This is a genomic window from Microbacterium sp. JC 701, from assembly GCF_021026215.1.
Taxonomy (GTDB): domain Bacteria; phylum Actinomycetota; class Actinomycetes; order Actinomycetales; family Microbacteriaceae; genus Microbacterium; species Microbacterium algihabitans.
Window position 1 is genome coordinate 1,415,038 of record NZ_JAJNCV010000001.1, and the last position, 55,472, is coordinate 1,470,509.

56 protein-coding genes (1 of these 56 running past the window's edge) are annotated in these 55,472 nt (G+C 70.5%); 41 read left to right on the top strand and 15 right to left on the bottom strand.

The annotated features are described in order from the left end of the window. Positions 1-18 precede the first annotated feature (18 nt). Complete coding sequence (locus LPW41_RS06670; RefSeq protein ID WP_144828356.1) at positions 19-630, bottom strand: DedA family protein; 612 nt, start codon at positions 628-630, stop codon at positions 19-21. 133 nt (positions 631-763) lie between these two features. On the opposite strand from LPW41_RS06670, the gene LPW41_RS06675 reads away from it, so the two are divergent. Then, entirely contained in the window at positions 764-2,731 is a 1,968-nt protein-coding gene (locus tag LPW41_RS06675) for a GDSL-type esterase/lipase family protein (RefSeq protein WP_230704395.1), read from the top strand. Between the two features lie 41 nt (positions 2,732-2,772). On the opposite strand, the gene LPW41_RS06680 is transcribed toward LPW41_RS06675, so the two are convergent. Further along, the gene (locus tag LPW41_RS06680; RefSeq protein ID WP_230704396.1) at positions 2,773-4,218 is read right to left on the bottom strand and encodes a hypothetical protein; all 1,446 of its coding nucleotides are present in this window, start codon (positions 4,216-4,218) and stop codon (positions 2,773-2,775) included. 307 nt (positions 4,219-4,525) lie between these two features. On the opposite strand from LPW41_RS06680, the gene LPW41_RS06685 reads away from it, so the two are divergent. The 5 genes from LPW41_RS06685 to LPW41_RS06705 all read left to right on the top strand — a co-directional run bounded on the left by LPW41_RS06685 (position 4,526) and on the right by LPW41_RS06705 (position 10,091). Further along, positions 4,526-6,823 (top strand): polyribonucleotide nucleotidyltransferase, encoded by a 2,298-nt coding sequence (locus LPW41_RS06685; protein ID WP_230704397.1) that lies wholly within the window; start codon positions 4,526-4,528, stop codon positions 6,821-6,823. Between the two features lie 242 nt (positions 6,824-7,065). Continuing rightward, positions 7,066-8,091 (top strand): aldo/keto reductase, encoded by a 1,026-nt coding sequence (locus tag LPW41_RS06690; protein WP_144828347.1) that lies wholly within the window; start codon positions 7,066-7,068, stop codon positions 8,089-8,091. Positions 8,092-8,168: 77 nt separating this feature from the next. Beyond that, positions 8,169-8,771 (top strand): histidine phosphatase family protein, encoded by a 603-nt coding sequence (locus tag LPW41_RS06695; protein WP_144828344.1) that lies wholly within the window; start codon positions 8,169-8,171, stop codon positions 8,769-8,771. Positions 8,772-8,829: 58 nt separating this feature from the next. Beyond that, positions 8,830-9,642: a 4-hydroxy-tetrahydrodipicolinate reductase gene (gene dapB, locus LPW41_RS06700; RefSeq protein ID WP_144828343.1), complete on the top strand. Its 813-nt coding sequence runs from the start codon at positions 8,830-8,832 to the stop codon at positions 9,640-9,642. Next, complete coding sequence (locus LPW41_RS06705; protein ID WP_144828340.1) at positions 9,639-10,091, top strand: hypothetical protein; 453 nt, start codon at positions 9,639-9,641, stop codon at positions 10,089-10,091. The genes dapB and LPW41_RS06705 overlap by 4 nt, the downstream gene beginning before the upstream one ends. A gap of 196 nt (positions 10,092-10,287) precedes the next feature. Here LPW41_RS06705 and LPW41_RS06710 read toward each other — a convergent pair whose 3' ends face one another. The 4 genes from LPW41_RS06710 to LPW41_RS06725 form a co-directional block, all read right to left on the bottom strand. Next, positions 10,288-11,208, bottom strand: a complete 921-nt coding sequence (locus LPW41_RS06710; protein WP_230704398.1) for a TIGR01777 family oxidoreductase — start codon at positions 11,206-11,208, stop codon at positions 10,288-10,290. Further along, complete coding sequence (locus LPW41_RS06715) at positions 11,201-11,626, bottom strand: OsmC family peroxiredoxin (protein WP_144828335.1); 426 nt, start codon at positions 11,624-11,626, stop codon at positions 11,201-11,203. The genes LPW41_RS06710 and LPW41_RS06715 overlap by 8 nt, the downstream gene beginning before the upstream one ends. Before the next feature lie 110 nt (positions 11,627-11,736). After that, entirely contained in the window at positions 11,737-12,309 is a 573-nt protein-coding gene (locus tag LPW41_RS06720; RefSeq protein WP_230704399.1) for a DUF4395 domain-containing protein, read from the bottom strand. After that, positions 12,302-12,739 carry a thioredoxin family protein gene (locus tag LPW41_RS06725; RefSeq protein ID WP_230704400.1) on the bottom strand — a complete coding sequence of 146 codons (438 nt, stop codon included), beginning with the start codon at positions 12,737-12,739 and terminating at the stop codon, positions 12,302-12,304. Before LPW41_RS06725 ends, LPW41_RS06720 begins: the two co-directional genes overlap by 8 nt. A gap of 188 nt (positions 12,740-12,927) precedes the next feature. On the opposite strand from LPW41_RS06725, the gene LPW41_RS06730 reads away from it, so the two are divergent. The 3 genes from LPW41_RS06730 to LPW41_RS06740 are packed head-to-tail and all read left to right on the top strand — an operon-like array spanning position 12,928 to position 14,991. Beyond that, a complete protein-coding gene (locus tag LPW41_RS06730; protein WP_230704401.1) occupies positions 12,928-13,737 on the top strand; it encodes a thymidylate synthase in 810 nt (269 codons plus the stop codon). After that, positions 13,734-14,234 (top strand): dihydrofolate reductase, encoded by a 501-nt coding sequence (locus LPW41_RS06735; RefSeq protein WP_154095919.1) that lies wholly within the window; start codon positions 13,734-13,736, stop codon positions 14,232-14,234. The genes LPW41_RS06730 and LPW41_RS06735 overlap by 4 nt, the downstream gene beginning before the upstream one ends. Position 14,235: 1 nt before the next feature. Then, positions 14,236-14,991 (top strand): SDR family oxidoreductase, encoded by a 756-nt coding sequence (locus LPW41_RS06740; protein ID WP_144828321.1) that lies wholly within the window; start codon positions 14,236-14,238, stop codon positions 14,989-14,991. A 34-nt stretch (positions 14,992-15,025) separates the two neighbouring features. On the opposite strand, the gene LPW41_RS06745 is transcribed toward LPW41_RS06740, so the two are convergent. After that, a complete protein-coding gene (locus LPW41_RS06745) occupies positions 15,026-15,562 on the bottom strand; it encodes an NUDIX hydrolase (RefSeq protein WP_144828318.1) in 537 nt (178 codons plus the stop codon). Between the two features lie 95 nt (positions 15,563-15,657). Between LPW41_RS06745 and dapA the strand changes: the two genes are divergently transcribed. The 10 genes from dapA to LPW41_RS06795 all read left to right on the top strand — a co-directional run bounded on the left by dapA (position 15,658) and on the right by LPW41_RS06795 (position 25,687). Continuing rightward, the gene (dapA, locus tag LPW41_RS06750; protein ID WP_058232286.1) at positions 15,658-16,635 is read left to right on the top strand and encodes a 4-hydroxy-tetrahydrodipicolinate synthase; all 978 of its coding nucleotides are present in this window, start codon (positions 15,658-15,660) and stop codon (positions 16,633-16,635) included. 76 nt (positions 16,636-16,711) lie between these two features. After that, positions 16,712-18,388, top strand: coding sequence for a ribonuclease J (locus LPW41_RS06755; protein ID WP_230704402.1), 1,677 nt, complete (start codon positions 16,712-16,714; stop codon positions 18,386-18,388). Between the two features lie 95 nt (positions 18,389-18,483). Then, on the top strand, positions 18,484-18,975 hold the full coding sequence (locus LPW41_RS06760) for a GNAT family N-acetyltransferase (protein WP_144828312.1): 492 nt from the start codon (positions 18,484-18,486) through the stop codon (positions 18,973-18,975). Between the two features lie 50 nt (positions 18,976-19,025). Further along, positions 19,026-21,764, top strand: coding sequence for a DNA translocase FtsK (locus LPW41_RS06765; RefSeq protein WP_144828309.1), 2,739 nt, complete (start codon positions 19,026-19,028; stop codon positions 21,762-21,764). Further along, entirely contained in the window at positions 21,764-22,351 is a 588-nt protein-coding gene (pgsA, locus tag LPW41_RS06770; protein ID WP_154095916.1) for a CDP-diacylglycerol--glycerol-3-phosphate 3-phosphatidyltransferase, read from the top strand. Before LPW41_RS06765 ends, pgsA begins: the two co-directional genes overlap by 1 nt. After that, the gene (locus LPW41_RS06775) at positions 22,348-22,875 is read left to right on the top strand and encodes a CinA family protein (RefSeq protein ID WP_144828303.1); all 528 of its coding nucleotides are present in this window, start codon (positions 22,348-22,350) and stop codon (positions 22,873-22,875) included. Before pgsA ends, LPW41_RS06775 begins: the two co-directional genes overlap by 4 nt. A gap of 170 nt (positions 22,876-23,045) precedes the next feature. Continuing rightward, entirely contained in the window at positions 23,046-23,354 is a 309-nt protein-coding gene (locus LPW41_RS06780) for a helix-turn-helix domain-containing protein (protein ID WP_055957830.1), read from the top strand. 13 nt (positions 23,355-23,367) lie between these two features. Then, complete coding sequence (locus tag LPW41_RS06785) at positions 23,368-23,592, top strand: DUF3046 domain-containing protein (RefSeq protein ID WP_144828300.1); 225 nt, start codon at positions 23,368-23,370, stop codon at positions 23,590-23,592. A 269-nt stretch (positions 23,593-23,861) separates the two neighbouring features. Next, the gene (recA, locus tag LPW41_RS06790) at positions 23,862-24,911 is read left to right on the top strand and encodes a recombinase RecA (RefSeq protein ID WP_144828297.1); all 1,050 of its coding nucleotides are present in this window, start codon (positions 23,862-23,864) and stop codon (positions 24,909-24,911) included. Positions 24,912-25,081: 170 nt separating this feature from the next. Beyond that, positions 25,082-25,687 (top strand): regulatory protein RecX, encoded by a 606-nt coding sequence (locus LPW41_RS06795; protein WP_230704403.1) that lies wholly within the window; start codon positions 25,082-25,084, stop codon positions 25,685-25,687. A gap of 174 nt (positions 25,688-25,861) precedes the next feature. On the opposite strand, the gene LPW41_RS06800 is transcribed toward LPW41_RS06795, so the two are convergent. Further along, positions 25,862-28,348, bottom strand: a complete 2,487-nt coding sequence (locus LPW41_RS06800) for a LuxR C-terminal-related transcriptional regulator (protein ID WP_230704404.1) — start codon at positions 28,346-28,348, stop codon at positions 25,862-25,864. A gap of 300 nt (positions 28,349-28,648) precedes the next feature. Between LPW41_RS06800 and miaB the strand changes: the two genes are divergently transcribed. From miaB to LPW41_RS06815, 3 genes are read left to right on the top strand one after another with little or no spacing between them, the layout of a single operon-like run. Next, complete coding sequence (gene miaB, locus LPW41_RS06805; protein WP_144828288.1) at positions 28,649-30,196, top strand: tRNA (N6-isopentenyl adenosine(37)-C2)-methylthiotransferase MiaB; 1,548 nt, start codon at positions 28,649-28,651, stop codon at positions 30,194-30,196. Next, positions 30,193-31,122, top strand: a complete 930-nt coding sequence (miaA, locus tag LPW41_RS06810) for a tRNA (adenosine(37)-N6)-dimethylallyltransferase MiaA (protein WP_144828285.1) — start codon at positions 30,193-30,195, stop codon at positions 31,120-31,122. The genes miaB and miaA overlap by 4 nt, the downstream gene beginning before the upstream one ends. Beyond that, on the top strand, positions 31,119-31,568 hold the full coding sequence (locus LPW41_RS06815) for a GNAT family acetyltransferase (RefSeq protein WP_144828282.1): 450 nt from the start codon (positions 31,119-31,121) through the stop codon (positions 31,566-31,568). The genes miaA and LPW41_RS06815 overlap by 4 nt, the downstream gene beginning before the upstream one ends. Positions 31,569-31,580: 12 nt before the next feature. Here the strand turns inward: LPW41_RS06815 and LPW41_RS06820 are convergent, their stop codons facing one another. After that, a complete protein-coding gene (locus tag LPW41_RS06820) occupies positions 31,581-32,243 on the bottom strand; it encodes a pentapeptide repeat-containing protein (RefSeq protein ID WP_230704405.1) in 663 nt (220 codons plus the stop codon). A gap of 65 nt (positions 32,244-32,308) precedes the next feature. Between LPW41_RS06820 and dapF the strand changes: the two genes are divergently transcribed. After that, positions 32,309-33,163, top strand: coding sequence for a diaminopimelate epimerase (gene dapF / locus LPW41_RS06825; protein ID WP_154095910.1), 855 nt, complete (start codon positions 32,309-32,311; stop codon positions 33,161-33,163). 46 nt (positions 33,164-33,209) lie between these two features. Here the strand turns inward: dapF and LPW41_RS06830 are convergent, their stop codons facing one another. Beyond that, positions 33,210-33,854, bottom strand: a complete 645-nt coding sequence (locus tag LPW41_RS06830) for a class I SAM-dependent methyltransferase (protein WP_144828273.1) — start codon at positions 33,852-33,854, stop codon at positions 33,210-33,212. 86 nt (positions 33,855-33,940) lie between these two features. Here LPW41_RS06830 and hflX point away from each other — a divergent pair, with 86 nt between their 5' ends. Then, positions 33,941-35,458, top strand: a complete 1,518-nt coding sequence (hflX, locus tag LPW41_RS06835; RefSeq protein ID WP_230704406.1) for a GTPase HflX — start codon at positions 33,941-33,943, stop codon at positions 35,456-35,458. Between the two features lie 119 nt (positions 35,459-35,577). Further along, positions 35,578-36,570 carry a cell division protein ZapE gene (gene zapE, locus LPW41_RS06840; protein ID WP_230704407.1) on the top strand — a complete coding sequence of 331 codons (993 nt, stop codon included), beginning with the start codon at positions 35,578-35,580 and terminating at the stop codon, positions 36,568-36,570. A gap of 36 nt (positions 36,571-36,606) precedes the next feature. Here the strand turns inward: zapE and LPW41_RS06845 are convergent, their stop codons facing one another. Together LPW41_RS06845 and lexA are read right to left on the bottom strand one after the other, a co-directional pair. Continuing rightward, on the bottom strand, positions 36,607-38,493 hold the full coding sequence (locus LPW41_RS06845; RefSeq protein WP_230704408.1) for a prolyl oligopeptidase family serine peptidase: 1,887 nt from the start codon (positions 38,491-38,493) through the stop codon (positions 36,607-36,609). Between the two features lie 148 nt (positions 38,494-38,641). Continuing rightward, complete coding sequence (gene lexA / locus LPW41_RS06850; RefSeq protein WP_144828263.1) at positions 38,642-39,331, bottom strand: transcriptional repressor LexA; 690 nt, start codon at positions 39,329-39,331, stop codon at positions 38,642-38,644. 256 nt (positions 39,332-39,587) lie between these two features. On the opposite strand from lexA, the gene LPW41_RS06855 reads away from it, so the two are divergent. Genes LPW41_RS06855 through LPW41_RS06880 form a run of 6 tightly spaced genes read left to right on the top strand, consistent with a single transcriptional unit; the run spans position 39,588 to position 43,926 of the window. Then, a complete protein-coding gene (locus LPW41_RS06855) occupies positions 39,588-39,938 on the top strand; it encodes a LysM peptidoglycan-binding domain-containing protein (protein WP_144828260.1) in 351 nt (116 codons plus the stop codon). Between the two features lie 58 nt (positions 39,939-39,996). Then, complete coding sequence (locus LPW41_RS06860; RefSeq protein ID WP_230704409.1) at positions 39,997-41,091, top strand: histidinol-phosphate transaminase; 1,095 nt, start codon at positions 39,997-39,999, stop codon at positions 41,089-41,091. Further along, complete coding sequence (hisB, locus tag LPW41_RS06865; RefSeq protein ID WP_144828255.1) at positions 41,088-41,702, top strand: imidazoleglycerol-phosphate dehydratase HisB; 615 nt, start codon at positions 41,088-41,090, stop codon at positions 41,700-41,702. Before LPW41_RS06860 ends, hisB begins: the two co-directional genes overlap by 4 nt. Beyond that, positions 41,699-42,349: an imidazole glycerol phosphate synthase subunit HisH gene (gene hisH / locus LPW41_RS06870; protein WP_144828252.1), complete on the top strand. Its 651-nt coding sequence runs from the start codon at positions 41,699-41,701 to the stop codon at positions 42,347-42,349. The genes hisB and hisH overlap by 4 nt, the downstream gene beginning before the upstream one ends. A gap of 46 nt (positions 42,350-42,395) precedes the next feature. Beyond that, a complete protein-coding gene (gene priA / locus LPW41_RS06875) occupies positions 42,396-43,142 on the top strand; it encodes a bifunctional 1-(5-phosphoribosyl)-5-((5-phosphoribosylamino)methylideneamino)imidazole-4-carboxamide isomerase/phosphoribosylanthranilate isomerase PriA (protein ID WP_144828249.1) in 747 nt (248 codons plus the stop codon). Then, a complete protein-coding gene (locus LPW41_RS06880) occupies positions 43,126-43,926 on the top strand; it encodes an SseB family protein (RefSeq protein WP_154095907.1) in 801 nt (266 codons plus the stop codon). Before priA ends, LPW41_RS06880 begins: the two co-directional genes overlap by 17 nt. Before the next feature lie 194 nt (positions 43,927-44,120). Here LPW41_RS06880 and LPW41_RS06885 read toward each other — a convergent pair whose 3' ends face one another. Further along, positions 44,121-44,525: a DUF1844 domain-containing protein gene (locus LPW41_RS06885; RefSeq protein ID WP_154096282.1), complete on the bottom strand. Its 405-nt coding sequence runs from the start codon at positions 44,523-44,525 to the stop codon at positions 44,121-44,123. A 248-nt stretch (positions 44,526-44,773) separates the two neighbouring features. Between LPW41_RS06885 and infC the strand changes: the two genes are divergently transcribed. From infC to pheT, 10 genes are all read left to right on the top strand, one after another. Then, entirely contained in the window at positions 44,774-45,418 is a 645-nt protein-coding gene (gene infC, locus LPW41_RS06890; RefSeq protein ID WP_144782047.1) for a translation initiation factor IF-3, read from the top strand. 47 nt (positions 45,419-45,465) lie between these two features. Next, a complete protein-coding gene (rpmI, locus tag LPW41_RS06895) occupies positions 45,466-45,660 on the top strand; it encodes a 50S ribosomal protein L35 (RefSeq protein ID WP_013583375.1) in 195 nt (64 codons plus the stop codon). Between the two features lie 29 nt (positions 45,661-45,689). Beyond that, a complete protein-coding gene (rplT, locus tag LPW41_RS06900; protein ID WP_144828243.1) occupies positions 45,690-46,073 on the top strand; it encodes a 50S ribosomal protein L20 in 384 nt (127 codons plus the stop codon). Positions 46,074-46,176: 103 nt separating this feature from the next. After that, positions 46,177-46,974, top strand: coding sequence for an RNA methyltransferase (locus tag LPW41_RS06905; RefSeq protein ID WP_230704410.1), 798 nt, complete (start codon positions 46,177-46,179; stop codon positions 46,972-46,974). A 107-nt stretch (positions 46,975-47,081) separates the two neighbouring features. Beyond that, complete coding sequence (locus tag LPW41_RS06910) at positions 47,082-47,810, top strand: amino acid ABC transporter ATP-binding protein (RefSeq protein WP_186325456.1); 729 nt, start codon at positions 47,082-47,084, stop codon at positions 47,808-47,810. A 133-nt stretch (positions 47,811-47,943) separates the two neighbouring features. Next, the gene (locus tag LPW41_RS06915) at positions 47,944-48,867 is read left to right on the top strand and encodes a glutamate ABC transporter substrate-binding protein (protein WP_144828234.1); all 924 of its coding nucleotides are present in this window, start codon (positions 47,944-47,946) and stop codon (positions 48,865-48,867) included. Positions 48,868-48,949: 82 nt separating this feature from the next. Beyond that, the gene (locus LPW41_RS06920) at positions 48,950-49,600 is read left to right on the top strand and encodes an amino acid ABC transporter permease (protein WP_144828231.1); all 651 of its coding nucleotides are present in this window, start codon (positions 48,950-48,952) and stop codon (positions 49,598-49,600) included. After that, positions 49,597-50,514, top strand: coding sequence for an amino acid ABC transporter permease (locus LPW41_RS06925; RefSeq protein ID WP_144828228.1), 918 nt, complete (start codon positions 49,597-49,599; stop codon positions 50,512-50,514). Before LPW41_RS06920 ends, LPW41_RS06925 begins: the two co-directional genes overlap by 4 nt. A 70-nt stretch (positions 50,515-50,584) precedes the next feature. After that, positions 50,585-51,625, top strand: a complete 1,041-nt coding sequence (pheS, locus tag LPW41_RS06930; protein WP_144828224.1) for a phenylalanine--tRNA ligase subunit alpha — start codon at positions 50,585-50,587, stop codon at positions 51,623-51,625. Beyond that, positions 51,625-54,153, top strand: coding sequence for a phenylalanine--tRNA ligase subunit beta (gene pheT / locus LPW41_RS06935; protein WP_144828222.1), 2,529 nt, complete (start codon positions 51,625-51,627; stop codon positions 54,151-54,153). Before pheS ends, pheT begins: the two co-directional genes overlap by 1 nt. Positions 54,154-54,182: 29 nt before the next feature. Here pheT and LPW41_RS06940 read toward each other — a convergent pair whose 3' ends face one another. Together LPW41_RS06940 and LPW41_RS06945 are read right to left on the bottom strand one after the other, a co-directional pair. Further along, positions 54,183-55,265 (bottom strand): HTTM domain-containing protein, encoded by a 1,083-nt coding sequence (locus LPW41_RS06940; RefSeq protein ID WP_186325371.1) that lies wholly within the window; start codon positions 55,263-55,265, stop codon positions 54,183-54,185. Then, on the bottom strand, positions 55,262-55,472 hold the end of the coding sequence (locus LPW41_RS06945; RefSeq protein ID WP_154095905.1) for a DUF5819 family protein. The gene runs 620 nt beyond the window's last position; the window shows 211 of its 831 coding nt (coding positions 621-831); the start codon falls outside the window, past its right edge; its stop codon occupies positions 55,262-55,264. Before LPW41_RS06945 ends, LPW41_RS06940 begins: the two co-directional genes overlap by 4 nt.

Here is a 55,472-nt window from a genome sequence, read left to right on the forward strand (position 1 = left end):
TCCGGGATCTCCGAACGGTCAGGAGCGCGCGGCCGCCCGCCGCTTCGCCCGCCGCGCGAGCACGAGGTCGATGCCGACGCCGATCCCCACGGCCACGACGATCGACACCACCACCGCCACCACCGGGCCGCCCGGTACGAGCGCCGCGACGACCGCGCCGATCACCGCTTGGTACGCCGCCCAGGCGAGGGCGGCGAGGGCTGCGACGCCGAGGTACCGCGCCGGATTCACCCGTGCTGCACCCGCCGCGAGGTTCACCGCGAGCCGCGCGAAGGGCACGAACCGCGCGGTGAAGAGCACGACCGCGGCGTTGCGCTCGAGGCGCGCTCGCGCCCAGTCGAGGGCGGCGGAGACGCGGGGTCCGCGCATCCACGCCCAGCGCTCGACGCCCACGAGGCGCCCCACCAGATAGCAGCCGAGGTCGCCGGCGAAGGCCGCGGCCCCGGCGACGACGATCACCGCGGCGAGCGGGGGAGTGCCGTGGGCGACGGCGAGGGCGCCGAACGCCGTGACCGCGGCCTCGCCGGGGATCACGACGAGGAACGCGTCGGCGAACACCAGCAGCGCCATCGCGGGAAGCGCCCACGGACTCGCCGCGATCGCCTGCAGCCACGCGTCGACACCGTCCATTCGGTCACTCTCCGCCGTGGATCGAGACGCCCCGCCCACGCGCCGGTGACGCCCGGCGGAGCATCCGGTGAACATCGCGAACGTCGGGGCCGAACGGCGCCCCGCGGGCCCCGGCACGCCTCACCCTGGTGTCGTGAGAGTCGCGCTGCTGGCCGAATCCTTCCTCCCGCACATGAACGGGGTCACCGGTTCCGTTCTCCATGTCCTGCGCCATCTGGCGGAGGCGGGCCACGAGACGCTCGTGATCGCCCCCAAATCCGGCGACGTGACCGCCGACCTGCACGGAGCCCGCACCGAACTGCTGCGCTCGGTGCCGCTGCCCTCGTACCCCGAGGTGCGCGTGGTGTTCGCCCGGGCGGCGCGTCTGGGAGCGCTGCTGCGCGACTTCGACCCCGACGTCGTGCACCTGGCTTCGCCGTTCGTGCTGGGCTGGCAGGGGCTCGCCGCCGCCGACGCGCTCAAGATCCCCTCGGTCGCGGTGTACCAGACCGACGTCGTCGCTTACGCCCAGAAGTACGGCCTGCCCCACGCGACCGCCCTCGTCGCCGGTCACGTCGCCCGCCTGCACCGCCGGGCGACCCTCACTTTGGCTCCGTCGTCGTCGTCGACGCGGCAGCTCGAGCAACTGGGCGTCGACCGCATCCGCCGGTGGGGGCGGGGAGTGGATTCTGTGCGCTTCGCCCCCGAGCACCGCGACGAGTCGTGGCGCGCGGAGGTGGCCCCGGCTGGTCAGCGCATCGTGGGCTACGTCGGTCGCCTGGCGCCCGAGAAGCAGGTCGACGACCTGCGGGCGCTCGCCGAGGTCGCCGACACCCGGCTGGTCATCGTGGGAGACGGGCCCTCGCGCCCCGCCCTGGAGAAGGCGATTCCGGATGCCGTGTTCACGGGCCACCTGTCGGGGTCGGAGCTCGCGCGGGTCATGGCCTGCTTCGACGTGTTCGTGCACCCGGGCGAGAGCGAGACCTTCGGCCAGACGATTCAGGAGGCCCTGGCCAGCGGGGTGCCGGTGGTCGCCACGGGCGTCGGCGGACCCCTCGACCTGGTGCGCTCGAGCGTCGACGGGTGGTTGTACAAGCCCGGCGACCTCGACGACATGCGCGCCCGCGTCGCCGACCTCGTCGGTGACGAGTCCAAGCGCCGCGCGTTCTCTCGCGCCGCGCGCGACGCCGTGCAGGGCCGAACGTGGGAGGCGCTCACCCGCGATCTCGTCGGGCACTACGCGGATGCCGTGGCCCTGCGTCGCGTCGACGACGTGATGCTGCGACGCGGGGTCGCGCGGCCCGCCGCGCCGGCGGCATCCGGAACCCGAGGGCGGTGGACCCGTTTCGTCGCCCTCGGCGACAGCCTGACCGAGGGACTGTGCGACGCCTCGCGCATGCCGAGCGGGCAGTACCGCGGGTGGGCCGACCGTCTCGCGGAGCTCTTGGCCCACACGAGCGACGCCGGACCGTTCCACTACGCCAACCTGGCAGTGCGCAGTCGTCGCGTGCGCCACCTGATCGACGAGCAGATTCCCGCGGCCCTCACGCTCGAGCCCGACCTCGTGTCGATCCTCATCGGGGCGAACGATCTGGTGGGCCCCGCCCCGGTGCTGTCCGCGCTGGTCGCCGAGGTCGAGTCGGCCGTGCGCGCGGTGCGGCGCACGGGAGCCGACGTGCTGCTGGTCACGACCTTCTTGCCGCGTCGGCCCGCGGCCCGCATCTTCGCCCGTCGCTTCGCCGCCTACAACGTGCACCTGCGGCGCATCGCCGCGCAGCAGGGGGCGATCCTGCTCGACCTCGAAGCGGTGGGCGAGATCGGCGAGACGTCGATGTGGGCCGACGACCTCGTGCACCTCAGCTCGGCCGGTCACCGTCTCGTCGCCTATCGCGCGGCCGAAGCGCTCGGAGTGCCCGACGCGCGCGCACTGCTGGGGCTCGACGAGGCCCTGCACGCCGACGATGGCGACCGGCCGGGCGGAACCTGGCTCACGCGCGACGCACTGCCCTGGGTGTGGCGGCGCGTGCGAGGGCGCACGGCCGGCGACGGCGTGCTGGCCAAGCACACCGGGTACGTCGAGCTGCCCACTCGCGGCGATCGCGAGCGTGCCGACGCGGTGTGATCCGCTGCGGGCCGGCTCGGTCGCTTAGCCGTGCGGATGCGTCAGTACCAGCCGGTCTGCTCCGAGTGCGCCCACGCCCCGCACGGTGAGCCGTAGCGGCCGCTGATGTAGGTCAGCCCCCACGAGATCTGGGTCGCCGCGTTGGTGCGCCAGTCCAGACCCGCGGATGCCATCTTTTCGCCCGGCAGCGCCTGGGGGATGCCGTAAGCGCCGCTCCAGGGGTTGAGGGCGTCGGCGCGCCAGCCCGACTCGCGGTTCCACAGCGATACGAGGCACGAGAACTGGTCGTCGCCCCAGCCGTAGCTGCGGATCGCGCCGCGCGCGTAGTCGCGAGCCTGGGACGGGCTCATGGTCGGACCCGCCGGGGCCGTGGACCCGCCGCCTCCCGCGTTCGATCCGCCGCCGGGGTGAGAGCCGCCACCGGAGCTGGACCCGCCGCCGGAGCCGGAGCCGCCACCGGAGCTGGACCCGCCACCGGAGCTGGACCCGCCGCCGGAGCTGGATCCGCCGCCGGAGCTGGACCCGCCGCTGCTCAATCCGCCGCCCGAGCCACTGCCGCCGCTGGAGCCCCCGCCGCCGGAGGAGGAGCCGCCCGAGCCACTGCCGCCCGAGCCGCTACCTCCCGAGCCGCTGCCGCCCGCTCCGCCGCCCGGGGTCGATCCCGACCCGCCGGAGCCCGACCCGCCCGCGTTCGCCCCGCCGCCGCTCGAGCCGGAGCCCGCGCCGGGCCCGCCCGTCGCGCCGCCGGGTGCGGCGGCGTCGCGCTGCGCCTTCTCGCGTTCGCGCGCGGCGCGTTCGGCGTCGGCGGTCGTCTTGCGCAGAGCGGCGAGCTGCGCGTAGAGGTCGTTGAGCCGGGCCTGCGCCGACGTGACGGTGGCCGCCTCGGCATCCGCATCGCTCTGCGCCGTCGCCGCGGTCGACTGCGCGTCAGCCGCCAGGCGTGCCGCTTCGTCGCGGGCCTGCTCGGCCTGCTCTCGCAGGGAGGTGGCGACGTCGGAGGCGCCGCGGGCCTCGCCGGCGGTGCGCGCGGCCAGCGTGGTGACGCGGTCGAGGATGCCGAGGCGCTGCAGCAGCGAGTCGGGATCTGCGTTCGTCAGCAGCTGCGCCACCAGCGGGCCACCGCCCACGGTGCGCATGAGGCGGGAGGCGCTCGCTCCGGCGCGCGTGCTCGCGGCGGAGAGCGCGGCGTCGGCCGCCTCGCTCTGGGCGGTGAGACCCTCGGCGCGCTGCGCGGTCGTCTCGGCCTGCAGGCGCGTGCGTTCCGCGAGGGCGGACGCATCGAGGGCGCGGCGCGAGGCCTCGGCCGCCGAGGTCTCCGCGGCGTCGAGCTCGGCCAAAACACGGTCTACGGCGGCCTGGTCGACCGCCGCGACGGGGGCGAGGGTCGAGGCGGAGAGGGATGTCGCGCTCGCCGGCGACGGGGCGATCACCGCGCCCAGGAGCACGCACGCGAGAAGCGTGTGACTACTGCGACGAAAGAGGCCCATGAGGTCACGGTAGAGCACTTCGCCGTGCCGTGCCCACCCCGCATGGGCGTTCGCTGGTAGGGTGAGGACCGAATGCCGTCTTGGCATCCGCTCAAATAAATACGAGCTCACGGAGCAGGCCGGCAGACGCTGGTCCCCTGTGGTGGACTCCCCGTCGTCAGCGCCGGGTGGTCGAGCACTGGTGGCCAGTCGCCGGGATTCCCTCGCCGATCGCATCGGCGTGCCCTTTCTGCCTGTTCCTGCTCCTTCGCATGTCAGCTCGTCGCCCACACGGGGCGGCGAGCCTAAACAAAGAAGGAGGGACCTCTTGGAAGGTCCAGAAATCACCGCCGCTGAAGCCGTTCTCGACAACGGCCGTTTCGGCACCCGCACCGTCCGGTTCGAGACCGGACGCCTCGCTCAGCAGGCTCAGGGCGCTGTCGCCGCCTACCTCGACGAGGAGACCATGCTCCTGTCGGCCACCAGCGCCGGCAAGCACCCGCGTGAAGGCTTCGACTTCTTCCCGCTGACCGTCGACGTCGAAGAGCGTTCGTACGCCGCCGGCAAGATCCCCGGCTCGTTCTTCCGCCGCGAGGGTCGCCCCTCCACCGAGGCCATCCTCGTGTGCCGCCTCATCGACCGCCCGCTGCGCCCGTCGTTCGTCGACGGCCTGCGCAACGAGGTGCAGATCGTCGTCACCGTGCTCTCGATCGCCCCCGGCGAGTTCTACGACGCGCTGGCCATCAACGCCGCGTCGCTGTCGACCCAGATCTCGGGTCTGCCGTTCTCGGGCCCCATCGCGGGTGTGCGCCTGGCGCTCATCCCCGGCCAGGGCGAGACCGCTGACCAGTGGGTCGCCTTCCCGACCGTCACCCAGCTCGAAGACGCCGTCTTCGACCTCATCGTCGCGGGCCGCGTGCTCGACGACGGCGACGTCGCCATCATGATGGTGGAGGCCGAGGCCACCGAGGGCAGCTGGAACATGATCAAGGGCGGCGCGACCAAGCCCAACGAGCAGGTCGTCGCCGAGGGCCTCGAGGCCGCCAAGCCCTTCCTGCGTCAGCTCGTCGACGCGCAGAACGAGGTCGCGCGCACCGCGGCCAAGGAGATCCAGTCGTTCCCCGTCTTCCCGGCCTACAGCCAGCAGACGTACGACTTCGTCGCCGGCCGTGCCTACGACCGTCTGGTGCCCGTGTACCAGATCGCCGACAAGCAGGAGCGCCAGAACGCCGATGACGAGGTCAAGACCTCGGTCAAGGAGCAGCTCCTCGCCGCCGTCGAGTCGGGCGAGCTGCCCGCCGTCGCGACGCTCGAGTTCAACGCCGCGTACAAGTCGGTCACCAAGACGATCGTCCGCGGTCGCATCCTCGCCGAGGGCGTCCGCATGGACGGCCGTGGCGTCGCCGACATCCGCCCGCTCGACGCCGAGGTGCAGGTCATCCCGCGCGTCCACGGCTCGGCGATCTTCCAGCGCGGTGAGACCCAGATCCTGGGCGTCACCACGCTGAACATGCTCAAGATGGAGCAGCAGATCGACTCGCTGTCGCCCATCACCAGCAAGCGCTACCTGCACCACTACAACTTCCCGCCGTACTCGACCGGTGAGACCGGTCGCGTGGGTTCGCCGAAGCGTCGCGAGATCGGTCACGGCTTCCTGGCCGAGCGCGCCCTCGTTCCGGTGCTGCCCAGCCGCGAGGAGTTCCCCTACGCGATCCGCCAGGTGTCCGAGGCTCTCGGCTCCAACGGCTCGACGTCGATGGGCTCGGTCTGCGCCTCGACCCTGTCGCTGCTGAACGCGGGTGTGCCCCTTCGCGCCCCCGTCGCCGGCATCGCGATGGGCCTCGTCACCGACGAGGTCGACGGCCAGACGCGCTACGCCGCCCTGACCGACATCCTCGGCGCCGAAGACGCCCTCGGCGACATGGACTTCAAGGTCGCAGGCACCAGCGAGTTCATCACCGCGATTCAGCTCGACACCAAGCTCGACGGCATCCCGTCGTCGGTGCTGGCCGCAGCCCTCACCCAGGCGAAGGAGGCTCGCCTCACGATCCTCAACGTCCTGAACGCCGCGATCGACGCTCCCGACGAGATGGCGCCCACCGCGCCCCGCGTCATCAGCGTGCAGATCCCGGTCGACAAGATCGGTGAGCTCATCGGACCCAAGGGCAAGACGATCAACTCCATCCAGGACGAGACCGGCGCCCAGATCTCGATCGAGGACGACGGCACCGTGTACATCGGTGCGACCGACGGCCCCTCGGCCGAGGCGGCCCGCGCCCAGGTGAACGCGATCGCGAACCCGACCAACCCCGAGGTGGGCGAGCAGTTCCTCGGAACCGTCGTCAAGATCGCGACCTTCGGTGCGTTCGTCTCGCTGCTCCCCGGCAAGGACGGCCTGCTGCACGTCAGCGAGGTCCGCAAGCTCGCCGGTGGCAAGCGCGTCGAGAACGTCGAAGACGTGCTCTCGGTCGGTCGCAAGATCCTCGTGCGCATCACGAAGATCGATGACCGCGGCAAGCTGTCGCTCGAGCCCGTGCTCGACGAGGACGCCGCCGCGACCGAGCCTGCCGACACGCAGAGCTCGGCCGCCGCGAGCGAGGGCCCCGAGGCTCCCGCCGAAGGCTGATCCTTCGCGTCGATCGGATGCCCGTCCCGCCTCGTGCGGGGCGGGCATCCGTCGTGTGACGCGAGTGACGCGTGGGGGAGTCGTGACGACGCCCATCAAGCGTTACGCAATATTTACCGCCGAGCCGGGCGAAACGACGGGCCGGTCACGGGGACCGCCTACCCTCGGAAGTACGTCGGGGGGGCGTGGTGATACGGGTCATCCGTACCGTCGACCCGGCGCCGCGGAGAGGGGATCTCGCCATGAGCGGCTCAGGCGTCGATGAGACGGCCACGCCGCGCCTGCGACGCGATCGAGCCCCGCATCCGTCGACCCCCATCACCCTGCAGGGCCCCGGCCTCGGCTCGCACGTCCGCGTGCCCCTGGGCGAGAGCGGCTTCGAGGTCTTCCCGATGTTCCTCGGGGGCGGCGAGTTCGGCTGGAACGTCGACGCGCGCGCGAGCCACGAGATCCTCGACACCTACGCCGAGCTCGGCGGCAACGCCCTGCACACCGCCGACAGCTACGCCGCGGGACGCAGCGAGTTCATCATCGGCGAATGGCTGCGCAGCCGTCGGGCGCGCGACGAGGTCGTGCTGACCGTGCGCGTGGGCAGCCACCCCGACAACCCCGGCCTCGACTCGGTCAACCTGGTGCGCGCGGTCGAGGCTTCGCTGACGCGTCTGGGCACCGACCGCATCGACGTGCTGTCGCTCGACGCCGTGCGCGGCGACGCCGCGATGCTCGAAGACACCCTCGCCACGAGCGAGTGGCTCGTCGAATCCGGCAAGGTGCGGGCGATCGGCGCCCACGGCTACTCGGCCGCTCAGCTCGTCGAGGCCCGCATCCTCTCGTCGGCCGGCTACCCCCGCATCACCGTGCTCGACGTGCCGTACAACGTGCTGCGGCGCGCGGAGTTCGACGGCGACGTGCGGCTGATCGCCCAGGCCCAGAACATGGCGGTGACGCCGTCCCACCCCCTCGCGCACGGGTTCCTCGCCGGCGAGACGCGCACCCGCGGTCAGTCGACGCAATCGGTGCGCGGAACGCAGGTCGCCGCGCACCTGAACCGTCGGGGCTCGCGCGTGCTGCGCGCCCTCGACGCGGTGGGCAGCGAGCTCGGGATTCCGGATGCCGCCGTGGCGGTCGCCTGGCTGCTCGCGCAGAAGGTCGTCACCGCTCCGATCGTCAACGCGTTCGCACCGCGGCACGTGGTCGAGTGCATGCGCGCCGTCGGGGTGCGCCTGAGCCGCGCTCAGCTGTCGGATATCGCCCGCGCCGCCGAGTGACCGCCCCCTCGTCGGGGTGTGACGTAGGCTGGACGGACCGGCCGGGGGACGGCAGATCGACGACGAAGTGAGCTGACGTGACGCACTACATCTACCTGGTGCGCCATGGCGAGCACCAAGACGCAGAGCACGGACTCACCGACGGCCCCCTCTCTCCGCGGGGCCAGCGACAGGCCGCTCTGCTGGCCGACCGCCTGTCGGGTCTTCCCCTCGACGCCGTCTGGCACTCGCCCCTCGAACGCGCCGCGCAGACCGCGCGGGCCGTCGCCGAACGCCTGCCGTCGGTGGCGCCGGAGTCGTCGGCCCTGCTGTTCGACTGCATCCCGACGGGCATGACGCCCGAGACGCCCGCGGCCTACGAGCCCTTCTTCGGTTCGGTGACGGATGCCGAGATCGAGGCCGGACGCGCGCAGATGGCCGACGCCACGGCGGAGTTCCTCGCGCGCAAGGCCGGCGAGGTGCACGAGCTGGTCATCACGCACAACTTCGTCATCTCGTGGTTCGTCCGGGAGGTGCTGCAGGCCCCCGACTGGCGGTGGATGACGATCAACCAGGCCTACTGCGGCCTCACCGTCATCGCGCAGAAGAAGGGCCGCCCCTGGACGCTGCTGTCGCACAACGACCTGGCCCACCTGCCGGTCGAGCTGCGCACGGGGCTTCCCGACCCGCTGCCGGTCTGAGCGGCGCGTCCGCCGATCGGGCGGAGTCCGCGTGCCCCACCGCGCCTAGGCTGGAGGCATGACGACACGCGTGGCCATCGTGGGCGGGACCGGCAAGCTCGGCGGGGTGATCCGCGAGGTGGTCGATGCCGAAGAAGGGTACGAGGTCGTCGCGGTCCTCACCTCGAAGTCGGCGATGAGCGAGCTCGACGGGGCCGACCTCGTCGTGGACGCCTCGACGCCCGCCGTGTCGATCGACATCGTGCGCGCGGCCGTCGAGCGCAAGATCAACGTGCTGGTGGGCACCTCGGGGTGGTCGAACGAGCGCATCGCCCTCGTGCGTCCGCTCGTGGAGGCCAGCGGCACGGGGGTCGTCTTCATCCCCAACTTCTCCCTCGGCTCGGTGATCGGCACCGCTCTCGCGGCCGCCGCGGCGCCCTTCTTCCCCTCGATCGAGATCATCGAGGCGCACCGCGAGACGAAGGTGGATTCGCCCAGCGGGACCGCCGTGCGCACCGCGGAGCTCATCTCCGCCGCCCGCGCCGAGGTCGGCCCGGTGGAGTCTCCTCACGTCGACCAGCGCGCCCGCGGGCAGCGCGTGGCCTCGGTGCCCATCCACTCGCTGCGGCGGCCGGGCGTCGTCGCCCGGCAGGAGACCGTGCTCTCGGGAGCGGGGGAGTCGCTCACGATCGTCCACGACACCATCGACCCGAAGGCGGCGTACGCCCCCGGCATCCGCATCGCCCTGGCGGCGGCACGTGAGGCGCGCGGCGTCGTCGTCGGCTTGGACAGCTTCATCGACATCGGCGTGCGCACCCGCCCCGCGAAGGCGGAGGCGCCCGTCGCCGACGGCGACGTGTCGGGTCAGGTCGCGAGCGTCACGAGCGCATGAAGGTCCGCGTCGCCGTCGCCGTGATGACGGTGCTGCTGCTGATGTACATCGTGCTCGCCGGACAGCGCGCCGTCGTGCTGCTCGGCAGCGGGCAGACCATCGGCGTGGTCATGGGCGTGGCGCTTCTCGTGCTGCCCTTGCTGGCGCTCTGGGCAATCGGCCGCGAGCTCTGGTTCGGCGTGCGGGCGCAGCAGCTGGGCGAACGGCTCGACGCCGAGGGAGGGCTTCCCGACGAAGACCTGCCCGTGCGTCCGAGCGGTCGGATCGAGCGTGCCGACGGCGACGCCCTCTTCCCGCGGTACCGGGCCGACGTGGAGGCGCACCCCGACGACTGGCGTGCCCGTTATCGACTGGCCCTGGCGTACGACGCGGCGGGCGACCGCCGGCGCGCGCGCGAGGCCGTGCGCACCGCGGTGCGGCTCGAGACCGCCGAGCGCCGCGCGGCCTGACGCGACAAGACGCCCTGGCCGCGCCGGGGCTCAGCGCGGTGGACGTGCCGTGCAGCACGCGCGTGCGGAGTGCGGAGGTCTCCGGGTCTCGTCGCGCCGGGCAGCCGTCGGCGAGACGGAGCTCGAGGTCGGCCCCGACGCGGAGGTCAGCCCCGCTGCAGCGAGGGCGACCCGATTCGGGCCGCCCTCGCCGCCGTCACGCGGCGTCGTGCGCCGGAACCGCCGAGGCCACGGCCTCTTCGACGGTGCGGTGGGTGAAGGTGAAGCCGCTCTCCTCGAGGACCGACGGCTTGACGTCGGCGTCGGAGGTGAGAAGGGCATCGGTGGCGTCTTTTCCGAGCGCGAGCTTGACCGCGAAGACCGGGGCGCGCAGGGCGTAGGGCCTGTTCATGCGTCGGGCGAGCCCGAAGCCCAGGTCGTTCGCCGTCGCCCGCGTCGGTCCGGTGAGGTTCACGGGACCGACGATGTCGGAATCGATGACGTGGCGGATGGCGCGCACCTCGTCGTCGAGCGAGATCCACGGCCACACCTGCGTGCCGCGACCGATGGGACCGGAGACGCCGAGCTTGGTGAGCAGCAGCAGGGGCTTGAGCACTCCCTGCTCGTGGACGACCGGGGCTGTGCGCAGCATGGCCACGCGCGCGTGGTCGCCGGCCTCGCGGGCGGCGGCCTCCCAGTCGACGCAGATGTCGGCGAGCAGGCCCGAGCCGCGCTTCGAGGTCTCGGTGAGCACCGCGCCGGGCTGGGATCCGTAGTAGCCCGTCGCGCTGGCGTTGATCAGCGCGGGGGCGTCGGCGCCGAGCGCCCGGACGGCGGCGGCGAGCGTGCGGGTCGGCGTGATGCGCGACCACAGCAGCGTGCTCTTGTACGACGGCGTCCACGGGAAGCGCCCGATCGATGCGCCGTTGAGGCACACCACGGCATCCGCCCCCGCCAAGACCTCCGGGTCGAGAGGCGCCGCGTCTTTCATCCACTGCACTTCATGCGACCCGGTGGGGGTGTGACGCACGAGAGAGGTGACCTCGACGCCGTCCGCGCGCAGCGAGTCGGCGAGGGCCGAGCCGATGAGGCCCGACGCGCCGGCGAGGACGACGCGTCGGGCGGGAGTCTCAGGCAAGCGTGGCCTCGAGGGTGATCTCGATGCCTGTCAGCGCCTGCGAGACGGGGCAGTTGGCCTTGGCATCGGCGGCGATCTTCTGGAAGGTCTCGTCGTCGAGTCCGGGCACGACGGCGTTGACGTTCAGGTGGCTGCCGGTGATGCCGGTGCCGGGCTTGAAGGTCACCGACGCGGTGGCGTCGACCGACTCGGGCGGGGTGCCGTTGTCGGCGAGGGCGTTGGAGAGAGCCATGCTGAAGCACGACGAGTGCGCGCCGGCGAGGAGCTCTTCGGGCGTCGTGACCGAGCTCGACCCTTCGCTGCGGGCCTTCCAGTTCACGTCGAACGTGCCGATGCCCGACGAGGTGAAGGTGACCTCACCCGATCCCTCGAACAGGCTGCCCTTCCAGGCGGTGGTGGCTTCGCTCGTGACGGCCATGGGAACCTCCGATAGTGTCCGCGACGGTCAGGGGCGACCGCGACGCGGCCAGCCTAACGAGGGCATCCGACACCCGGCGGGACTTGACAGCCCCTTCGTAAGCTCGCCGGTCAGGCGGCGGCCGGACCGCGCCGACCGACGAGGCCCGCACGCTGCAGCACGAGGTACAACTGGCATCCGAGGCACAGTCCGAACACCGCGTTCAGGAACGCTGCGGCGAAGGCCATCGCCGCGGCGATCGGCAGCGCCCAGGGGACCCCGGCGAGGTGCAGGAGCAGTCCCACCGCGGTGACGAACAGGCCGATGCCCTGGGCGAAGCGCGGCGGGCGCGGGTCTTCGAACTCGGTGGGAGGGGCCAGTCGGGGCTGCACCACGCGGCGGTACAGCACGCCCCACGGCGCGGTGCGGGGAGAGGCGACGCCCCACACGAACAGCGCGGCGATCACGAGCAGCAGCAGGAAGCCGGGGTCGGCGGCGCGGTCGAGCGGAGAGACCTGCTGCACGATCCAGCTCTCGGGCGCGAATCGCTCCTGCGCGAGTGGCTGGTAGGCGAACCACCCGATGGCGCCGCGCTGGGTCGAGACTCCGAGGAGGGCGAGGGCGGTGGCCACGAGTAGGAGGACGGCGGTGATGGATGCCGCGAAGCGGGGGCCGCGGGCGTCGATGCGCGACACGTCAGGCACGGGTGGACTCCTTCTGCAGGGTGTCGAGTTCGCGTTCGACGACGTCGCGGGCGGGAACGCCGCCGAGGCGCGTGCGCACGATTCCGCGGCGGTCGAGCACGAGGGTCGTGGGCGTCTGCAGCACGCGGAAGTGCTGGGCGATGTCGGGCCGATGGGTGAGGTCGACGTCGAGGTGACGGACGCCGTCGCGGGTGCCGGCGACGTCGGACAGCATCCGGTGCACCCCGGGGCAGCGCGAGCACATCTCGGTGCTGAACTGCAGCAGGGTGGCCTCGCCCCCGAGCGCGTCGACGCCCAGTCGCTGCGGGTCGACGATCTCGACGGAGTCGACGGCGCGGGCGCGGCCCTGACGACGGCGCACGACCAGACCGACGACCGTCGTCACGGCGACGAGCGCGACGAGCAGGAGGAGGGCGACGATCGGTTCCACGAGCGACAACGCTAATGCGCGTCGGCGGGGGAGGGGCCGATGAGTCCCTCCATGACGGCGATGCTCGGCGCCCTCTCGGCCGAGGGCCGCAGCCGCGCCCGTCCTCCCCAGCGGCGACCCGCGGCGCACTCTCCACGGATCGAGCCGTGGGCCCCGTCTTCACGCTCCGCCCGGGTATCGTGAGGGCCGTGACCGCCGAGATCCCGACGCCCTACGAAGACCTGCTCCGCGACGTGCTCGCCACCGGCGTGCACAAGTCCGATCGCACCGGAACCGGCACGACGAGCGTGTTCGGTCGACAGATCCGCTTCGATCTCGCCGAGGGGTTCCCCCTCATCACCACCAAGCGCGTGCACCTGAAGTCGATCGTCTACGAACTGCTGTGGTTTCTGCGCGGTGAGTCGAACGTGTCGTGGCTGAAGGACAACGGCGTCACCATCTGGGACGAGTGGGCGGATGCCGACGGCGAACTCGGCCCCGTATACGGCGTGCAGTGGCGCTCGTGGCCCACCTCCGACGGCGGCACGATCGACCAGATCTCGCAGGTCGTCGAGCAGATCCGTCGCGATCCCGACTCGCGTCGGCTCATCGTGTCGGCGTGGAACCCGGCCGACATCCCCGACATGGCGCTGGCACCCTGCCACGCGCTGTTCCAGTTCTACGTCGCCGACGGCAAGCTGTCGTGCCAGCTCTACCAGCGCAGCGCCGACATGTTCCTCGGCGTGCCGTTCAACATCGCCTCGTACGCCCTGCTGACCCTCATGGTGGCGCAGCACACCGGGCTCGAGCCCGGCGAGTTCGTCTGGACCGGCGGCGACTGCCACGTCTACGACAACCACCGCGAGCAGGTCGCCGAGCAGCTCACGCGCGACCCCTACCCGTACCCGACGCTGCGCTTCGCCCGCACGCCCGCGTCGATCTTCGACTACACCTACGACGACATCGTCGTCGAGGACTATCAGCACCACCCGGCGATTCGCGGAGCCGTCGCGGTATGACCACCGTCGGCCTCGTCTGGGCGGAAGCCCACGACGGCGTGATCGGTGCAGACGGCGCGATGCCGTGGCACGTGCCCGAAGATATGGCCCACTTCCGCGAGGTCACCGGATCGGCCGAGGTCGTCATGGGGCGTCGCACCTGGGAGTCGCTCCCGCCGCGATTCCGCCCCCTGCCCGGTCGGCGCAACATCGTGGTGACGCGCTCCGCGGAGTGGGCGGAAGAGGGCGCCGTCCGCGCCGGGTCGCTCGACGAGGCCCTCGCCCTCACCACGGGCGATGAGGTCTGGGTGATCGGCGGGGGTATGCTCTACGCCGCCGCGATCGGTCGCGCCGACCTGCTCGAGGTCACCCGCCTCGACCTCGCCGTCGACGGCGACACGCGCGCCCCCTCGACCGAGGGATGGAGTCGGGTCGCGGCCGACCCCGAAGAGGGCTGGCACACCTCGCGCAGCGGCATCCGGTATCGCTTCGAGACGTACCGCCGACCGGGGGAATGACATGGCCACCGCGCTCATCACGGGAGCGAGCTCGGGCCTCGGCGCCGAGTTCGCCCGCCAACTCGCCGCGCGGGGAGCGGGGCTCGTGCTCGTGGCGCGCGATCGCGTCGCGCTCGACGAGGTCGCCGCGGGGATCCGGGCGGCGCACGGCGTCGACGTCGAGGTGCTCGCCGCCGACCTGCTCGACGCCGACGCGCTCGCGACCGTCGAGCAGCGCCTGGCGGCCGGAGGGATCGACGTGCTCGTCAACAACGCGGGCTTCGGCCTCGACCTGGCCTTCGAGAAGAACCCCGTCGACGACGAGGTGCAGCACCTGCGTCTGCACGTCGAGGCGGCGATGAGGCTCATGCACGCCGCCCTGCCCGCGATGCTCGAGCGGGGGAGCGGGCGCGTCGTCAACGTCGCGTCAGTGGCCGGGTTCGTGCCGCGCGGCACCTACGGTGCGGTCAAGAGCTGGCTCATCTCGTTCAGTAGGTGGGCGAACGTCGTCTACGCGCCGCGCGGTGTCACCGTCACCGCGGTGTGCCCCGGATTCGTCCACACCGACTTCCACGCCCGCCTCGGGCTGCCGCCGGGGCAGGAGGGCGTGCCGAACGGCATGTGGCTCGACGCCGCCACCGTCGTGCGCGAGGGGCTGCGCGACGCGGCCCACGGTCGGTCGGTCTCGGTCCCGTCGTGGCGTTACAAGGTGCTCGTCGCCGCATCGCGACTGCTGCCCGACGCGGTGGTGGTCGCCGCGGCGTCGCGCGGGCGCTGACACGGCCGTCGCGTCGAGCCCGGCCCGGAGCGGCTCAGCGGAAGCGGCCGAGCCGGATTCCGGCCAGGGCGAGCGCGCCGATCGTCTCGCCGTCGGCGATCGTGCCGTCGGCCACGAGGGCGAGCGCCTCGGCGAACGGCACCCAGCGGACCGCGTCGATGCCCTCCTCGGACTGCGACTGCGTGGCATCCATCGTCTTCAGTCCTCTCGCGAGGAAGACGTGCTCGGGGGCGTCGGCGATGCCGTTGAGGGCGTTCATCCGGCCGAGGGAAATCCATTCGGATGCCGTGACCCCGGTCTCTTCGAGCAGCTCGCGCTTCGCGGCCACCAGCGGGTCCTCACCGTCGGAACCGCCCGCGGGGACCTCGAGCGAGCGCCCCGTCGTGTACCGCTCGAGCTCGACGAGGCAGACGCGATCCTCCTCGTCGAGGGCCACGACGAAGACCGCCGGATGCTGCATCCGCACCACGCCGTAGATGCCGTCGCCGTGCGGGCCGGTCACCTCGTCTTCGCGCACGTGGATCCAGCGGTTCTCGTAGACGGTGCGCGACGCGCGGGTGGTCCAGGCCATGACGCCACCCTAGGACGCGGCCCGCGTCACGGATTGTTCACCGACGCTGTGGACGACGCCGAGGGCGGACCTTCGCGAACCGATACCCTGGGAGCATGACGCACTCCGGCAATCCCTTCGGTCAGGTGCTCGTCGCGCTCATCACCCCGATGACCGCCGACGGCGAAGTCGATTGGCCCGCCACCGAGAAGCACATCGACGACGTCATCACCGCCGGGGCCGACGGCATCGTCGTCACGGGCACGACGGGCGAGACCTCCACCCTCACCGACCCCGAGAAGCTGCGTCTCGTCGAGGTCGGCAAGAGCGTCTCGGCCGGTCGCGCGAAGATCATCACCGGCGGTGGCTCCAACGAGACCGCGCACGCCATCGAGCTCTACAAGGCCAGCGAGAAGGCCGGCGCCGACGGCATCATGATCGTCACGCCGTACTACAACAAGCCCACGCAGGCCGGCATCCTGACGCACTTCCGCCTGGTCGCCGACGCGACCGACCTGCCGGTCATCCTCTACGACATCCCCGGCCGCACCGGTGTGCCCATCAAGTACGAGACGATCCTGCGCCTGGCCAAGCACCCCAACATCCTCGCGATCAAAGACGCCAAGGGCGACTTCAGCGAGGTCAGCCGCGTGCTCAACCAGACCGACCTCATGTACTTCTCCGGCGACGACGCAAACGTGCTGCCGCACCTGTCGATCGGGGCCTCCGGCCTCATCGGGGTGACCGCCAACATCGCCGCCGCGCCCTACCGCACCATCGTCGACGCCGTGAACGCCGGCGACCTCGCCTCGGCCACCGCCGCGCACAAGGGTCTCGAGCCGCTCGTGCGCGCCGTCATGACCCACGTGCCCGGCACCGTCGCTGCGAAGTACATCCTGCACGGCCTCGGCCGCATCGGCAGCCCCCGCGTCCGCCTGCCCCTCGTCGGGCCGGAGGAGTGGGAAGCCGCTGTCATCGAAGACGAGCTGGCCCTCGTGAAGAACGTGGCCGGCGCCGACTTCTCCAACTTCCGCCCCGACCGCAACGCGGCCGCCGGCGGTGCCCTGCCGAAGGTGCACGGCACCACGAGATAAGCATCGGCGTCCGCCGAACCGCGGCCTGGGACGCCACACGAAGGGATGCCGCGAGGCGGCATCCGAGGAGGCTCATATGCCCACTACCCCGTTCGACCCGCCCGCGCTCGCCGCCGGCACCCTCCGCGTCATCCCGCTCGGCGGCCTCGGCGAAGTCGGTCGCAACATGACCGTGTTCGAGTTCGAGGGCAAGCTCCTCGTCGTCGACTGCGGCGTGCTGTTCCCCGAGGAGCACCAGCCCGGCGTCGACCTGATCCTGCCCGACTTCGAGCCGATCAAGCACCGCCTCGACGACATCGTCGGCGTCGTGCTCACCCACGGCCACGAAGACCACATCGGCGCCGTGCCCTACCTGCTCAAGCTCAAGGGCGACATCCCCCTCATCGGCTCGGGCCTCACGCTCGCCCTCATCGAGGCGAAGCTCAAGGAGCACCGCATCCGTCCCTACACGCTGACGGTGAAGGAGGGACAGCACGAGAAGGTCGGGCCCTTCGACCTCGAGTTCATCGCCGTCAACCACTCCATCCCCGACGCCCTCGCCGTCGCGATCCGCACGCCCGCGGGCCTCGTGCTCGCCACCGGCGACTTCAAGATGGACCAGTTGCCGCTCGACGGTCGCATCACCGACCTCCGCGCCTTCGCGCGCCTCGGCGAAGAGGGCGTCGACCTGTTCCTGGTCGACTCCACCAACGCCGACGTGCCCGGCTTCACCCCCACCGAACGGGGCATCGGCCCGGTGCTCGACCAGGTGATCGCCAAGGCACCGCGCCGCGTGGTGGTGGCGAGCTTCTCGAGCCACGTGCACCGCGTGCAGCAGGTGCTCGACGCCGCTCACGCGAACGGCCGCCGCGTCGCGCTCCTCGGCCGCAGCATGGTGCGCAACATGGGCATCGCCGCCGACCTCGGCTACCTCAACGTGCCCGACGGCGTGCTCATCGACTACAAGAAGGCGCGCGACTTGCCCGACGACAAGATCGTCTACATGTCGACCGGTTCGCAGGGCGAGCCGATGGCCGTGCTCAGCCGCATGGCCAACCTCGACCACGCGATCGAACCGGGCGAGGGCGACACGATCATCTTGGCATCCAGCCAGATCCCCGGAAACGAGAACGCGATCTACCGCGTGATCGACGGGCTGACCAAGCTGGGCGCCACGGTGGTGCACAAGGGCAACGCCAAGGTGCACGTCTCGGGGCACGCCGCCGCCGGCGAGCTGCTGTACTGCTACAACATCCTCAAGCCCAAGAACGTGCTGCCGGTGCACGGCGAGTACCGCCACCTCATGGCGAACGCGAAGCTGGCGCGCGAGACCGGTATTCCGGAGGAGAACACGATCCTCGGCGAGAACGGCACCGTCGTCGACCTGCGCGACGGCGTCGCCAAGGTCGTCGGGCAGGTCGACATCGGCTTCGTGTACGTCGACGGTTCGTCGGTGGGCGAGATCACGGATGCCGATCTCAAAGACCGCCGCATCCTCGGCGAAGAGGGCTTCATCTCGGTCATCGTCGTCGTCGATTCGGCGACCGGCAAGATCGTGTCCGGCCCCGACATCCACGCGCGCGGCGTCGCCGAGGACGACAAGGTCTTCGACAGCGTCAAGCCGAAGATCGCCGCGGCCCTCGCCGAGGCCGCCACGTCGGGCGTCCGCGACAACCACGCGCTCTCGCAGGTCGTGCGCCGCGTGATCGGCCGCTGGGTCAACCAGTCGCTGCGTCGCCGGCCCATGATCGTTCCGATGGTCATCGAGGCCTGAGCGCCGACATCGCCTCACGAAGCGCCGCGGGTCCGCCCGCGGCGCTTCGTCGTTCCCGGCCCCCGCTCGGCGTCGACGCTCGCTATCATGCGGGCATGCCCGGTCTCCCGATCCGCGCGGCGATCGCCTCCGACGGCGCCTTCCTCGCCGACATGACGGTCGAGGCCGCCACCTGGCGCGCGGGCGCCGTCCGGCCCCGGCACGAGGTGCTGAGCAGCTCCGACCACCGGCGCTACGTCGCGGGGTGGATGCGTCCGGGTGACGCGGGCTTCGTCGCGGAGTCGCCGAGCGGCGAGCCGGTCGGGGCCGCCTGGTACCGCATGTTCCCGCGCGACGAGCCCGGCTTCGGGTGGATCGGCACGGGGGTTCCGGAGCTCATCATCGGCGTGCGTCCGCTCTGGCGCGCGCACGGGGCGGGCAGAGCGCTGCTCCAACGTCTCGACGACCATGCCCGCAGCCAGGGCTTCGCCCGCATCAGCCTCAGCGTCGAGCGCGACAACTACGCCGTCTCGCTGTACAGATCGGAGGGATTCGCCGTGGTGCGCCGGGGGATCGGTCGCGACGTCATGGCCAAGCGCCTGCGCTGAACCCCGCGTCGGTACGAGCGAATGTCGGAGGTCCGGCCTACCGTGGAGGAATGGCTCGTACCTCTTCACCGTCCGGCGGTCGCGCCCCTGCGAAGGGGTCGCCACGCGCCAAGGCCGCGGCGCCCGCGCCGAAGCGCTCGGCCCCGGCGCCGAAGCGGTACGTCGACGAGCCCGAGAAGCCCGCCGTGGTGGTGCGCGCGTGGATGGCGGTGGCCCACGGTGTGGGCGGCATGTTCCGTGCGTTCGGCCCCGAGAACCTCGAGCGCGACCAGCGCCGCGACGGCTTCCCCTTCTTCCTGGTGGTCCTCGCCGTCCTCGGCGCCGTGGTCGAGTGGTTCTTCATCGGAACGGATGCCGCGACCCTCATCAGCGCATACAGCTTCGGCATGCTCTTCGGGCGGGTGGCGTTCTTCCTGCCCGTGCTCCTGCTACTGCTGGCGGGCTGGCTCTTCCGTCACCCCGCCTCGGTGCACGACAACGGGCGCGTCGGGATCGGCTTCGGGCTGTTCGTCGTCGTGCTCTCCGGGTTCTTGCACGTTGCAGGCGGTCGTCCCGCTCCGAGCGCCGGCGGTCCGCCGGTCCTGAGCCCCGCCGGCGGCATCGCCGGATGGATCGTCGGAGAGCCCCTCGCGCTCGTCCTCACCGATGTCGGCGCCTACATCGCCCTGTCGCTGCTGGCCGTGCTGAGCGTGCTCATCCTCACCAAGACCCCGCCGAACCGCATCGGGCGTCGCCTGGGCGACCTCTACGCGTGGATGTTCGGGGCCGAGCGCGTCGAACGCGACGACACCGCGACCACCAAGGTGCTCCCCGCCGACGAAGACGAAGAATCCGGCGAGAAGTCGCTGCCGTGGTGGCGGCGCAATAAGTCGGGCCGTGAAGAAGACGTCGACGGTTCCCTCGGTTCCGACGACCTCACCGAGCTGCTGTCGCCCGGCACGCCGGTGGGCGGTTTCGAGTCGGCGGTCGTCGCACCCGAGCCCGCTCCTGCGCGCGCGCACGCTCCCACCCCGCCGCCCGTTCCGCCGACGCCCGACGCCCTCACCGAGGTCTTCGACGCCAGCGCCCTGGCCGGCGCGGTGTCGGGTCGCGGACTCCACGACGATTCCCCGCTCGAGACGCACGATGAGGAGCTTCCGGGCATCTCGGGTCTCGGGGGCGACTCCGCGGGGGCGCCGCCGTCGGCGAACTACCGCCTGCCTGCTGTCACGGCCCTCGCCGCCGGTACCCCGCCGAAGGCGCGGTCGGCGGCGAACGACGCGGTGGTCAAGGCCATCGAGAGCGTCATGGAGCAGTTCAAGGTCGACGCCCGCGTCACCGGGTTCTCACGTGGCCCGACCGTGACGCAGTACGAGATCGAGGTCGGCCCGGGCGTGAAGGTGGAGCGCATCACCGCGCTGACCAACAACATCGCCTACGCCGTCGCCTCGAACGAGGTCCGCATCCTCGCGCCCATCCCGGGCAAGAGCGCGATCGGCGTCGAGATCCCCAACGCCGACCGCGAGATCGTCACGCTCGGAGACATCCTTCGCTCGGACGCCGCGACCACCTCCACGCACCCGATGACCATCGGCGTGGGCAAAGACGTCGGCGGCGGATTCGTCGTGGCCAACCTCGCGAAGATGCCCCACCTCCTCGTGGCCGGTTCCACGGGTTCGGGTAAGTCGAGCTTCGTGAACTCGATGATCACGAGCCTGCTCATGCGGGCGAAGCCCTCCGACGTGCGCATGGTGCTCATCGACCCCAAGCGCGTCGAGCTGACGTCCTACGCGGGTGTGCCGCACCTGATCACCCCCATCATCACGAACCCCAAGAAGGCCGCCGAGGCGCTGCAGTGGGTCGTGAAAGAAATGGACATGCGGTACGACGACCTCGCCTCGTTCGGCTTCCGCCACATCGACGACTTCAACAAGGCGGTCGTGGCGGGCGAGATCAAGCTGCCGGCGGGCAGCGAGCGGGTGCTCAAGCCGTACCCCTACCTCCTGGTGGTCGTCGACGAGCTCGCCGACCTCATGATGGTCGCCCCGCGCGACGTCGAGGATTCGATCGTCCGCATCACCCAGCTGGCCCGCGCGAGCGGCATCCACCTGGTGCTGGCAACGCAGCGCCCCTCGGTCGACGTCGTCACCGGTCTCATCAAGGCGAACGTGCCCTCGCGCCTCGCGTTCGCCGTGACCAGCGTCACCGACTCGCGCGTCATCCTCGACCAGCCCGGCGCCGACCGCCTGATCGGTCAGGGCGACGGACTCTTCCTGCCGATGGGCGCCTCGAAGGCCGTACGCGTGCAGGGCGCCTGGGTGAGCGAGCAGGAGATCGAGAAGGTCGTCGCTCACGTCACCCAGCAAGCCCGTCCCGAGTACCGTGCCGACGTGCAGGCGACGGCCGAGAAGAAAGAGATCGACGCCGACATCGGCGACGACCTCGAGTTGCTGCTCGCCGCCGCCGAGCTGGTCGTGTCGACGCAGTTCGGGTCGACCTCGATGCTGCAGCGCAAGCTCCGCGTGGGGTTCGCCAAGGCCGGCCGACTCATGGACCTCCTCGAGTCCCGCGAGATCGTCGGGCCCTCCGAAGGCTCCAAGGCGCGCGACGTGCTGGTGACCAACGAGCAGTTGCCCGCCGTCATGGCGCGTCTGCGCGGCGACGATGCGCCCCCGGCCGCCCCTGCGGCGAGCGACGACGACCGATACGGTGAAGATCCGATCGAGGCGCAATTCGAGGGTCTCCCCGTCGTGAACGCCGACGACGACGAGGGCAACGAAGACGCCTGGCAGCTGACAGGACGCGACTGATGGCCGTTCACCCGCAACTTCCCAACGCCATCACGATCGCGCGCATCATCTGCGCGCCGATCTTCCTGTGGTTGCTCCTCGCCGACGCGGGCGCCGACGGCGGTCTACGGTGGGCCGCGGCGATCCTGTTCATCGTCGCCATCGCGACCGACGGCATCGACGGCTACATCGCCCGCAAGTACAACATCGTCAGCGACCTGGGCAAGCTGCTCGACCCGATCGCCGACAAGGCGTTGACGGGGCTCGCGTTCGTCGGGCTCTCGATCCTCGGCGAACTGCCGTGGTGGATCACGATCGTCGTGCTCGTGCGCGAGATCGGCATCACCGTGTACCGCTTCATCGTCGTCAGCGATCACGTTCTCGCCGCAGCGTGGATGGGCAAGCTCAAGACGGTGTTCCAGGCCGTCGCCCTGTCGATTGCGCTGATCCCGTTCGCGACCTTCTCCGATTCCGCCGTGTGGCAGGGCGTCGCGTGGTGGGCCGGCGTCATCACCATGACGATCGCCGTCCTGCTGACCATCGCTTCCGGAATCGACTACGTCGTGACCGAGGTGCGCGCCGCGCGTCAGCGGCGCGGCACGCGATGATCGACGGGGTTCCCGACGATCTCGACGAGACCGTCGTGCGGACGCCGTTCGAGAGCGCCTCGCTGCTGCTCGACCGACTGGCCGAGCTCGGGTGGACCGTCGCGGTCGCCGAGTCGCTGACCGGTGGGCTCGTCGTCTCGTCGCTGGTCGATGTCCCCGGTGCCTCCCGCGTCGTCCGCGGGGGAGTGGTCGCGTACGCCACGGATCTGAAGCACGGGGTGCTCGGCGTCGATCAGGCCCTGCTCGACGCGCACGGGGCGGTCCATCCGCGCGTGGCGCGGCAGATGGCTCGGGGCGTGCGCGATGCGCTGGGCCGTGACGGCGTCGCCGCCGACGTCGGCATCGCGACCACGGGGGTGGCAGGTCCCGACGAGCAAGACGGCCAGCCGGTCGGCACCGTGCACATCGCGGTGTCGACGCCGCTCGGCACCCGGGTCGACTCGCTCGTCATCGCCGGAGATCGAGATCGCATCCGCCGCGAGACGGCTCATCTGGCCGTCCGCCGGGCGTTGGCGGCCCTCTGAAGCGGGCATCACGGAAACCGCGCGGAATGCGGGGAACAAATGATGTCACATCGCGGTTTCGTTGAGCGATTCCCATCCTGTCCACAGCGCGCGGCGTTAGGGTGACCACACGGTGTTTTTCAGTTGTCCAGTCGGACAGCGACGGAATCAGCAGTGAGGAGGGCCCCCAAATGATCCTGGTTCGTCAAGAGATCGGCGAAGTCCTGCGTGACCTCCGCCAGCAGAAGGGGCGCACCCTCCGCCAGGTCGCCAGCCGGGCGAGTGTTGCTCTGGGCTACCTCAGCGAGGTCGAGCGCGGCCAGAAGGAGGCGTCGAGCGAGATCCTCGCCTCCGTCGCCGAAGCGCTTGATGTTCCGATCTCCACCATCATGCGTCAGGTCGGCGACCGTCTCTCGGTTCTTGAAGGCCTGCAGACCTTCCCCGACGTGGTCCCCGACGAACTCGTCGCCTCGGTCGAGCCCGAGCTCTCGCTGCGCTGAGTCGGCGCCGCCCATGCGTCGCAGTGAGTTCGATCGCGCCGTCTCCGACGAATTCGGGGCGCGCGGAGGGTCGCTTCTGACCGACCTCGTGTTGTCGGCTGTGGGGGGACGGACGAGTGCGGACGCCCTCGCCGCCGGCGTCGATCCGCGCGACGTGTGGCTCGCCCTCTGCGAAGAGACGGACGTCCCCCGCGAGCGGCGTTACGGCGTCGGCAGGCTCGAACCCCGCCGTTCGTGAGTGACACGCCGAACCCGCCGGTGTTCGGTTCTCGATCGACTCGGGTCGGCGTGTCATCGAATCTTCGTTCGATTCCGTCGTAGGCTTCTTCACAACAGGGTTTCTGTCGCGTTCATCCCCATTTCGAGGGGTCTCCGGAGTCAATGTCGGAGGTCCTCCCTAACGTGGTCAACGTCGAACGACACTCTGAACGCCTTGTCGTGTGATCCCACCGTCGGTGGGGGCGCGACAGCCTATAGGCGACCGGAACGCGAGAGAAAGAAGACGTCATGCCCTCACCCGCAGAGCGCGAAAAGGCCCTCGAGTCGGCGCTTGCCCAGATCGATCGGCAGTTCGGAAAGGGCTCGGTCATGCGACTGGGCAGCGACGAGCGCGCGCCCATCGAGACCATTCCCACCGGTTCCGTCGCCCTCGACGTCGCCCTCGGCATCGGCGGGCTTCCCCGCGGCCGCATCATCGAGATCTACGGCCCCGAGTCGTCCGGAAAGACGACTCTGACGCTGCACGCGATCGCCAATGCGCAGCGCGCGGGCGGTATCGCCGCCTTCATCGACGCCGAGCACGCTCTCGACCCCGAGTACGCCAAGAAGCTCGGCGTCGACATCGACGCCCTCCTGGTGTCGCAGCCCGACACGGGCGAGCAGGCGCTCGAGATCGCCGACATGCTGATCCGCTCCGGTGCGATCGACCTCGTCGTCATCGACTCGGTCGCGGCGCTCGTTCCCGAGGCCGAGATCAAGGGCGAGATGGGTGACTCTCACGTCGGTCTGCAGGCCCGCCTGATGTCGCAGGCCCTCCGAAAGCTCACCGGTGGCCTGAGCAACACGAAGACGACGGCGATCTTCATCAACCAGCTCCGCGAGAAGATCGGTGTCTTCTTCGGTTCACCCGAGACCACCGCCGGTGGAAAGGCGCTGAAATTCTACGCGTCGGTGCGCCTCGACATCCGTCGTATCGAAACGCTGAAGGACGGCACCGAGGCCGTCGGAAACCGTACGCGCGTCAAGGTCGTCAAGAACAAGATGGCACCGCCGTTCAAGCAGGCCGAGTTCGACATCCTCTACGGCGTCGGCATCTCGCGCGAAGGAAGCCTCATCGACTTCGGCGTGGAGCACGCCATCGTCAAGAAGTCGGGCGCGTGGTACACCTACGAGGGCGAACAGCTCGGTCAGGGTAAAGAGAACGCGCGTAACTTCCTCATCAAGAATCCCGACATCGCGGCCGAGATCGAGAACAAGATCAAGACCAAGATGGGTATTGGTGGGGTTCCGGCCGTCACCGAGACGGAAGACGAGCTGGCTGCACGCCGCCCGGCCTGATGACCGACGATCAGCGAAGCGGGGGTCGTCGCCCGTCCAGTGCGACCGGCGACGACCTCGCTCCCGTCATTCCCCTGTTCGGTGGTTCCCGCAGTGCGTCGGCGCAGGGTTCCGGCCCCGTTGTTGCGCGCTCATCGCAGCGTGACGACGTTCGGGATCAACCGTCAGGCGTGTCGGTCGGTCGCCCGTTCCTCGACGTGTCCGACATCGCCGACTCCTCTGACGAATCCGTCGAGACGGATGACGAGGTGCGCGAGAGGGCGGAGGCCGCGCTGCTGCGCAAGCTCCGATCCCGCTCCCTCTCTCTCGCCGAAGCGCGCACCGTGCTGCGCGGTGTCGAGGGGGCAGACGAGATCGTGATCGAAGAGGCCATCGAGCAGTTCGTCGACCTCGGCTACCTCGACGACGCCGCCTTTGCCGATCAACTGGTGATGTCGGCCGTCGAACGTCGGGGCGAGGGGCGCCGCGCAGTCGCCGAGACCCTGCGCAAGCGAGGGATCCCGCGAGACGTGGCCGACATGGCCCTCGAGGCTCTTCCCGACGACGACGCCGAGCGTGCGCTGGAGTTCGCCCGGTCGAAGGCGCGGTCCGTCGGTGGCAAAGACGACGAGGCGTCGCTCCGGCGCCTGGCCGGCCAGCTCGCTCGGCGCGGCTATCCGTCATCTGTGGCTCTCACGGCGGCACGGACCGCGCTGCGTGAGGTCGGGATCGGGGCGGGGCGTTCTCGACCCGGTCCGCGTCCGATGCCGGGTGTGCGCTTCACCCCCGACGAGTAGAAGCGCCGCACCGTCGACCAGTGGTCGGCGAGTGTGGGGTGCGTCCGACGCGTCCGCGAGCGTTCGGTGCAGCGGGCCGGCGTCACTGCCCGCTCGGCCGAGTCCCGAGAGTCAGCCGCAGCGGGCGGGACTAGCCGCCCACCGGCCCGCTCCGGCCGGTGCGGCGGACGGTCGTCACCGCCCGCTCGGCCGAGCCCCCAGCCGGGAGTCGTCGCTTCTGCGCCCCTCCGCGATCAGGCGCCCCAGCTCGCGACGGGTGGCAGCCCCCACCTTCATCCTCGCCTGATACACGTGCGACTCGACGGTGCGGATCGACAAGAACAACCGCGTGGCGATCTCGCGGTTGGTCAGCCCCTCGTGGGCCATCAGAGCGATCTCCCGCTCGCGGGGCGTGAGCTCTTCCGAGTGCTCGGGGGTCGCCGAGCGCGACGCCGATTCGGAGGACTCGTCGTTCGCGCCGGCGGCTCCGGAACCCTCGCCCGACCACAGGGCGTGCAGGCGCAGATCGTCGACGGGGAGCTGCCCCTCTTCCGGGGTCCGGGCGGACACACGGCGCACCGCTTCGCTCGAGAGCGGGAGGTCGGTGACGGCCGCGAGTTGCACGAGCTCGTCGATCTCCTCGGCTGTGGCGGCGGAGAAGGCGATGAGGCGGAACAGGTCGCGAATGCGGAACGCCGCAGCCGTGCCGCCGCGGGAGAACTCCGCCGTCGCTCGGGCGGCCTCACGCGCCTCGTCGAGACGCCCCTCCGCGGTGAGGATCGTGGTCTCGACGTACGCGATGCTGCGTCGCAGCAGGGGCACCGGGCCCGGACTCAGGCTGTCGATGATCGCCCGGGCCTCGTCGACGGCCCCCGCCATGGCCAACTCGTCGGCGACGCCGAGCGCGACCATGGTGCCGTCCGTCGGCGACACCGGCGTAGCGCTCCGGGTCGCCGCCGTGATCAGCTCGCGCTGCGACCGAGCTGGTGACCCCTCGGCGGTGTATGAGATGGCGGCCGCGATTCCGGCGATGGTGAGATCGGCCACCTCTCCCTCGCGGGCCGTCGTGGCCAGTTCGCGTTCCAACCGGCGCTGCAGCAGGGTTCCGTCGGCACCGGCGAGCTGATGACCGGCCAGCATGAACATGATCGCCGCGAGGCGATCCTTCGCGTCGATGCCCTCCGGCTGCGGTCGCGCGTCGAGGATCCGTTCGGTGGCGCGATAGTGGCGCTGGGCGACTGCCCACCGCCCGCGAACGGCCTCCGACGTCCCCGCGGAGACGACGGCGCGGAGGTGCTGCACCGGGGAGGCATCCGTCTCGCCCATCGCGGCCGTGGCGGCGTCGGCCGCCCCCGTCCAGTCCATGTCGGCGCCGAGCTGCGCCGAGTCGGTCAGCAGTCGCTCGACCCGCGCGTCGGCACACGAGGATCCCCGAACGGCGTCATCCGGGTCGTCGCAATTCTCGCTCTCGACCCTCGAGCGCGCGAGGCGGCGCTGGGCGTCGGCGTCGGCATGCTCGGCATCCGGCCACGACTTCGCCACGACCCGCGTCGCGAGTGCGGCCTCCAGCCGCAGGAGGGGGTCGTCCACCGCGTTCAGACCCGCCTGCGCGTACGCGGCGGCGTGCGCGGTGTCGCCCCGGTCGTTGGCGTCTCGAGCGGCATCGCGCGCGATGCGGGCGCGGATCGCCGGGGGAGTGGAACCCTCGGCCGACGAGTCGCTGCCCTGGCGGTGCCACCGCTCGGCGATCGAGACGGCGATGGCCGGGCTCCACCACACGTCCGCCTCGGCGAGCATGCGCGCGCCCGCCGCTTCGACGAGGGAGTCGACGCGCGCGCTGCCCAGTTGCCGCTGCGCTTCGACGGCCAGCAGGTCGTTCACCGTCAGGCGGCGGTGCGCGGACGAGTCGGCGTGCATCTGTCCCCCCTCGAGCAGGGCTGCCACGCTCTCCGCGTCGAACAGGCGCGTGGCGACCGACAGTTCAAGGTGGCGCAGGCGGCGGATGCCGGCGAGGCTCTCGAGGTCTGTGCGGGGCATGTCCGCCACGTGGCGCTCGAGGGCCAGGGCGAGGCGGCTCTGCCGGGCCACGTTGCGCAGCGCCGTCAGCGGGTCTTTGCCGCTGCGCGCAGCGTCGGTGGCCTCGAGGACCAGATGACGCATCAGCGTGCGTGAGCCGTCGGCGCGCCAGACCAGGCCTGCCCGTGTGGCGCTGTCGAGCAGGTGGGCGTCGGGGAAGAGGTCGATCAGCGCGAGGGCATCGTCGTCGTTCAGGTCGTGGAGATCGACACGACGCGCGAACCCGTCGAGCCACAGGTCTAGCATGGCGCGACGGACCACGTCGGCGTCGTCGGGATGGTCGACCGAGCGCGCGCGCGAGGTGCGCAGGCCGATCAAGGCGGTGAGGCGGTTCGACGCGACCGCGCGGGCCAGGGCGACCGCCGTGGCCGTGTCGAGCGCATCCACGTCGTCGAGGATGACCACGTCGCGGACGGGCTCCGCCGGGCGGCCGGTGCGCAGTGCGTCGAGCTCGGGGTGACCGGTCGCATCGAGGACGCCGAAGGGCACATCGGTGAGCGTCGCCGATGGTCGCAGCACGACCACCTGCACGCCGTGGCGCTCGAGCTCGGCGGCGACCGCCCGCAGAAGGTAGCTGCGCCCGCTCCCGCGCGGGCCCGCCACCATCGTCGATCCGCCTGACCGCAGCCGCGTCGCGATCATGTGAGCGTCACGGTCTGCTCCGATGAGACCGCGCGACCACCTCGTCGTCTGTTCCCCCCGCATACGTACTCCCCCCAGAGATAGCCCGCAGGCGGACGGGCGTTGCGTGTCCACCAAACTACCGACACCCCCGACAGAAGGAAGTGCAGATCGCGCATCGCACTGCCGGTTTCCGCCGAAAACTACTGAGAGGGCTACTTAGGTGATTCCTATGACCGCGGCTCGAACGGCCCGGTGGAGGCGGCGTTTAGACTTGCCTCCATCATGACCACCCCCGTTTCGACCCCGACTCTGATCGCGCCGTCCGCCGCCGCACAGGGTGCGGCTGGGCCCCGTACCTACGAAGTGCGCACCTTCGGGTGCCAGATGAACGTGCACGATTCCGAGCGACTGTCGGGCTCGCTCGAGAGCGCCGGATACGTCCGGGCCGATGCCGGCGCCGAAGCCGATGTCGTCGTCATCAACACGTGCGCCGTGCGCGACAACGCCGCCGGCAAGCTCTACGGAACGCTCGGCCATCTGAAGTCGCGCAAGGACTCGCGCGCCGGCATGCAGATCGCCGTCGGCGGGTGCCTGGCACAGATGGACAAGGACGCCGTCCAGCAGAAGGCCCCGTGGGTCGATGTGGTGTTCGGCACCCACAACATGGGCTCGCTGCCCGGCATGCTCGAGCGCGCGCGTCACAACGGCGAAGCCGAGCTCGAGATCCTCGAGTCGCTCGAGATCTTCCCCTCCACCCTCCCGACCAAGCGCGACTCGATTCACAGCGGATGGGTCTCGATCTCGGTGGGATGCAACAACACGTGCACGTTCTGCATCGTGCCCAGCCTGCGCGGCAAGGAGAAAGACCGCCGCCCCGGCGACATCCTGAACGAGATCCGCCTGCTCGTCGACGACGGGGCGATCGAGGTCACCCTCCTCGGCCAGAACGTGAACTCGTACGGCGTCGAGTTCGGCGACCGTCTCGCGTTCGGCAAGCTGCTGCGCGCCGCGGGCGAGGTCGAGGGACTCGAGCGCATCCGCTTCACGAGCCCCCACCCCGCCGCTTTCACCGACGACGTGATCGCCGCGATGGCCGAGACCCCGGCCGTCATGCCGCAGCTGCACATGCCCCTGCAGTCGGGCTCCGACCGCATCCTCAAGGCGATGCGCCGCTCCTACCGCAGCGAGAAGTTCCTCGGCATCCTCGATCGGGTGCGCGAGCGCATCCCGAACGCCGCGATCACGACCGACATCATCGTCGGTTTCCCCGGCGAGACCGAGGAGGACTTCCAAGAGACCCTGCGGGTCGTCGAGGCCTCGCGTTTCTCGAGCGCTTTCACGTTCCAGTACTCGATCCGCGAGGGGACTCCCGCGGCGACGATGGCCGACCAGGTGCCCAAGGCCGTCGTGCAGGAGCGCTACGAGCGACTGACCGCTCTGCAGGACCGGATCGCGGCGGAAGAGAACCGGAAGCAGCTCGGTCGCACCCTCGAGGTGCTCGTGTCCGCGGGCGAGGGCAAGAAGGATGCCGAGACGCACCGCCTCACCGGCCGCGCCGAAGACAACCGCCTCGTGCACTTCGAGCTGCCGAAGGGGTCGGCGGTGCCGCGCCCCGGCGATGTGGTCTCGGTCACCGTGACCCATGCGGCTCCGTTCCACCTGCTCGCCGACGCACCCGACGGCGCTCCGCTGCGCATCCGCCGCACTCGCGCGGGTGATGCGTGGGACCGCTCGCAAGCGGAGTCGTGCGGCGTCCCCGCCCCGGCGGGCGAGGCCGGTGCTCCGCGTGCGGTCTCTCTGGGGCTCCCCACCCTGCGCGTCGGCGTGTGACCGGCCCGGCCCTCTGGGCCGTCGTCGGCGCCACCGGCACCGGCAAGACGGGTCTGTCGCTCGACCTCGCAGAAGCCCTCTCCGCTTGTGGGCGCGCGGCCGAGATCGTGAACGCCGACGCGATGCAGCTGTACCGCGGCATGGACATCGGAACGGCCAAGCTCCCCGAGGGAGAGCGTCGCGGCATCCGTCATCATCTCTTCGACGCCCTCGAGGTGACCGACGAGGCCGCGGTGGCCTGGTATCAGGATGCCGCGCGCACGGCGATCCGCGAGATCCACGGCCGGGGCGCCGACGCGATCCTCGTCGGCGGGTCGGGGCTGTACGTCTCGAGCGTGCTGTGGGACTTCCGTTTCCCCCCGCGCGACGAGGCGCTGCGCACCGCGCTGGAACGCGAACTGGAGGAGCGCGGCCCGGGTGCGCTCTACGCGCGCCTGCGGGAAGAGGATCCGGATGCCGCTGAGCGCATCGATCCGCGCAACGGGCGTCGCGTCGTGCGCGCGCTCGAGGTGCTGGCGCAGGGCGGCCGGACGCATGGAGGGGCTCTTCCCCAGGCGCCGGAGTTCTGGCATCCACAGACCCGGATCATCGCCACCGCGATCGATCGGGCGGAGCTGGTCGGTCTTCTCGACGATCGCGTGGAGGCGATGTGGGCCGCGGGTGTCATCGCCGAGGTCGAGGCGCTCATCCCCGCGGGAATCGAGCACGGCGTCACCGCCGGTCGCGCGATCGGGTACGCGCAGGCGCTGAAGCAGATCCGCGGCGAGGTCACCCGCGACGAGGCCGTCGCCGAGACCCAGGCCCTCACCCGCCGCTACGCGCGTCGCCAGGTGTCGTGGTTCCGGCGCTACGCCGAGGCCGAGTGGGTCGACGCGCGGACGGTGGATGCCGGCACACTGGCATCGGGAACGGAGGAACGCACATGACGGTGGACATCCGTGCTTTCAGGCTCGCCGACGAAGACGCCGTCGTCGCCCTGTGGGAGGAGGCGGGCCTTACGCGCCCGTGGAACGACCCGCGCGCCGATATCCGTCGCAAGCTCACCGTGCAGCCGGAGCTGTTCCTCGTCGCGGTCGACGGTGATCGGGTGGTCGGCAGCGTCATGGCGGGCTACGACGGCCACCGCGGCTGGCTGTACTACCTCGCTGCGGCGACCTCGCATCGCGGGCAGGGGATCGGGCGTCGCCTCGTGACCGAGGCCGAACGGCTGCTCGAGGCGATGGGCTGCCCCAAGGTGCAGCTGATGGTGCGTCCCGACAACACCGCCGCCCGCGGCTTCTACGACGAGCTCGGCTACGAGCCCTTCGACACCTGGGCGACGGGCCGGCGGCTCATCGTCGACGGGCCGGGTGGCCCCTCGTCGTCGGCCTGAGGGGCGCTGCCGTCAGTCGCGGACGCTGATCCCGCGATTGGCCGCCAGCAGGGGAGCGAGCTGCTGCAGCTGCAGTGACGAGATCGTGGCCCCGCGCAGGGCGGAGAGCCCCGTGAGACCCTCGAGATCGGCGCCGCGCAGATCGACGTGCTGCAAGGTCGACTGTTCGACGATGAGCTGCGAGATCCGCGTGCCGGGGGCGGCGAAGCGGGTGACCTTCGACTGCCCGAGGTCGAGCTCGTCGATCGTGCAGTCGGTGAACGCGATGTCCTGCAGGTGGGCGCCGCGCAGGTTCACGAATCCGAGGCGGCAGTTGACGAAGTGCACGCCGTTCCACGTCGATTCGTAGGCCTCGACCGACCCCGAGCGGGTGCCCTCGATCTCGAGATCGCGCCAGCTCGCCCGCGCCGCGCGCAGGATGGGGACGTCCCAGCCGCTCCAGGCCGATTCCGTCACGTTCGCGTACCGCAGTGAGACCTCGGGGGCGCGGACGCCGACGACGCGGCACAGCGCGAGGTCGGCGCTCTCGAGGTCGAGTCCGTCGAGGCGCAGATCGCGGAAAGACAGCCCTTCGAGGGAGGCTCGGGGCGTCAGCTGCGACGGGTCGCCCCGGTCGAGATCGTCCAGCGGCGGCCGGTCGAACGACGGGGCGACGAGGGCGGGGATCTTCGGCATGAGAGCTCCTGGGACGAGGGGAGGGCCGGGAAAGCCTAGCCGCCGCCCGTCCGTAGACTGGAGGCATGGCGACTCTCCCGTTCACCAAGGGCCACGGCACCGGCAACGACTTCGTGGTGGTCGCCGATCCCGACGGCGAGCTCGACCTCTCCGACGCGCAGATCTCCGCGCTGTGCGACCGCCACTTCGGCATCGGCGCCGACGGCCTGCTGCGCGTGGTGCGCTCGCGTGCCATCGACGAGGGGGCGGATGCCGCGGCATCCGGGGCCGAATGGTTCATGGACTACCGCAACGCCGACGGCTCGAAGGCGGAGATGTGCGGCAATGGCACGCGTGTCTTCGCGCGGTACCTGAGCGACACCGGACTCGCCTCGCTCGACGGGGGACTGCGTATCGGCACGCGTGCGGGGATCAAGACCCTCACGCGCAGCGACCGCGGTTACGAGGTCGACCTGGGTGAATTCGCGATCGAGCCGGGCGAGACGCTGGTGCGCGCGAAGGGACTCCCGGTCGCACGGCCCGGCGTCGGTGTCGACGTGGGCAACCCGCACGTCGTGGTCGCGCTCTCGTCGGACGCGGAGCTCGAGGGCCTCGACCTGACCTACCAGCCGCTGCTCGATCCCTCGCCCTCGCACGGCGCCAACGTCGAGTTCGTGGTACCCGCCGACCCGCTCGTGCGCGACGGTGTCGGAGCGATCCGCCTGCGCGTGTTCGAACGCGGTGTGGGAGAGACCCTCAGCTGCGGCACGGGCGTGGCCGCGGCCGCCCTGGCCGTCCGCCACTGGGCGGGATCCGCCGCACCGGATTCGTGGGTCGTCGACACCCCGGGCGGCACGCTCGGCGTGCGCGTCGCGAACGGACGCGTCTTGCTCTCCGGCCCGGCATCCCTCGTCTTCACCGGCGAAGTCGCCCTCGCCTGAACCCGGATGCCGGCCACCCGGCCAATCGGTTCGGTCCGAGGGGTCGTCAGGGGACGATGTCGATGAGCTCGCTCGGCGGCGAGCCGTGCTTGCGCACCCGCAGCACGCGGAACCCCTTGGCGGTCGCGGCGCGTTGCACGCTGTAGCCGGTCGGGAACGTCGCGGCGAGCCACCGCTGCAGAGAGTCGGATCCGAGATTGCGCTGCACGACGAACCACCCGTCGCTGCGCTCGGAGAGGCGCGGGATCCAGTGCTCGAGCATGCCGTGCAGTTCGTTCTTGCCGACGCGGATGGGCGGGTTCGACCGGATGGTGCGGAACGACACGTCGTCGGGAACATCCTCGGGGCGTACCGCGTTGATGTTGGTGATGCCGAGGGACTCGGCATTGCGCCTCACGAGATCGAGAGCACGCTCGTTGACGTCGACCGCCCACACGGTCGCGTGCGGTGACGCGAGCGCCAGCGACAGCGAGATCGGGCCCCACCCGCACCCCAGGTCGAGGAAGTTCCCGCCGGCGGGAGCGGGAGGGGTGTTCGCGAGGAGCACGGACGTACCGGCATCCACATGGTCGGGACTGAAGACGCCGCCCGCCGTGACCACCTCGAGTTCGCGACCGGCAAGCGTCACGCGGATGCGGCGGAGCTGCTCGGGACTCGACGGCGACGCGCTGAAGTAATGCTCGCTCCCCACCACGTCAGGATATCGGACCGGCCCCCTGGGTGCTGGGCCGGATAAAGTGCCAGAACACGCGGGAACACCCGCGACGAAAGGAACCCATGACCGAACAGACCACACCCCCGAGCACGGACGCGTCGCCGGTTGACCCGGTGGACCGCGTGCTCTCGCGCGCCGAAGCGCACCGCGGGGTCCGGGTCTTCGGTGCGGCACAGGCTCTGCAGGACGCCACGACCGCGTACGGCGGCGACGCCGACGGCGACCAGTGGGATCGTGAGGAACGCGCCGCCCTGCGTCGCGTCGCCGGGCTCTCGACCGAGCTCGAAGACGTCACCGAGGTCGAGTACCGCCAGCTGCGCCTCGAGAACGTCGTGCTCGTCGGCGTGCACCCGCAGGGCGAGCAGGCGGATGCCGAGAACTCGCTGCGCGAGCTGTCGGCTCTCGCCGAGACCGCCGGAGCCGTCGTCCTCGACGGCGTGCTGCAGCGGCGCCCCCACCCCGATCCCGCGACCTATGTCGGTCGAGGCAAGGCCGCGGAGCTGCGCGACATCGTCGCCGCGGTCGGGGCCGACACGGTCATCGCCGACACCGAACTCGCCCCCAGCCAGCGCCGTGCTCTCGAAGACGTCGTCAAGGTCAAGGTGATCGACCGCACCACCGTCATCCTCGACATCTTCAGCCAGCACGCGAAGAGCCGCGAGGGCAAGGCCCAGGTCGAACTCGCCCAGCTCGAATACCTCCTCCCACGCCTGCGCGGCTGGGGTGACTCGATGTCGCGTCAGGCCGGTGGACAGGTCGGCGCCGGCGGCGCCGGCATGGGATCGCGTGGTCCCGGTGAGACGAAGATCGAGCTCGACCGTCGCCGCATCCGCACGAAGATGGCGCTGCTGCGCAAGCAGCTTCGCGACTTCGCCCCCGCCCGCGAGGCGAAGCGCGCCGAGCGCAAGCGTCACACCATCCCTTCGGTGGCCATCGCCGGGTACACGAACGCCGGGAAGTCGAGCCTGCTCAATCGCCTCACGAGCGCGGGAGTGCTCGTCGAGAACGCCTTGTTCGCGACCCTGGATGCCACGGTGCGACGTTCCGAGACGAGCGACGGTCGCGTGTACACGTTGACCGACACCGTCGGCTTCGTGCGCAATCTGCCGCACCAGCTGGTGGAGGCGTTCCGCTCGACGCTCGAGGAGGTCGGCGACGCCGACGTCATCCTGCACGTGGTCGACGCCTCGCATCCCGACCCCGCTGCGCAGCTGATGACGGTCCGCGACGTGATGGGCGACGTCGACGCGAACTTCGGCCAGGAGATCGTCGTCTTCAACAAGGCCGATCTGGTGAGCGAAGACGACCGTCTCGTGCTGCGCGGCCTCGCACCGAACGCGAAGTTCGTGTCGTCGCGCACCGGTGAGGGCATCGACGAGCTGCGGGCCGCGATCGAAGACGCGCTGCCCCTGCCGGCCGTCGAGGTGCAGGCGGTCGTTCCGTACGACCGCGGCGACCTCGTCTCGGCCGTGCACGAGAGCGGGCTCATCGTCGCGCAGGAGCACCGCGAGAGCGGAACGTTCATCCACGCGCACGTGGGGGCTCGCCTCGCGGCCGAGCTGTCGGCCTTCGAGACCTGACCACCGGCATCCGGAAGGCCCTCTCGCTGCGGCGTGGGGGCCTTCCGTCGTCGAGGGACGTGTTTCGACAGTGGAGCTTCTCCCCTCGGCGGGGGAGCACAGCGTGCCAGTCTTCGACGGTGCCACCGTTCGTCCCGATCCTCGCCGCCGTCGAGGAGGCCGCCCGGCGCGAGGGATTCGCGGTGGATGCGGCGCAGCTGGCGGTCGCGCGACGGATGGCGCTCGCCGCGACGCGCGCGCTCGAGGGGAGACCGACGAAGGGTGTGTACCTCCACGGCCCTGCCGGGCGCGGCAAGTCCTGGCTCGCCGATGCGGTCTACGCGGCCGTTCCGCCCGGTCGGGCCGCCCGTGTGCACTTCTCGGGCTTCTTCGATGATCTGCACCGGCGCATTCACGCGCATCGCCCGGAGCCGGATGCCATGGCTCGCGCGATCGACGACGTCGTCGGCTCCGACCGTCTGGTGTTTTTCGATGAGCTGCACGTCCACGATCCCGGCGACGCGATCCTCCTCACGCGCCTGGTCGAGCGCCTCGTCGACCGGGGTGGAACGCTGGTGGCGACGTCCAACTACGCGCCGTCCGAGTTGCTTCCCGACCCCGTGTGGCACCACCTCTTCGAGCCCGGGATCGCGCTGTTGACGACCCATCTCGACGTGATCCCGCTCGAGGGGCCGATCGATTATCGAACCCTCGCACCCGCGATGCGTCAGGGGTTCCGCGCGGGCACGTGGTCGACGGGAGCGTCTTCGGTGATGTCGGGGTCGTCCCAGCAGCTCGTCGTCCGCGACCGCGTCTTCACCGTCGCGTCCGCGGGGGAGGGGGCGCTCGTCGCGACCTTCGATCAGCTCTGCGAGACGCCCCTCGCCGCGTCGGAGTACCGGCACTGGAGCCGGCGGTACCCGCACTGGACGATCATCGGCGTTCCGCCGCTGGACGAGGTCGGCCCCGCCGCACAGCAGCGCTTCGTCGCCCTCATCGACGTCCTCGTGGACGCCGACGTGCGCCTCGACGTGCAGGCGGTGGTGCCGGTCGACGAGTTCGTGCGGCGCTGCGCGGGGCGACCCGATGCGTTCCGCATGGCGAGCCGTCTGCGACTGCTGCGCTCCCTCTAGATCGGTCGAGCTCGAGAGCCGGGATGCCGGCGTGGATCAGTCGAGCTGGAGGGCCGGGATGCCCGGCGTCTCGAACCCGAACACCGCGCCGAGGAAGCCGAGCTCGCGCTCGAGCGAGTCGATCACGGTCTCGGAACGACGGAAGCCGTGGCCCTCGCCCTCGTAGAGGACGTACGCGTGCGGCACGTGATGCGCCGCCAGCGCGTCGCGGATGGCATCGGCCTGCGATGGCGGGACGACGCGGTCTTCGGAGCCTTGCAGGATCAGCAGAGGAACCCGGAAGTGCTCGGGACGCCCGAGAGGGGACCGCTCGATGTAGACCGCTTCGGCCTCGGGGAGCGGGCCGATGAGCCCGTCGAGGTACCGCGCTTCGAAATCGTGGGTGTCTTCGGCCAGGGCGCGGGCGTCGCCCACGCCGTACCGCGAGATACCGGCAGAGAAGACGTCGGTGCGCGTCACGGCCGCCAGCACCGTCCAGCCGCCCGCTGAGCCGCCCGCGATGGCGATCCTCTCGGCATCGGCGAGCCCTGCGTCTGCCAGAGCGGATGCCGCCGCTGCCACGTCGTCCACATCGACGACGCCCCACTGGCCCTTGAGGCGGTCGCGGTAGTCGCGTCCGTACCCGGTGGAGCCGCCGTAGTTGACGTCGAGCACGCCGATGCCCCGGCTCGTGAAGAACGCCGTCTTGGCCGAGGGGGCCGGCCCGACGTGCGAGGTGGGTCCGCCGTGCACGAGGACGACGTAGGGAGGTCGCTCTCCGGCGGGCGCGACGACGTCGGGGTGGGTGGGCGCGTAGGCGAAGGCGTGCACGGTGCCGTGCGGCCCCTCGGTCTCGAGGGCCCGAGCCGTCGGCATCCATTCGTCGCCCCACGACCCGGCGCCGCCGGTGACGAGGTCGACCGCCCCGGTGTCGAGATCGACGAGCCAGAGCCCCGACCGCCCACCGGCGTCGGAACCCGACACGAGCACGCGGGCACCGCGGACGTCGTCGATCGCCGCCCCCGCCACGACCGGGACGTCGACCGGGCGCACGCCGCTGGGCGCGATCTCGACGATCTCGTCTGCGCCGTCGGTGCGCACCGCGACGACGCGACCGTCGGAGGCTACGCCGAACCATCGGGTACCGAGGACCCAGAGCCCGCCGCCCGTATCGGCGTCGGCGGGGGCCAGGGCTTGCGCGTCACCCTCGAGCGGACGGCGGAAGAGGTTCCAGCGACCGTCGGGATCGTCGGCGTAGAGCAGTTCGTCGTCGGCGATCCACACGGGTTGGAGCGGTGCGCGGCGCGGGCCACCGGCAATCTGCCGCACCTCCCCGGTCGCGAGGTTCTTGACCTCGATCGAGGTGGCGTCCCAGGGCATGTCGGGGTGGTTCCACGCCACCCACGCGAGGTGGCGGCCGCTCGGCGAGAGCGCCGGCTGGGCGAGGAAGTCGCTGCCCTCGGCGAGGACGTCGCTCGACCCGTCGAGCGGGATGCGCACGATCGCGCGCTGCGGAACGCGGGACGAGCCGTGGGTCTCTCGCACGGCGAGGAGCACGCCGTGCTCCCACCGCAGGCCGCCGTGGCGCACCGCCTCGTCGGCGGGGGTGAGGGGCCGGGCGGCGTCGCCCGGACGGAGGGCGTACACGCGCTGATCGGTCTTCTCGACGTAATAGAGCTCGCCGTCGTCGGACGCGGTCCAGGCGCCTCCGCCGTACTCGTGCACGGCGGAGCGGGCGTTGGCGGGCGCGGGGAGCACCGTCTCGACCGCGCCGTCGACCCGGCGACGCTTGACGGCGACGCGGCCGGCCTCGTGCGGCACGGATTCGCCCCACCACACCTCGTCGCCCACGAGCCGAGCCCCGTCGACGCGCGGTGACGCCTGCGCGACGGACTCCGGCGTGATCGGGGAGGGCCAGGAACCGTAGGGGAGGGTGTCAGCCATGCCTCCACCCTAGGCAGGGCCTCCGACATCCGCGGATGCCGTCACGACGGCGGGGCGGATCTCCGGATCCGGCGCGCCGGGCAACGTGTGACGACGTCGAGGGCCGGATGCCGCTGTGCGGGCGGGCGTCCGACCCCCGGTGCCCTGTTCAGACGGCGCGGAGAACCGCGACCACGCGACCGAGGACGACGGCATCGTCGCCCAGGATCGGCTCGAACGCGCTGTTGCGGGGGAGGAGCCACATGTGGCCGTCGCGGCGGCGGAAGGTCTTCACCGTGGCCTCTCCGTCGAGCATCGCGGCGACGATCTCGCCGTTCTCGGCGTTCGCCTGCGACCGGACGACGACCCAGTCGCCGTCGCAGATGGCCGCGTCGATCATGGAGTCGCCCGAGACCTTCAGCATGAACAGCTCGCCCTTGCCGACGAGCTGACGGGGGAGGGGGAAGATCTCCTCGACCTGCTGATCGGCGGTGATCGGCACACCGGCGGCGATCCGGCCGACGAGGGGCACGAGGGCAGCGTCGCCGAGCGCGGGCGCGGTGTCGGCGGGGTTCTCGGCCGCGGCACCGGGGAGGTCGATCAGCACCTCCATCGCGCGCGTCTTGCCGGGGTCGCGTCGCAGGTAGCCGCTGAGTTCGAGCTGGTTCAGCTGGTGGGTGACGCTCGACAGCGACTTGAGTCCGACGGCGTCGCCGATCTCGCGCATGCTCGGCGGATAGCCGTGCCGGGCGATCGAGCGCTGGATGACCTCGAGGATCGCGAGCTGCTTGTCGCTGAGGCTCTTGCGTCGCCGGGTCTGCGGCCGCTCGCGGCCGGCGGCGGTCGTCGCGTCGGTCATCTGTGCTCCCCTCGCGCCGCGGAAATCACGGCGGAAATTCGAATGTCGGAGGTTGGTGGTGAGGTCTCCGTGTCGAAACCGTATCCGGTGGACGACCCGAATGACACGGAGCCTCGCGCGTGTCGCGTTCGATCGGTCTCCGAGACACGGGGTGTTGACACATCGAAAGTATCGAAGATAGATTCGGAATACAGATTCGCACCACCGTCCTCCCGGCCGAGGGCGGGGTGCGAATCTCTCCACCAAGGAGCACATCATGAGCAGCATCGCCCTCACCGCACCGACCACCCGCCTGCGCATCACCGCCCGCGGGCGCCGCGTCGTCGCCTTCCTCGTCGCCCTTCCCCTCGCCATCGCGCTCGGCATCGCGGTCGTCGGTGGCGGGTCCGCCCTCGCGTCCGGCGAGGCCGGCGCCCCCGCCGGTTCGTTCGCCGAAATGACCGTCATGAGCGGCGACACGCTGTGGTCGATCGCCGAAGACCTGGCGCCGGCAGCCGACCCGCGCGACGTCGTCGCCGAGATCACGCGCCTCAACGCCCTCTCGGGCGGAAACGTCACGGCAGGACAGCGCATCGCCATCCCGGCCGCCTACGCCCCCGTCGGCTGACTCGCGAGCTCTCGCCGCGAGCTGTGGTCGTGATCCACGGCCGTCGTCGCCGCCTACCATGGGTGAGGTGACTGTGCGCCTTGACGACCTGCCTCTCCGCGACGATCTCCGGGGTATGACCCCGTACGGTGCCCCGCAGGCGGCCCTTCCCGTCGCGCTGAACGTCAACGAGAACACCCACCCGGTTCCTCAAGAGGTCGCCGACGACATTCTCGACGCCGTCGCCCGGGCCCTGCGCGACGTCAACCGCTACCCCGACCGAGAGTTCACCGGTCTGCGGGAGGCCTTCGCCGGCTACCTGGGTCACGGGCTGTCTCCCGAGCAGATCTGGGCGGCCAACGGCTCGAACGAGGTCCTGCAGCACATCCTCCAGGCGTTCGGCGGCCCCGGCCGCACCGCGATGGGCTTCGCCCCGACCTACTCGATGTACCCGATCCTGACGCGGGCCACCGGCGCCTCCTGGATCGCGGGCGAGCGCGAGCACGACTTCTCGCTCACCGCGGAATCGGCCGCCGCGCGGGTGCGCGAGCGCCGCCCCGACATCGTGTTCCTGTGCGCCCCGAACAACCCCACCGGAACGCCTCTTCGCCTCGACGTCGTTCAGGCCGTCTACGACGCCACCGACGGCATCGTCATCGTCGACGAGGCGTACGAGGAGTTCGCCCCCCGCGACGAGCCCTCCGCGGTCTCGCTGCTGCCCGGTCGCCCGCGCCTGGTCGTCTCGCGCACGATGAGCAAGGCCTTCGCCTTCGCCGGAGCGCGCGTGGGCTACCTCGCCGCCGATCCCGCGCTCGTCGACGCCCTGCGCCTCGTACGGCTGCCCTACCACCTCAGTGCGCTCACGCAGGCGGCGGCGACCGCCGCCCTCGCGCACGCCGACACGATGCTGTCGATGGTCGACGCGATCGTCGCCCAGCGCGACCGGATCTCGGCGACCGTGGCCGCCCTCGGCTACACCGCCCACGAGTCGTGGACGAACTTCGTGCTGTTCGGCGGGGTCGACGACCCTGCGGCCACGTGGAAGGCCCTGTACGACCGGGGAGTGCTGATCCGCGACGTCGGGATCGCTCACCACCTGCGCGTGACGGCGGGCACGGCCGACGAGACCACGGCGTTCCTCGACGCACTGGCCTCGGTAGGATCGCGGTCATGACCGGCCCCGCCTCGCCCCGCACCGCCTCGATCACCCGCGAGACGAGCGAGTCCCGCGTCGAACTCGAGCTCGACCTCGACGGCCGCGGCACCAGCGACATCTCCACGAGCGTGCCGTTCTTCGACCACATGCTCACGGCGTTCGCGAAGCACTCGCTCACCGACCTGCGCGTCCGCTCGACCGGCGACACCCACATCGACGCCCACCACACCGTCGAAGACACCTCGATCGTGCTCGGTCAGGCCATCCGTCAGGCGCTCGGCGACAAGTCGGGCATCGCGCGGTACGGCGACGCCCTCGTCCCCCTCGACGAGGCGCTCGCGCAGGCCGTCGTCGACATCAGCGGGCGTCCCTACCTCGTGCACACCGGGGAGCCCGTCGGGTTCGAGCACCACCTCATCGGCGGTCACTTCACCGGATCGCTCGTGCGGCACTCGTTCGAGGCGATCTCGATCCACGCCGGTCTGACGGTGCACGTGCGCGTCCTGGGCGGACGCGACCCCCACCACATCGCCGAGGCCGAGTACAAGGCGCTCGCCCGCGCCTTCCGTCAGGCGAAGGCGCTCGACCCCCTGGTCGACGGCATCCCCAGCACCAAGGGAGCGTTGTGACCTCGAAGCCCGTCGTCGCGGTCCTCGATTACGGGTCGGGCAACGTCCACTCGGCGGTCAAGGCGCTGGTCGAGGCTGGGGCGGACGCCCGCCTGACCTCCGACCGTTCGCTCCTTCTCGACGCCGATGGACTGCTCGTGCCGGGAGTCGGTGCGTTCAGCGCCGTCATGGGCGCGCTCAACGCCAGCCGCGGCGGCGAGATCATCGACCGACGCCTCGCGGGAGGTCGGCCTGTGCTCGGCATCTGCGTCGGTATGCAGGTGATGTTCGAGCGCGGGATCGAGCGCGGCACCGACACCCCGGGTTTGGGGGAGTGGCCCGGCACCGTCGGCGAGCTCGCCGCACCGGTCCTGCCGCACATGGGTTGGAACACCGTCACCGCCGGAGAGGGCTCGCGCCTGTTCGAGGGCATCGAGAACGAGCGCTTCTATTTCGTGCACTCCTACGCCGCGCAGGAGTGGTCGCTCGAGGTCACCCCGCCCTTCCCTCAGCCCTCGGTCACGTGGTGCACCTACGGTGCGCCGTTCATCGCCGCCGTCGAGAACGGGCCGCTGGCCGCGACGCAGTTCCACCCCGAGAAGTCGGGAGAAGCCGGCATCCGCTTGCTGTCCAATTGGATCGGCGGCCTGCGCGCGACTACTGTGTGACCTCGTGCCCCGGCTCGGCGAGATGCGCCGAAGGGTGCGAGGAGCCATGAACGATTTCGCGTCCACGCCCGAACTTGTGCTGCTTCCCGCGGTCGACGTCGCCGACGGCAAGGCCGTCCGTCTGACCCAGGGTGAGGCCGGTACCGAGACCAGCTACGGCGACCCCGTCGACGCCGCCGCCGACTTCGCTCGCCAGGGTGCCCAGTGGATCCACCTGGTCGATCTCGACGCAGCCTTCGGTCGCGGCAGCAACGCGAGCGTCATGCGCAAGGTCATCAAGCAGGTCAAGGGTGTGCAGGTCGAGCTCTCCGGCGGCATCCGCGACGACCGTTCGCTCGAAGCCGCTCTCGAGAGCGGTGCGAGCCGCATCAACCTCGGTACGGCAGCTCTCGAGAACCCCGAGTGGGCGGCCGACGTCATCAACCGCTACGGCGAGGCGATCGCGGTCGGCCTCGACGTGCGCGGCACCACGCTGGCCGCACGCGGGTGGACCCGTGACGGCGGCGACCTGTGGACCGTGCTCCAGCGCCTCGAAGACGCCGGATGCAGCCGCTATGTCGTCACCGACGTGACCAAGGACGGCACGCTGCGCGGCCCGAACATCGAACTGCTGCGCGAGATGACCCAGCGCACGCCCAAGCCGATCGTCGCCTCGGGTGGCGTCTCGAGCCTCGACGACATCGCCGCGCTGCGGGAGCTGGTGCCGCTCGGCGTCGAGGGCGCGATCGTCGGCAAGGCTCTCTACGCGGGGCAGTTCACCCTCGCTGAGGCGCTGGATGTCGCCGGACACTGACGATCCGCACGACCACGCTCACGGCGCCCACGCGGATTCCGCCGGCGTCCCGTGGGAGGGCCGCCGATTCGAGTCGAACCCGCACTCCGGTGACGACGGATCCGCCGACCCGGCGCTGCTGGCCGCTCTTCTCGCGTTCCGCGCGGGGGAGGGCGATGCACGCTCCATCGTCGACGCCTACCGCACGGCGCGTCTGCTGATCCCGCTGGTCGCCGAGAAGGGCGATCACGGTGTCGGCGCGCACGGCCTCGAGGTCGACAAGACGCAGGAGCTCTCGATCGTCACGGTCGCCGCTCCCGACGGTCGCAAGGTGCTCCCCGTGTTCACCTCGGTGACGGCGCTGCAGACCTGGGACGCCAAGGCCCGCCCCGTGCCGGCGGACGGTCGGCGCACGGCTCTCGCCGCGGCATCCGAAGACACCGAGCTCATCGTGATCGACCCGGCGTCCGAGACGGAGTTCGTCCTGCGTCGACCCGCCGTATGGGCCATCGCCCAGGGCGAGCCGTGGGAGCCGGCGCACACGTCGCCCACGATCTTCACGGGTCTGCACGAGAGCATCTCGGGCGAGCTGGCTGTGCTCGACCTCGCGGTGGAGTCGGGCGATCCCTCGGGGCGCCTGCGCGGACCGGAACTCGTCGTGCACCTTCAGCTGATGTCGGGGCTCGAGCAGGAGGAATTGGATGCCGTGCTCGCACGCCTCGCGCGCCGGTGGGCGGCCGATGACCGCATCGCCGTCCTCGTCGACTCCCTGACGGTCAAGCTCCACCGCAGCAGCGAGGCCTGATCGCTCGGCTCCCGGTCCCTTCAACAGGCTCCGGGACCTCCCACCGCCGTCATGCCCCAGCGGGTGTCACGGAAGAAGGCGGCCTGCGGCACAGGGCGCAGTGATGCCCCCTCCCCAGGGCAATCGGGGAAGGGGCCCCGCTCCTGCCTTGGGAAGGGGGAATCACGGAGCCCGGTACCCCCAGAACGACGGAATTACGTGACGGGACCCGTCCACTTCTCGCCCGGCCCCTTACCAATGGGGTCCTGGATCGTCGACGCCTCGCGGAACGCGAGTTGCAGGGAGCGTAGGCCGTCGCGCAGCGAGCGCGCGTGCATGTCGCTGATCTCGGGGGCGCCGGCGGTGATGAGTCCGGCGAGGGCGTTGATGAGCTTGCGGGCTTCGTCGAGGTCGAGCTGCTGGCCCGGGTCGTCGGCCAGGCCGGTCTTGACGGCGGCAGCGCTCATGAGGTGGACGGCGGCCGTGGTGATGACCTCGACGGCGGGGACGTCGGCGATGTCGCGGGTGGCGGAGGACGCCGCGCGCTCCTGTTCCTCCCAGCGGGCCAGACGCTCGTCTTCTGCTCCGTGGCGGTGCGCGGAGTGGTCGTCGGTGGGCATGTCGGGGGGAATCGTGGTCACGGGGTTCTCTCTGCTAGACTATGGCGGGCTTCGGAGTGTTTCACTCCGTACGAAAGAGGATCACATCCCACCCGCGCTTGCCGCTCCAGGCTACCGGGTTCCCGCACTCCGCTCCGTGTTCCACGGGGTTGCCTGGGTGCAGAAGCCGGTGCCGAAAGCGCCGTGCCGGGTGGCGTGTCTCTCCTCTTCGCCCGCGATTCCGACGGATCGCGGCGGCCACCACCCGTATGAAAGAGGAGTTCCGCATCAGCGATCCCCGCACCAACGAGCGCATCCGAGTCCCGGAGGTCCGTCTCGTCGGACCCAACGGCGAGCAGGTCGGCATCGTCCGAATCGAAGCTGCGCTGCGCCTGGCCCAGGAAGCGGACCTCGACTTGGTCGAGGTTGCGCCGAGCTCGAAGCCGCCCGTGGTCAAGATCATGGATTACGGCAAGTTCAAGTACGAGGCCGCTCAGAAGGCCAAGGAAACGCGTCGTAACCAGGCGAACACCGTGCTCAAAGAGGTGCGGTTCCGTCTGAAGATCGAGGCTCACGACTACATCACCAAGCTCAAGCGCGCCGAGGGCTTCCTCCAGGCGGGCGACAAGGTGAAGGCCATGATCCTGTTCCGCGGTCGCGAGCAGTCGCGTCCCGAGCAGGGTGTCCGTCTGCTCCGCAAGTTCGCCGAAGACGTCGCCGAGTTCGGCACCGTCGAGTCGAACCCCACGATCGACGGCCGCAACATGGTGATGGTGGTGGCTCCTCACAAGAACAAGTCCGAGGTCAAGACCGAGCAGAACGCGCAGCGCACGGCGAACCGTGAAGCCGCGCGAAGTGCCGCTCGAGGCGATTCGGCACCCACAGACGAAGCTGCCCCGGCGTCCGCCGAGTAAAGCTCCCCGACTCCCGCTCCGCCGGGAACCCCAACGAAGGAAGACAGATGCCGAAGCAGAAGACCCACTCGGGCGCCAAGAAGCGCTTCAAGCTCACCGGTAGCGGCAAGCTCATGAAGCAGCAGGCCGGCATGCGCCACAACCTCGAGGGCAAGGCCTCCAAGCGCACCCGTCGCCTGAACCAGGAGCAGGTCCTGGCCAAGGGTGACTCCAAGGTCGCCAAGAAGCTCCTCGGCCTCTGAGCGCCGACGCACGTTAGGAAAGAACAGAAATGGCTAGAGTCAAGCGGGCAGTAAACGCCCACAAGAAGCGTCGCGTCATCCTCGAGCGCGCGTCCGGTTACCGCGGTCAGCGTTCGCGCCTGTACCGCAAGGCCAAGGAGCAGGTCACCCACTCCCTGGTCTACGCGTACCGTGACCGCCGCAAGCGCAAGGGCGACTTCCGTCGTCTGTGGATCCAGCGCATCAACGCCGCATCGCGCGCCAACGGCATGACGTACAACCGCTTCATCCAGGGCCTCGGCCTCGCGGGTGTGCAGGTCGACCGTCGCATGCTCGCCGAGCTCGCGGTCAACGAGCCGGCCGTGTTCGCCTCGCTCGTCGCCACGGCGAAGGCTGCGCTGCCCAGCGACGTCAACGCCGCGAAGACCGCGTAAGACACGTCTTCCACGAAACGGGCGTCCTCTTCGGAGGGCGCCCGTTTCGCTGTTCCTGCGCGGCATCCCGGTTCGCATGCCGTCGGCGTCATACACTGAGTCCGTGCTCGAGAACCCCCGTTCGCCGCGGGTGCGCGCCGTGGCCAAGCTCAGCAAGCGCGCCGCCCGTCAAGAGACCGGTCTCTTCCTGCTCGAGGGTCCGCAGGCCGCCCGTGAGGCGCTCGAATGGGCGCCCGACACGGTGCTCGAGCTGTACGCGACGCCCACGGCGCTCGAGAAGCACGCCGATGTTCGCGAGCTGGCCGAGCGCGCCGACGTCGACCTGCAGTACACGACCGAGGCGGTCCTCGACGCGATGGCCGACACCGTCACGCCGCAGGGCATCGTCGCGGTGGCGCGTCAGGCGCCGACGGCGCTGAAAGACCTGCTGGCGGGCCGCCCGCGTCTGATCGCGATCTGCGAGGAGGTCCGCGATCCGGGCAACCTCGGCACGATCATCCGGGCCGCCGATGCGGCGGGGGCGGATGCCGTGATCCTCACCGGCCGCACGGTCGACCCCTACAATCCGAAGGTCGTGCGCTCGACGACCGGCTCGCTCTTCCACGTGCCGATCGCCGTCGATCTCGAGTTGGCCGACGTCGTGGAGCGCGTGCACGAGGCCGGACTCCGCGTGGTCGCGGCCGACGTCGACGGCGCGGATTTCCTGGCGTCTCGCGAGCTCCTCGCGGAGCCGACGGCGTGGTTGTTCGGCAACGAGGCGCGCGGCCTCGACGAGACGGCGCTGGCTCAGGCCGACCTCTCGCTGCGCCTGCCGATCTACGGTCGGGCGGAGTCGCTGAACCTCGCCACGGCGGCCAGCGTGTGCCTGTACGAGACCGCTTTCGCGCAGCGCGCAGGTTGAGGCGGCTGTTACAGAACGGTTAAGGCGTGCGCGGGAATGTGGTCGGCCACCCTTCCCCCTCATAGGGTGAACACATGGCATCCGTACCCCCGGCGAGCTCCGAGCCCCTGGTCGTCGTCTCCGACGTGCAGAAGCACTACGGGCAGTTCCAGGCCCTGAAAGACATCGACCTCACCGTCGACCGCGGCGAAGTCGTCGTGGTCATCGGTCCTTCCGGTTCGGGCAAGTCGACCTTGTGCCGCACCATCAACCGTCTCGAGACCATCACGAGCGGCTCGATCACCATCGACGGCAAGGAGCTTCCCAAAGAGGGGAAGGGCCTGGCCGAACTGCGTGCCGATGTCGGCATGGTGTTCCAGTCGTTCAACCTCTTCGCGCACCTGACGATCCTCGAGAACGTCACGCTCGGCCCCATCAAGGTTCGCAAGATGAAGAAGGCGGATGCCGAGAAGGAGGCCCGGGCGCTCCTGGAGCGCGTGGGCGTCGGGCATCAGGCCGACAAGCTGCCCGCCCAGCTCTCGGGTGGTCAGCAGCAGCGCGTGGCGATCGCCCGGGCGCTCGCGATGAAGCCCAAGGTCATGCTCTTCGACGAGCCGACCTCCGCGCTCGACCCCGAGATGATCAACGAGGTGCTCGACGTGATGGTCGGCCTCGCCAGCGAGGGCATGACGATGATCGTCGTCACCCACGAGATGGGCTTCGCTCGCAAGGCCGCGAACCGCGTGGTGTTCATGGCCGACGGGCAGATCGTCGAGCAGGCGACCCCCGAGAAATTCTTCACTCAACCCGAGTCGGATCGCGCAAAGGACTTCCTCTCGAAGCTCATCACGCACTGACGCGTTCCTCATGACGGCGTCGAACGAGGAGGTTCTTCCGCCGAAAGCTGATCGACCGTTCCCCCGGTCCCTTTCGCGCGCCGTCACCCCAGACCTTTCATCCGCACAGCACACGTAACCAAGGAGACATCACATGCGTAAGACACGTTTTCTCGCCGGCGCGAGCATCATCGCCGCCGGCCTTCTGGCTCTGACGGCCTGCAACAGCGGCACCCCGGGCGCAGCACCCGGTGACGGTGCCTCCGACGGCGGCAGCGACGCACCGGTGTACGGCGCGGTCGCCACCGACGTCACGATCGAGAACAGCCCCACCTTCACCAAGATTGAGTCGGCCGGCAAGGTCGTCGTCGGTGTGAAGGAAGACCAGCCGGGCCTCGGCTACCTCGACCCGGTGACGGGCGAGCGCAAGGGCTTCGACGTCGACGTCGCGCGTTGGATCGCCGCATCGCTCGGTTTTGACCCGGCGGACGAGTCGAAGGTGGAGTACAAGGCCATCGCCTCGGCCAACCGCGAGCAGGCCCTCATCAACGGTGACATCGACTACTACGTCGGCACCTACTCGATCACCGACAAGCGCAAGGAGCAGATCTCCTTCGCCGGCCCCTACTTCCTCACCGGTCAGGGCCTGCTGGTCGCCGCCGATGACGACACGATCACCGGCAAGGACTCGCTCACGGCCGAGACCACCGTGTGCTCGGTGACGGGTTCGACGCCGATCCAGCGCATCCGCGAGCAGACTCCCGCGAAGGTCGTCGAGTTCGACACCTACTCGCAGTGCGTCGAGAAGCTCAAGAACGGCGAGGTCGACGCGGTGACCACCGACGAGGCGATCCTCCTCGGCTACGCCGCTCAGGACCCCGACAACCTCAAGATCGCGGGAGAGCCCTTCAGCGAGGAGCGCTACGGCGTCGGCATCGCCAAGGGCGACACCGCTTTCCAGGAGTTCGTGAACACGATGTTCACTGACGGTGGATCCACCTGGGAGGCCATCTTCGAGAAGAACCTCGGCGCCTCGGGCGTCAAGGGCGAGCAGCCGGCGGTCGACCCCGTCAGCTGAGCACCCGTGCGGGCGGCGCATGCGCGCCGCCCGCACTGCCGAGCTCCACGCGACAGACCCGCGACAGAACGGACCGCTTCCGGTGAATCAGATCTTCGACTACCCCGACCTGTGGGGACAGGCGCTGTGGGGGACCGTCGTGCTCTTCGTGGGCGGCGGACTCATCGCCCTCGTGCTCGGCTTCGTCGTCGCGGCGATGCGGGTGTCTCCCGTCCCCATCGCGCGTGCTGTCGGCGCGGTCTACGTCAACTGGATCCGCAACACCCCGCTGACGCTCGTGCTCTTCTTCTTCGCGTTCTGCGTGCCGTTGCTCGTCGACGTGCCCCGCGGCAGCTTCCTGCTGCTGGCCGTGTGCGGGCTCGGCGTCTACACGGCCACCTACGTGGCCGAGACCATCCGCTCCGGCATCAACACCGTCCCGGTCGGTCAGGCCGAAGCGGCCCGTGCCCTCGGCCTCGGATTCGGGCAGGTCATGTCGTTGATCGTCCTGCCCCAGGCCACCCGCTCGGTCATCCCCCCGATGATGAGCGTCTTCATCGCCCTGCTCAAGAACACCACCGTCGCCGCAGGCTTCTCGGTGGTCAACCTCGGCAACATCCGCGCCACCATGAGCGAGAACGGCGAGAACCAGCTCGTCACGATCCTGCTGGTGATGGTCGTGTTCGTCATCCTCGTGCTCCTGCTTGCCGCTCTCCAGAACGCCGCCGAGAAGAAGTGGAAGGTCGTCCGATGAGCTCCTCCGTCCTGTACGACGTGCCGGGCCCGCGGGCGCAGCTGCGCAACCGCATCATCGGCGCCGCCACCCTGCTGCTCGTCGCCGCCGTGATCGGCTTCGTGATCTGGCGGTTCATCGACACCGGGCAGTTCTCCGCCGCGAAGTGGAACGTCTTCACCTACTCGGCCATCTGGGAGCGCTTCGGCCAGGCGACGCTCGCGACGCTGGCGGCGTTCGCCGTCGCCGCGGTCGGGGCGCTGATCCTCGGTTTCGTGTTGGCCATCGGGCGCATGTCCGACCACCGCTGGGTGCGGCTGCCCGTCGGCTGGGTGGTCGAGATCCTCCGCGCCGTCCCCGTGCTCGTCTTCATGCTGCTGCTGTACTACGGTCTGCCGGTCATCGGCATCAAGATGTCGTCGTACTGGGCCGTCGTCATCGCGCTGATCCTCTACAACGGCTCCGTGCTGTCGGAGGTCATCCGCGCCGGCGTCGAGTCGCTGCCCCGCGGTCAGAGTGAGGCCGGTTACGCGGTGGGTCTGCGCAAGGCGGGCGTCATGCGCCTGATCCTGCTGCCGCAGGCGATCCGTGCCATGCTCCCCGTGATCATCGCGCAGTTGGTGGTCACCCTGAAGGACACCGCGCTCGGCTTCATCATCACCTACCCCGAGCTGTTGTACTTCGCCCGACTCCTCGGCTCGAACGGCGAGTACGGCTCTCCGCTGATCCCCGCCGCGATGATCGCCAGCGTGATCTACGTCGCGATGTGCCTCGCCCTGTCGTTCGCCGCTCACCGCGTCGAGGTCGGCCTGCGCCGTTCGCCCAAGGCGGGCAACGTCGCCCCCGCGGAGCCGGCGGGGCAGACCGGCACCGACACCGAGCTCATCGTGGCCCAGCGCGGTCTCGGCAGGAACGGTCCCGGCTCGGCGTCCTGACCGCCGAGCCGAGCGTCGGAATCACCGACGGGCGGGGGAGTGTCCCCGCCCGTCGGTAGACTCTCATCTCGTGTCCGACGCACCCGAGATCACCCCCGAGGCCGTCGCCTCCGCGGTCGATGAGGCCCTTGCCGCCATCGCCGCCGCCGCGACCACCGCCGAGCTGAAGTCCGCCCGTTCCGCGCACACGGGGGAGCAGTCCTCCCTCGCCCAGCTGAACGCCCAGATGCGCAACGTCGCCCCCGAGCACAAGGCCTCTTTCGGCAAGCTCGTCGGGCAGGCCCGTGGGCAGGTGAACCAGGCTCTCGCCGCTCGCGAGGCGGAGCTGGCGGCCGCCGAGACCGCGGCCCAGCTCGAGGCCGAGCGCATCGACGTGACGGCGCTCCCGCAGCGCGCTCGCGTCGGGGCTCGGCATCCGATCACCCTCCTGCAAGAGCAGGTGTCCGACATCTTCGTCGGCATGGGCTGGGAGATCGCGGAGGGGCCGGAGCTCGAGCACGAGTGGTTCAACTTCGACGCGCTCAACTTCGACGTCGACCACCCCGCACGTCAGATGCAGGACACCTTCTTCGTCGATCCCGTCGCGCGCCACCTCGTGCTCCGCACGCACACGAGCCCCGTGCAGGTGCGGTCGATGCTCGAGCGCGACCTGCCGATCTACGTGCTGTGCCCGGGCCGGGTGTACCGCACCGACGAGTTCGACGCCACGCACCTGCCGGTGTTCACGCAGTTCGAAGGACTCGTCGTCGACAAGGGCATCACCATGGCCCATCTCAAGGGCACCCTCGACCACGCCGCGCGCGTGCTGTTCGGGCCCGAGGCGAAGACGCGCTTCCGCGCCAACTTCTTCCCGTTCACCGAGCCGAGCGCCGAGCTCGACCTCTGGCATCCGACCTTCAAGGGCGGCGCCCGATGGATCGAGTGGGGTGGCTGCGGCATGGTGAACCCCAACGTGCTGCGGGCCGCGGGCATCGACCCCGAGGAGTACTCGGGCTTCGCCTTCGGCATGGGCATCGAGCGCACGCTCATGTTCCGCAGCGACGTGCAAGACATGCGCGACATGGCCGAGGGCGATGTCCGCTTCAGCGAGCAGTTCGGAATGGTGGTCTGATGCGCGTCCCGCTCTCCTGGTTGCGCGAGTACGTCGACGTCGCGGCCGAGGCCACGCCCGAAGACGTCCTGGCGGCCCTCGTCTCCGTCGGCTTCGAAGAAGAGGACGTGCACCGCTTCGAGCTGTCCGGCCCCATCGTCGTCGGGCAGGTGATCGAGTTCACCCCCGAGCCGCAGTCCAACGGCAAGACCATCCGTTGGTGCCAGGTCGACGTCGGCCCTTCGACAGGCTCAGGGACCGGTGAAAGGGACATCCGCGGCATCGTCTGCGGTGCGGGCAACTTCTTCGAGGGCGACAAGGTCGTGGTGACCCTGCCCGGCTCGGTTCTGCCCGGACCGTTCCCGATCGCCGCGCGCAAGACCTACGGTCATGTGTCCGACGGCATGATCGCCTCGGCGAAGGAGCTGGGCCTCGGGAGCGAGCACAGCGGCATCCTGCGCCTGGTCGAGCTGGGCATCGACGCTCCCGTCGGAACCGACGCGATCGCGCTGCTGGGCCTCGACGACATCGCCGTCGAGATCAACGTCACCCCCGACCGCGGCTACGCCCTCTCGCTGCGCGGCGTCGCCCGCGAGTACTCGCACGCCACGGGCGCGGCCTTCCGCGATCCGGGTGCCGGCCACGACGCGGCCGTCGCCCGCACGCCGGAGGGCTTCCCTATCGCCGTCGACGACGGCGCTCCCATCCGCGGACGCCAGGGTGCAAGCCAGTTCGTGGCGCGGATCGTGCGCGACGTCGACCCCTCGCGACCGACGCCTCCGTGGATGATCACGCGGCTGTCGCTCGCCGGCATCCGTTCGCTCGGGGTGCTCATCGACATCACCAACTACGTGATGCTCGAGTTGGGCCAGCCGATCCACGGGTACGACCTCGACCGACTGCAGGGCGGCATCACCGTGCGCCGCGCGGCGCAGGGCGAGAAGCTCGAGACGCTCGACGGCCAGGTGCGCACGCTCCACGCCGAAGACCTGCTCATCACCGACGAGTCGGGCCCGATCGGCCTCGCGGGTGTCATGGGCGGCGGCCCCACCGAGATGAGCGACGCCACGCGCAACGTGCTCATCGAGGCGGCGACGTTCGACCAGGTCTCGATCGCGCGCACCGCCCGCCGGCACAAGTTGCCGTCCGAGGCCTCGCGCCGCTTCGAGCGCGGTGTCGACCCGCTCGTGGCCCACGTCGCGGCCGAGCGCGTCGCGTCGTTGATGGTCGAGCTCGCCGGCGGAACCCTCGACACCGAGCTGGGCGGATCCCTCCCGTCGACCTACCGTCGTGACCCGATCACGCTGCCGGCCGGATTCGTTCCGGGCCTCATCGGCGTCGCGTACACCGACGACGAGATCGTGCGCGCCCTGCGCCTGATCGGCGGCACCGTCGAGGAGCGCGAGGGTGGGTGGGCGGTCACCGCGCCGTCGTGGCGCCCCGACCTCACCGACAAGTGGACGCTGGCCGAGGAGGTCGCGCGTATCGAGGGGTACGACCGCATCCCCTCGGTGCTGCCGACTCCGCCGTCGGGCCGCGGCCTCACCTCCGCGCAGCAGGGACGCCGCCGCGTCGCCAACGCGCTCGCCTCGGCCGGATTCGTCGAGACGCCGTCGTTCCCCTTCACCACCGAGGAGCAGAACGCTCTGCACGGCTCGCCCTCGGGCGACTCCCTGCCCAGCGTCAAGCTCGCGAACCCGCTCGACGGCCTCGCCCCGTTCCTGCGCCGCTCGCTCGTGCCGGCCCTGCTGCAGGTGGCGCATCGCAACGTGTCGCGCGGCATCGTCGACCTCGCGCTCTTCGAGACCGGGACCGTCTTCCTGCCCAAGCCGGGCGTGCAGTACGGCACGCCGTCGGTGCCGCCGTTGGCGGTGCGTCCGGATGCCGCGACCCTGGCCGCCCTCGACGCGTCGATCCCGCCGCAGCGTCGGCACGTGGCCGTTCTGCTGACCGGTCACACGGTCGCGAAGCAGCCGGGTCAGCCCGCGGTCGTCGCGGACCTCGCGGATGCCGTGGACGCCGTGCGCGTGCTGACCGCCGCCGCCGGGCTCGACATCGAGCTCGTGCAGGCTCAGCGCGCCGCTCTGCACCCGGGCCGCACGGCGCGGGTGCTCGCCTCGGGACACGACATCGGCTACGTCGGCGAGCTGCTGCCCGCGGTGTCGGCTGCGGCCGACCTGCCCGGGCGAGTGCTCGTGGCCGAGCTCGACCTCGACGCGATGCTCGAGCTCGCGCAGTCGCGCGTCGTCGCGGCATCCCTCTCGGGTTTCCCCGCCGCCACGCAGGATGTCTCGCTCACGGTTCCGATCGACGTCGCCGCCGGTGACGTGCGCGCGGCGCTGCTCGAGGGTGGGACTCCGCTGATCGAGGGCGCTCGCCTGGTCGACGACTATCGCGGCCAGGGACTCGCCGAAGGGACGAAGAGCCTCACGTTCGCGCTGCGGTTCCGCGCCGACGACCGCACCCTCACCGCAGCCGAGGCCACCGAGGCCAAGCTCGCCGGTGTCGCGGTGGCCGCCGACCGGTTCGGCGCGGCCATCCGCGACTGAGCACCATCACGACCAGGGGCGCCGCCGGCTCATGCCGCGCGGCGCTCCGGCGTTTCGGGGGTCAGCTCATCGCCCCCTTCGCGGACGCTCTCGCGGGCCGCGGCGATGGCCCGACGCCCGCGCGTGACGAGCATGCCGACCACGGCGCGCACCCGCAACCACGACGCGTCGCGCACGAGCAGCAGGTCGAGTGCGATCATCGCGAGCGAGAACGGCCAGAGTCCGAGCAGCAGGCCGATGCCGAAGTGCGTGAGCGAGAGGCCCGCGACCGCGACGTAGCGCGACGGCTTCCACAGCAGCGCCACCGGGAACGTGAGCTGCACGACGAGAGCGAACCACGTGCCGACCATGATGAACGGGGTCACCTGCCACACCGCTTCGCTCAGGGCGGGAAGCACCTGGAACTCGGTGAGCGAGAGGGCGTAGTAGAGGGCGGTCCCGGAGATCCATTCCTCACCCTGCAGCTTGAGGATCGACGACACGAGGTACACGAGCAGGATCTGGTAGCAGCACAGGATCAGCGCGGTGTTGTGCAGCAGCGGCGAAAGCCACTCGGGCACGCGACGTCGGAGCGCGTCGAATCGTCCGGCCCGCTCGCCGCGCCTGCGTCGTAGCCAGGCGTCGACGGAGAAGTGCCGGCTGAGGTCGGCGAACAGCGCGAACACCAGCACGATCCGCATGAGGGTGTCGCCGCCGTTGGTCAGCAGCGTCGTGTTGGCCGAGAGGCCGACCCAGAACAAGAGCAGCACGGGCGTCACCCAACGGGTCTTGAAGCCCACGAGGAACAGCAGCGCCAGGGCAATGAGCGCGAAGTACGCCAGGTCGAAAAGTACCGGATCGTCCTTGGCGAAGATGAGTCGGAAGGGCTCCCACCACCCGCGGCGACGCGCCTCAGGTTCCACCCACCACGATCCCGCCCCCCACAGGTAGTGCCGGTCGGCGAAGCTCGGCAGCAGCACGAGCAGCATCGCCACCGCGAAGATGATCCGCAGCAGCGAGAAGCCAATCGTCGCGTGCTTCGCCGACGTCAGCCAGTCCTGGAAGCCGGTCCACAGCTGCACGGGGGAGAGGCGCTGTCGCCACCCCTGACGTCGGGTGAATTGGATGGTCATCGCCGCTCCTCGCCGGTGTAGCGCGTCTGCACGTCGGCGAAGATGCCGCGCACCGATGGGTCGTCGGCCTGCTCGGCCGCACGCCATCCGAAAGTGAGCTCGTTCAGGTCGAACTGACGCTCGTCGTCGAAACGGTGGAGGAACTCATTCGGGCGGTCGAACTGCGCTCGCCACCGCACCCTCTCCACGTCGCGCCCGAAGTACGCC

What these genes read in the sequence shown, in the direction of transcription:
- LPW41_RS06925 (WP_144828228.1), top strand. Translation starts at nt 49,597, where the DNA reads ATGAGCTCCTCCGTCCTGTACGACGTGCCGGGCCCGCGGGCGCAGCTG.
- recA (WP_144828297.1), top strand. Translation starts at nt 23,862, where the DNA reads ATGCCCTCACCCGCAGAGCGCGAAAAGGCCCTCGAGTCGGCGCTTGCC.
- LPW41_RS06785 (WP_144828300.1), top strand. Translation starts at nt 23,368, where the DNA reads ATGCGTCGCAGTGAGTTCGATCGCGCCGTCTCCGACGAATTCGGGGCG.
- LPW41_RS06745 (WP_144828318.1), bottom strand. Translation starts at nt 15,562, where the DNA reads ATGGCCTGGACCACCCGCGCGTCGCGCACCGTCTACGAGAACCGCTGG.
- dapF (WP_154095910.1), top strand. Translation starts at nt 32,309, where the DNA reads ATGGCGACTCTCCCGTTCACCAAGGGCCACGGCACCGGCAACGACTTC.
- LPW41_RS06705 (WP_144828340.1), top strand. Translation starts at nt 9,639, where the DNA reads ATGAAGGTCCGCGTCGCCGTCGCCGTGATGACGGTGCTGCTGCTGATG.
- LPW41_RS06670 (WP_144828356.1), bottom strand. Translation starts at nt 630, where the DNA reads ATGGACGGTGTCGACGCGTGGCTGCAGGCGATCGCGGCGAGTCCGTGG.
- priA (WP_144828249.1), top strand. Translation starts at nt 42,396, where the DNA reads ATGAACGATTTCGCGTCCACGCCCGAACTTGTGCTGCTTCCCGCGGTC.
- hflX (WP_230704406.1), top strand. Translation starts at nt 33,941, where the DNA reads ATGACCGAACAGACCACACCCCCGAGCACGGACGCGTCGCCGGTTGAC.
- LPW41_RS06820 (WP_230704405.1), bottom strand. Translation starts at nt 32,243, where the DNA reads ATGCCGAAGATCCCCGCCCTCGTCGCCCCGTCGTTCGACCGGCCGCCG.
- LPW41_RS06780 (WP_055957830.1), top strand. Translation starts at nt 23,046, where the DNA reads ATGATCCTGGTTCGTCAAGAGATCGGCGAAGTCCTGCGTGACCTCCGC.
- LPW41_RS06940 (WP_186325371.1), bottom strand. Translation starts at nt 55,265, where the DNA reads ATGACCATCCAATTCACCCGACGTCAGGGGTGGCGACAGCGCCTCTCC.
- pheT (WP_144828222.1), top strand. Translation starts at nt 51,625, where the DNA reads ATGCGCGTCCCGCTCTCCTGGTTGCGCGAGTACGTCGACGTCGCGGCC.
- LPW41_RS06690 (WP_144828347.1), top strand. Translation starts at nt 7,066, where the DNA reads ATGAGCGGCTCAGGCGTCGATGAGACGGCCACGCCGCGCCTGCGACGC.
- infC (WP_144782047.1), top strand. Translation starts at nt 44,774, where the DNA reads ATGAAAGAGGAGTTCCGCATCAGCGATCCCCGCACCAACGAGCGCATC.
- LPW41_RS06800 (WP_230704404.1), bottom strand. Translation starts at nt 28,348, where the DNA reads ATGGTGGCGGGCCCGCGCGGGAGCGGGCGCAGCTACCTTCTGCGGGCG.
- dapB (WP_144828343.1), top strand. Translation starts at nt 8,830, where the DNA reads ATGACGACACGCGTGGCCATCGTGGGCGGGACCGGCAAGCTCGGCGGG.
- LPW41_RS06680 (WP_230704396.1), bottom strand. Translation starts at nt 4,218, where the DNA reads ATGGGCCTCTTTCGTCGCAGTAGTCACACGCTTCTCGCGTGCGTGCTC.
- LPW41_RS06760 (WP_144828312.1), top strand. Translation starts at nt 18,484, where the DNA reads ATGCCCGGTCTCCCGATCCGCGCGGCGATCGCCTCCGACGGCGCCTTC.
- pgsA (WP_154095916.1), top strand. Translation starts at nt 21,764, where the DNA reads ATGGCCGTTCACCCGCAACTTCCCAACGCCATCACGATCGCGCGCATC.
- lexA (WP_144828263.1), bottom strand. Translation starts at nt 39,331, where the DNA reads ATGACCGACGCGACGACCGCCGCCGGCCGCGAGCGGCCGCAGACCCGG.
- LPW41_RS06860 (WP_230704409.1), top strand. Translation starts at nt 39,997, where the DNA reads ATGGGTGAGGTGACTGTGCGCCTTGACGACCTGCCTCTCCGCGACGAT.
- LPW41_RS06855 (WP_144828260.1), top strand. Translation starts at nt 39,588, where the DNA reads ATGAGCAGCATCGCCCTCACCGCACCGACCACCCGCCTGCGCATCACC.
- LPW41_RS06915 (WP_144828234.1), top strand. Translation starts at nt 47,944, where the DNA reads ATGCGTAAGACACGTTTTCTCGCCGGCGCGAGCATCATCGCCGCCGGC.
- LPW41_RS06765 (WP_144828309.1), top strand. Translation starts at nt 19,026, where the DNA reads ATGGCTCGTACCTCTTCACCGTCCGGCGGTCGCGCCCCTGCGAAGGGG.
- LPW41_RS06880 (WP_154095907.1), top strand. Translation starts at nt 43,126, where the DNA reads ATGTCGCCGGACACTGACGATCCGCACGACCACGCTCACGGCGCCCAC.
- LPW41_RS06775 (WP_144828303.1), top strand. Translation starts at nt 22,348, where the DNA reads ATGATCGACGGGGTTCCCGACGATCTCGACGAGACCGTCGTGCGGACG.
- LPW41_RS06755 (WP_230704402.1), top strand. Translation starts at nt 16,712, where the DNA reads ATGCCCACTACCCCGTTCGACCCGCCCGCGCTCGCCGCCGGCACCCTC.
- LPW41_RS06740 (WP_144828321.1), top strand. Translation starts at nt 14,236, where the DNA reads ATGGCCACCGCGCTCATCACGGGAGCGAGCTCGGGCCTCGGCGCCGAG.
- LPW41_RS06885 (WP_154096282.1), bottom strand. Translation starts at nt 44,525, where the DNA reads ATGCCCACCGACGACCACTCCGCGCACCGCCACGGAGCAGAAGACGAG.
- dapA (WP_058232286.1), top strand. Translation starts at nt 15,658, where the DNA reads ATGACGCACTCCGGCAATCCCTTCGGTCAGGTGCTCGTCGCGCTCATC.
- miaB (WP_144828288.1), top strand. Translation starts at nt 28,649, where the DNA reads ATGACCACCCCCGTTTCGACCCCGACTCTGATCGCGCCGTCCGCCGCC.
- LPW41_RS06735 (WP_154095919.1), top strand. Translation starts at nt 13,734, where the DNA reads ATGACCACCGTCGGCCTCGTCTGGGCGGAAGCCCACGACGGCGTGATC.
- LPW41_RS06845 (WP_230704408.1), bottom strand. Translation starts at nt 38,493, where the DNA reads ATGGCTGACACCCTCCCCTACGGTTCCTGGCCCTCCCCGATCACGCCG.
- hisB (WP_144828255.1), top strand. Translation starts at nt 41,088, where the DNA reads ATGACCGGCCCCGCCTCGCCCCGCACCGCCTCGATCACCCGCGAGACG.
- LPW41_RS06715 (WP_144828335.1), bottom strand. Translation starts at nt 11,626, where the DNA reads ATGGCCGTCACGAGCGAAGCCACCACCGCCTGGAAGGGCAGCCTGTTC.
- rpmI (WP_013583375.1), top strand. Translation starts at nt 45,466, where the DNA reads ATGCCGAAGCAGAAGACCCACTCGGGCGCCAAGAAGCGCTTCAAGCTC.
- rplT (WP_144828243.1), top strand. Translation starts at nt 45,690, where the DNA reads ATGGCTAGAGTCAAGCGGGCAGTAAACGCCCACAAGAAGCGTCGCGTC.
- LPW41_RS06815 (WP_144828282.1), top strand. Translation starts at nt 31,119, where the DNA reads ATGACGGTGGACATCCGTGCTTTCAGGCTCGCCGACGAAGACGCCGTC.